Annotated in this window: 51 protein-coding genes (2 of these 51 running past the window's edge); 17 read left to right on the top strand and 34 right to left on the bottom strand. The window is 66.3% G+C overall.

Annotation, left to right across the window (positions count from 1 at the left end; all coding sequences use genetic code 11):
- The 18 genes from M2299_RS01840 to M2299_RS01755 all read right to left on the bottom strand — a co-directional run.
- Positions 1–186 carry the 5' portion of a hypothetical protein gene (locus M2299_RS01840; RefSeq protein ID WP_025879004.1) on the bottom strand. It extends 108 nt beyond the left edge of the window, so only the first 186 of its 294 coding nucleotides appear in the window; it begins with the start codon at positions 184–186; its stop codon lies beyond the left edge, outside the window.
- Entirely contained in the window at positions 183–599 is a 417-nt protein-coding gene (gene fliS, locus M2299_RS01835) for a flagellar export chaperone FliS (protein ID WP_025879005.1), read from the bottom strand. Before fliS ends, M2299_RS01840 begins: the two co-directional genes overlap by 4 nt.
- A 129-nt stretch (positions 600–728) precedes the next feature.
- The gene (gene fliD / locus M2299_RS01830) at positions 729–2,147 is read right to left on the bottom strand and encodes a flagellar filament capping protein FliD (RefSeq protein ID WP_025879006.1); all 1,419 of its coding nucleotides are present in this window, start codon (positions 2,145–2,147) and stop codon (positions 729–731) included.
- Positions 2,148–2,590: 443 nt separating this feature from the next.
- Complete coding sequence (locus M2299_RS01825) at positions 2,591–3,769, bottom strand: flagellin (protein WP_032974833.1); 1,179 nt, start codon at positions 3,767–3,769, stop codon at positions 2,591–2,593.
- 86 nt (positions 3,770–3,855) lie between these two features.
- Positions 3,856–5,046 (bottom strand): flagellin, encoded by a 1,191-nt coding sequence (locus M2299_RS01820; protein WP_032974832.1) that lies wholly within the window; start codon positions 5,044–5,046, stop codon positions 3,856–3,858.
- Between the two features lie 72 nt (positions 5,047–5,118).
- Positions 5,119–6,339 carry a flagellin gene (locus tag M2299_RS01815; RefSeq protein WP_025879099.1) on the bottom strand — a complete coding sequence of 407 codons (1,221 nt, stop codon included), beginning with the start codon at positions 6,337–6,339 and terminating at the stop codon, positions 5,119–5,121.
- Between the two features lie 517 nt (positions 6,340–6,856).
- Positions 6,857–8,059, bottom strand: coding sequence for a flagellar hook-associated protein FlgL (flgL, locus tag M2299_RS01810; RefSeq protein WP_033831049.1), 1,203 nt, complete (start codon positions 8,057–8,059; stop codon positions 6,857–6,859).
- Entirely contained in the window at positions 8,056–9,936 is a 1,881-nt protein-coding gene (gene flgK / locus M2299_RS01805; RefSeq protein WP_025879101.1) for a flagellar hook-associated protein FlgK, read from the bottom strand. The genes flgL and flgK overlap by 4 nt, the downstream gene beginning before the upstream one ends.
- 8 nt (positions 9,937–9,944) lie before the next feature.
- Entirely contained in the window at positions 9,945–11,138 is a 1,194-nt protein-coding gene (gene flgJ / locus M2299_RS01800) for a flagellar assembly peptidoglycan hydrolase FlgJ (protein WP_025879102.1), read from the bottom strand.
- Between the two features lies 1 nt (position 11,139).
- The gene (locus tag M2299_RS01795; protein WP_032952134.1) at positions 11,140–12,276 is read right to left on the bottom strand and encodes a flagellar basal body P-ring protein FlgI; all 1,137 of its coding nucleotides are present in this window, start codon (positions 12,274–12,276) and stop codon (positions 11,140–11,142) included.
- 8 nt (positions 12,277–12,284) lie between these two features.
- On the bottom strand, positions 12,285–12,977 hold the full coding sequence (gene flgH, locus M2299_RS01790) for a flagellar basal body L-ring protein FlgH (RefSeq protein WP_025879104.1): 693 nt from the start codon (positions 12,975–12,977) through the stop codon (positions 12,285–12,287).
- Between the two features lie 22 nt (positions 12,978–12,999).
- Entirely contained in the window at positions 13,000–13,785 is a 786-nt protein-coding gene (gene flgG / locus M2299_RS01785) for a flagellar basal-body rod protein FlgG (protein WP_025879105.1), read from the bottom strand.
- 103 nt (positions 13,786–13,888) lie between these two features.
- Complete coding sequence (locus tag M2299_RS01780; RefSeq protein WP_025879106.1) at positions 13,889–14,638, bottom strand: flagellar basal body rod protein FlgF; 750 nt, start codon at positions 14,636–14,638, stop codon at positions 13,889–13,891.
- A 32-nt stretch (positions 14,639–14,670) separates the two neighbouring features.
- Entirely contained in the window at positions 14,671–15,894 is a 1,224-nt protein-coding gene (gene flgE, locus M2299_RS01775) for a flagellar hook protein FlgE (protein WP_025879107.1), read from the bottom strand.
- Between the two features lie 32 nt (positions 15,895–15,926).
- Positions 15,927–16,610 carry a flagellar hook capping FlgD N-terminal domain-containing protein gene (locus M2299_RS01770; protein WP_025879108.1) on the bottom strand — a complete coding sequence of 228 codons (684 nt, stop codon included), beginning with the start codon at positions 16,608–16,610 and terminating at the stop codon, positions 15,927–15,929.
- A 23-nt stretch (positions 16,611–16,633) separates the two neighbouring features.
- Positions 16,634–17,041, bottom strand: coding sequence for a flagellar basal body rod protein FlgC (gene flgC / locus M2299_RS01765; protein WP_025879109.1), 408 nt, complete (start codon positions 17,039–17,041; stop codon positions 16,634–16,636).
- Between the two features lie 3 nt (positions 17,042–17,044).
- Positions 17,045–17,440, bottom strand: a complete 396-nt coding sequence (gene flgB, locus M2299_RS01760; protein ID WP_025879110.1) for a flagellar basal body rod protein FlgB — start codon at positions 17,438–17,440, stop codon at positions 17,045–17,047.
- 160 nt (positions 17,441–17,600) lie between these two features.
- Entirely contained in the window at positions 17,601–18,545 is a 945-nt protein-coding gene (locus M2299_RS01755; RefSeq protein ID WP_025879111.1) for a chemotaxis protein, read from the bottom strand.
- A gap of 131 nt (positions 18,546–18,676) precedes the next feature.
- Between M2299_RS01755 and flgA the strand changes: the two genes are divergently transcribed.
- The 4 genes from flgA to M2299_RS01735 all read left to right on the top strand — a co-directional run bounded on the left by flgA (position 18,677) and on the right by M2299_RS01735 (position 21,359).
- On the top strand, positions 18,677–19,333 hold the full coding sequence (flgA, locus tag M2299_RS01750; RefSeq protein ID WP_088099872.1) for a flagellar basal body P-ring formation chaperone FlgA: 657 nt from the start codon (positions 18,677–18,679) through the stop codon (positions 19,331–19,333).
- Between the two features lie 75 nt (positions 19,334–19,408).
- Complete coding sequence (gene flgM, locus M2299_RS01745; RefSeq protein WP_025879113.1) at positions 19,409–19,714, top strand: flagellar biosynthesis anti-sigma factor FlgM; 306 nt, start codon at positions 19,409–19,411, stop codon at positions 19,712–19,714.
- The gene (locus M2299_RS01740; protein ID WP_280883747.1) at positions 19,711–20,049 is read left to right on the top strand and encodes a flagellar protein FlgN; all 339 of its coding nucleotides are present in this window, start codon (positions 19,711–19,713) and stop codon (positions 20,047–20,049) included. Before flgM ends, M2299_RS01740 begins: the two co-directional genes overlap by 4 nt.
- 92 nt (positions 20,050–20,141) lie before the next feature.
- On the top strand, positions 20,142–21,359 hold the full coding sequence (locus M2299_RS01735) for an ATP-binding protein (protein ID WP_025879115.1): 1,218 nt from the start codon (positions 20,142–20,144) through the stop codon (positions 21,357–21,359).
- 72 nt (positions 21,360–21,431) lie between these two features.
- Here M2299_RS01735 and M2299_RS01730 read toward each other — a convergent pair whose 3' ends face one another.
- Together M2299_RS01730 and M2299_RS01725 are read right to left on the bottom strand one after the other, a co-directional pair.
- Positions 21,432–23,207, bottom strand: coding sequence for an EAL domain-containing protein (locus M2299_RS01730; protein ID WP_025879116.1), 1,776 nt, complete (start codon positions 23,205–23,207; stop codon positions 21,432–21,434).
- A gap of 4 nt (positions 23,208–23,211) precedes the next feature.
- Entirely contained in the window at positions 23,212–25,314 is a 2,103-nt protein-coding gene (locus M2299_RS01725) for a PAS domain-containing sensor histidine kinase (RefSeq protein ID WP_280883746.1), read from the bottom strand.
- Positions 25,315–25,457: 143 nt separating this feature from the next.
- Here M2299_RS01725 and M2299_RS01720 point away from each other — a divergent pair, with 143 nt between their 5' ends.
- A complete protein-coding gene (locus M2299_RS01720; protein ID WP_025879118.1) occupies positions 25,458–28,217 on the top strand; it encodes an EAL domain-containing protein in 2,760 nt (919 codons plus the stop codon).
- Positions 28,218–28,354: 137 nt separating this feature from the next.
- Here M2299_RS01720 and M2299_RS01715 read toward each other — a convergent pair whose 3' ends face one another.
- The 7 genes from M2299_RS01715 to M2299_RS01685 form a co-directional block, all read right to left on the bottom strand.
- Positions 28,355–28,882 carry a hypothetical protein gene (locus tag M2299_RS01715; protein ID WP_025879120.1) on the bottom strand — a complete coding sequence of 176 codons (528 nt, stop codon included), beginning with the start codon at positions 28,880–28,882 and terminating at the stop codon, positions 28,355–28,357.
- A 67-nt stretch (positions 28,883–28,949) separates the two neighbouring features.
- Positions 28,950–29,165, bottom strand: a complete 216-nt coding sequence (locus tag M2299_RS01710) for a hypothetical protein (RefSeq protein ID WP_280883745.1) — start codon at positions 29,163–29,165, stop codon at positions 28,950–28,952.
- Between the two features lie 98 nt (positions 29,166–29,263).
- Entirely contained in the window at positions 29,264–30,454 is a 1,191-nt protein-coding gene (locus M2299_RS01705) for a methyl-accepting chemotaxis protein (protein ID WP_025879122.1), read from the bottom strand.
- A gap of 174 nt (positions 30,455–30,628) precedes the next feature.
- Positions 30,629–31,243: a high frequency lysogenization protein HflD gene (gene hflD, locus M2299_RS01700; RefSeq protein WP_093818272.1), complete on the bottom strand. Its 615-nt coding sequence runs from the start codon at positions 31,241–31,243 to the stop codon at positions 30,629–30,631.
- Entirely contained in the window at positions 31,240–32,382 is a 1,143-nt protein-coding gene (gene mnmA / locus M2299_RS01695) for a tRNA 2-thiouridine(34) synthase MnmA (protein ID WP_025879124.1), read from the bottom strand. The genes hflD and mnmA overlap by 4 nt, the downstream gene beginning before the upstream one ends.
- Complete coding sequence (locus M2299_RS01690) at positions 32,379–32,840, bottom strand: NUDIX hydrolase (protein ID WP_280883744.1); 462 nt, start codon at positions 32,838–32,840, stop codon at positions 32,379–32,381. Before M2299_RS01690 ends, mnmA begins: the two co-directional genes overlap by 4 nt.
- A gap of 1 nt (position 32,841) precedes the next feature.
- Positions 32,842–33,330: a hypothetical protein gene (locus M2299_RS01685; RefSeq protein WP_025879126.1), complete on the bottom strand. Its 489-nt coding sequence runs from the start codon at positions 33,328–33,330 to the stop codon at positions 32,842–32,844.
- A gap of 113 nt (positions 33,331–33,443) precedes the next feature.
- Here M2299_RS01685 and clpS point away from each other — a divergent pair, with 113 nt between their 5' ends.
- Complete coding sequence (gene clpS, locus M2299_RS01680) at positions 33,444–33,770, top strand: ATP-dependent Clp protease adapter ClpS (RefSeq protein ID WP_025879127.1); 327 nt, start codon at positions 33,444–33,446, stop codon at positions 33,768–33,770.
- A gap of 46 nt (positions 33,771–33,816) precedes the next feature.
- Here the strand turns inward: clpS and M2299_RS01675 are convergent, their stop codons facing one another.
- On the bottom strand, positions 33,817–34,629 hold the full coding sequence (locus M2299_RS01675; protein ID WP_280883743.1) for an APH(6) family putative aminoglycoside O-phosphotransferase: 813 nt from the start codon (positions 34,627–34,629) through the stop codon (positions 33,817–33,819).
- 137 nt (positions 34,630–34,766) lie between these two features.
- Here M2299_RS01675 and clpA point away from each other — a divergent pair, with 137 nt between their 5' ends.
- Positions 34,767–37,049, top strand: a complete 2,283-nt coding sequence (gene clpA / locus M2299_RS01670; RefSeq protein WP_032974818.1) for an ATP-dependent Clp protease ATP-binding subunit ClpA — start codon at positions 34,767–34,769, stop codon at positions 37,047–37,049.
- Positions 37,050–37,122: 73 nt separating this feature from the next.
- On the opposite strand, the gene M2299_RS01665 is transcribed toward clpA, so the two are convergent.
- The 3 genes from M2299_RS01665 to aat all read right to left on the bottom strand — a co-directional run bounded on the left by M2299_RS01665 (position 37,123) and on the right by aat (position 38,767).
- Positions 37,123–37,518: a hypothetical protein gene (locus tag M2299_RS01665; protein WP_032974816.1), complete on the bottom strand. Its 396-nt coding sequence runs from the start codon at positions 37,516–37,518 to the stop codon at positions 37,123–37,125.
- A 203-nt stretch (positions 37,519–37,721) separates the two neighbouring features.
- Positions 37,722–37,940: a translation initiation factor IF-1 gene (gene infA / locus M2299_RS01660; RefSeq protein ID WP_005409596.1), complete on the bottom strand. Its 219-nt coding sequence runs from the start codon at positions 37,938–37,940 to the stop codon at positions 37,722–37,724.
- 86 nt (positions 37,941–38,026) lie between these two features.
- The gene (gene aat, locus M2299_RS01655) at positions 38,027–38,767 is read right to left on the bottom strand and encodes a leucyl/phenylalanyl-tRNA--protein transferase (protein WP_059064188.1); all 741 of its coding nucleotides are present in this window, start codon (positions 38,765–38,767) and stop codon (positions 38,027–38,029) included.
- Positions 38,768–38,838: 71 nt separating this feature from the next.
- Here aat and M2299_RS01650 point away from each other — a divergent pair, with 71 nt between their 5' ends.
- Complete coding sequence (locus M2299_RS01650) at positions 38,839–40,107, top strand: hypothetical protein (RefSeq protein ID WP_280883742.1); 1,269 nt, start codon at positions 38,839–38,841, stop codon at positions 40,105–40,107.
- Between the two features lie 61 nt (positions 40,108–40,168).
- Here M2299_RS01650 and M2299_RS01645 read toward each other — a convergent pair whose 3' ends face one another.
- A complete protein-coding gene (locus M2299_RS01645; RefSeq protein ID WP_280883741.1) occupies positions 40,169–41,293 on the bottom strand; it encodes a GNAT family N-acetyltransferase in 1,125 nt (374 codons plus the stop codon).
- A gap of 401 nt (positions 41,294–41,694) precedes the next feature.
- Here M2299_RS01645 and M2299_RS01640 point away from each other — a divergent pair, with 401 nt between their 5' ends.
- Complete coding sequence (locus tag M2299_RS01640) at positions 41,695–43,233, top strand: N-acetylmuramoyl-L-alanine amidase (RefSeq protein ID WP_280883740.1); 1,539 nt, start codon at positions 41,695–41,697, stop codon at positions 43,231–43,233.
- A 68-nt stretch (positions 43,234–43,301) separates the two neighbouring features.
- Here M2299_RS01640 and trxB read toward each other — a convergent pair whose 3' ends face one another.
- A complete protein-coding gene (gene trxB / locus M2299_RS01635; RefSeq protein ID WP_025877237.1) occupies positions 43,302–44,273 on the bottom strand; it encodes a thioredoxin-disulfide reductase in 972 nt (323 codons plus the stop codon).
- 232 nt (positions 44,274–44,505) lie between these two features.
- Between trxB and M2299_RS01630 the strand changes: the two genes are divergently transcribed.
- From M2299_RS01630 to M2299_RS01615, 4 genes are all read left to right on the top strand, one after another.
- A complete protein-coding gene (locus M2299_RS01630) occupies positions 44,506–46,869 on the top strand; it encodes a DNA translocase FtsK (protein WP_032974812.1) in 2,364 nt (787 codons plus the stop codon).
- A 41-nt stretch (positions 46,870–46,910) separates the two neighbouring features.
- Positions 46,911–48,851: a DUF3857 domain-containing protein gene (locus M2299_RS01625; RefSeq protein ID WP_059064157.1), complete on the top strand. Its 1,941-nt coding sequence runs from the start codon at positions 46,911–46,913 to the stop codon at positions 48,849–48,851.
- Positions 48,852–48,961: 110 nt separating this feature from the next.
- Positions 48,962–49,600 carry an outer membrane lipoprotein chaperone LolA gene (gene lolA, locus M2299_RS01620; RefSeq protein WP_032974810.1) on the top strand — a complete coding sequence of 213 codons (639 nt, stop codon included), beginning with the start codon at positions 48,962–48,964 and terminating at the stop codon, positions 49,598–49,600.
- Between the two features lie 409 nt (positions 49,601–50,009).
- A complete protein-coding gene (locus M2299_RS01615) occupies positions 50,010–51,308 on the top strand; it encodes a replication-associated recombination protein A (RefSeq protein WP_280883739.1) in 1,299 nt (432 codons plus the stop codon).
- A 100-nt stretch (positions 51,309–51,408) separates the two neighbouring features.
- Here the strand turns inward: M2299_RS01615 and M2299_RS01610 are convergent, their stop codons facing one another.
- Positions 51,409–52,515 (bottom strand): hypothetical protein, encoded by a 1,107-nt coding sequence (locus M2299_RS01610; RefSeq protein ID WP_280883738.1) that lies wholly within the window; start codon positions 52,513–52,515, stop codon positions 51,409–51,411.
- Between the two features lie 236 nt (positions 52,516–52,751).
- Here M2299_RS01610 and M2299_RS01605 point away from each other — a divergent pair, with 236 nt between their 5' ends.
- From M2299_RS01605 to M2299_RS01590, 4 genes are all read left to right on the top strand, one after another.
- Positions 52,752–53,780, top strand: coding sequence for an alpha/beta hydrolase-fold protein (locus M2299_RS01605; protein ID WP_280883737.1), 1,029 nt, complete (start codon positions 52,752–52,754; stop codon positions 53,778–53,780).
- A 121-nt stretch (positions 53,781–53,901) separates the two neighbouring features.
- Entirely contained in the window at positions 53,902–55,281 is a 1,380-nt protein-coding gene (locus M2299_RS01600) for an ATP-binding protein (protein WP_280883736.1), read from the top strand.
- A 50-nt stretch (positions 55,282–55,331) separates the two neighbouring features.
- Complete coding sequence (locus tag M2299_RS01595) at positions 55,332–56,378, top strand: ABC transporter substrate-binding protein (protein WP_033831068.1); 1,047 nt, start codon at positions 55,332–55,334, stop codon at positions 56,376–56,378.
- Positions 56,375–56,577 carry the beginning of an iron ABC transporter permease gene (locus tag M2299_RS01590; protein ID WP_032974804.1) on the top strand. The gene runs 841 nt beyond the window's last position, so only the first 203 of its 1,044 coding nucleotides appear in the window; the start codon lies at positions 56,375–56,377; its stop codon lies off the right edge, out of view. Before M2299_RS01595 ends, M2299_RS01590 begins: the two co-directional genes overlap by 4 nt.

Genomic DNA, 56,577 nt, shown 5'->3' with positions numbered 1-56,577 from the left:
CAGGCTCTGCTGGCGCTCCAGCAGGGCCGACAGCGGCGCGTGGTCGGCGCTGCCCAGCGGCTGGCTCAGCAGTGCGTGCAGGGTGCTGTCATGGCCATCGAGCAGGCTGTCGGCCTGTTCGAAGGCCTCTTCGTCGAGGGCCTTCTCGAAGGCATCCAGCTGCGCGTTGAGTTCAAGCAGGCTCATGGCGCCACCGCCGCGGGACGGCGCTGTTCGTGCGGAATGGCATTCCAGGCACCGTCGATCTCGCCCAGCAGCTGCAGCGATTCGTCCAGCGCGGCGCGGTCGTTGTGCAGGTTGGCTTCGGTCAGGCGCTGCAGCAGGTAGTCGTACAGCGCCGACAGGTTGCCGGCGATTTCGCCGCCGGCTTCATGGTCCAGCGAGCCGTTGAGGTGGGCGACGATCGCGCATGCTTCGCCGATCGCCTTGCCCTTGCCGGCCTGGTCGCCCTGGTCGAGGGTGGCCTGTGCACGGCGCACGCGCTCCAGCGCGCCAGACAGCAGCAGCGCCACCAGTTTGTGCGGATCGGCATCGGCGACCGCACTGGTCACACCCACCTGGCGGTATTGCTCGGCGTACTGACGGCTGGAACCGTACATTCGTGATTCTCCCTTGCGCGGGGTGCCGGGGTGCGGTCGAAGGGACCGTTGACGCCGGCACTGCGATGATTGCTGTTGCGTCCGTTATCGGTGCGTACGGCGCCAAACTTGAGCGCCGTGCGTGTTTCCTCAGCGGTTCAACTGGGCCAGCTGCTGCTGCAGGGCGGTGTTGCTCTGCTGCAGCTTGCCCATCAGGCTGTCCAATGCCACGAACTGCTTCTTGTAACGGGCCTCGACACCGACCATGCGCGCGTCCAGGTCCTTGCGGCGCTTGTCGATGTTGTCCAGCGTGGTGTTCAGCCCCTTGGTGCGGGCGACGAAGGCGCCTTCCTTGCCAACCGTGGTGCTGACGTAGCCGTCTACCAGTGAATACAGCCGGCCGGCACCGCCGGTATCGCCGGTGACCGCCTGGCGGATCTTCTCCGGCTGCGCGGCGAGGGCTGCGGCGAACTTGGTGCTGTCCAGCACCAGGGTGCCATCGGCATTGGGATAGCCGCGGGTCTGCAGGCCCAGTGCCTTGGCATCCAGCTGGTCGCCTGCCAGGTCCTTGAGCACACCGGACATCGTCGAACGCAGCTGGGCGATCGCACCCCGCATCTGCGCATCGCCGGTCAGCGCGGCGGCTTCCTTGGTCTTCGGGTCGTACTTGGTTTCGGTGTTGATCGCCGCGACGGCCGCGTTGTAGGCGGTGACGAACTCCTGCATCACCTTGGTTGCGGCCGTGGTGTCGGTGCTGATGACGACCGTGCTCAGGCCCGGCACCTTCAGGTTCAGGGTCAGGCCTGGCACCGCGTCGGTCACGGTGTTGCTGGCACTCACCACTTCCACGCCGTCAATGGTCAGCAGCGCATCCTTGGCGGGGCTGTTTTCCTTCAGGCTGCCGACCAGCGCGCCCAGCTTGGGATCGCTGCCGGCGTATTCCAGCTTGATCGCGCTGGCCGCGCCGGTCTTTTCCTGGGCGATGGACAGGTACTGGTTGTCGCCGGAGCTGATCAGCGTGGCCTGCACGCCTTCCTTGCGGCCGGCGGCGTCGATCTTGTTGCGGACGGTGGTAAGCGTGTCGCCTTCCTCCACCTGCACGTTCATCGTCTTGGCCTTGTCACCCACGCCGACGGTAAGCGTCAAGGTTCCGGCACCGAAGGTATCGGTCTTGGGAACCGACGTGTCGGCAATCAGCTTGTGCGCCGACGCCAGGTTCTTCACCTCGACCTTGTGGGTACCGTTGGCTGCGGCCGCCTTGCTGGTACCGAGGTCGTACAGCGCCACCGATGCCGTCAGCACATCCTCAGTATTGCCTGGCTGTGCTTTGCCGGAGGCGGTTACCGTGCGGGTGTCGAAGGCGGTGGTGGCCTTCAATGCGGTCAGGGCGGTCTTCAGCTTGTCGAAGGCCGAGGTGACCGTGCCGAGCGACGACAGCTGCATCTTGGTCTTGGACTGCTGCAGGTTCAGCGCATTGTCGGCCGGCTTGCGGTCCGCTGCGACCAGCTGGTTGACGATGCTGGAGATGTCCAGCCCTGAGCCAATGCCACCGTATCCAAAGTCTGCCACGTCGTTTCTCCTGGTATACGGGCCTGGCCGTCGTGCAGCGGCCCGTCGTCAACGAAAATAGCGGCCTGTGCCGCTGGGTCTTGAGGACTTCGTTGATGCATGCGCCGTGCCACTGGCCGGTGGGGCGGTTCTGGCACGCCGGTTGCAGGAGGTCTGGGGCAGGGTGCGGGTGGGTTCACCGCGGGCTGCCGGGGGTCTGTAAAAAACCCTCCCCCAATGCAGGGGAGGGATCAGGCTACTGACAATCGGGGGGAGACGAAGCCGCCCGGTACGTACAGTCAAAATGCACAACGCTGAAAGAGAGGTCCGCAGGGGCGGGCGATGCCAAGCCGGTTCGGGAAGCTTCCCGGGCCGGGCATGGCCGGCACCTGAGTACGCCGTGGCTGTTGGGTTGCCGCTACCGTCGGTTCAACCCGACGGTAGCGGCGCCTTCTTGCCGTGGATCAGCGCAGCAGGCTGAGCACGCCCTGCGGCACCTGGTTGGCCTGGGCCAGCATGGCCGTACCGGCCTGCTGCAGGATCTGGGTGCGGGTCAGCTCAGCGGTTTCCTTGGCGAAGTCGGTGTCCTTGATGCGGCTGCGCGACGCCGACAGGTTTTCCGACGAGGTCTGCAGGTTGGCCACCACCGAGGTGAAGCGGTTCTGGATCGCACCGAGGTCGGCACGGGTGCTGTTGATCGCACCCAGGGCCTTGTCGACCACTTCCAGCGACTGCTGGGCGCCGAGCACGGTGCTCACGTCCAGCTTCTGCACGTTGGCCGAGGTATCGGTACCGGCGGTGTAGGCGCCAGCGGCAGCCGCGGTGCCCCAGGTCTTGCCGGTGGCATCGTAGTCACTGCGCATCAGGGCGATATCGGCAGCGGCAACAGCCTTGCCTTCCTTCACCGAGCTCAGCTTCAGCGTGCCGTCGGCATTGGCTTCGGCGTAGATGCCGGCTTCGCCGAGCTTGGCGTTGATGGCGGTCGCCACGGCCTTGGATGCGTCGGCCGTGGTGGCACCGGCCTTGACTTCAACCGTGCCGATGTCCACGCCCATCACCGTGCCGGAGAAGCGGGCACCGTCGGTGCTGGCGGCCAGGGCAGCGGTCGCGCCGGTGGCGAAGGTCGAGGTGCCCAGCGAGCCAGCCTTGGCGTCGATGGTCTTGTCGATGGCGATGGCCTGGCCGGCGTTGGCGCCGACCTGGAACAGCTGGCTGGAGAACGAACCGTCCAGCAGCTTGGTGCCGTTGAAGTCCGACTGCTTGGCGACGCGGTCGATTTCCGAAACCAGCTGGGTCACTTCGGCCTGCAGTGCCTTGCGGTCGCTGGCCGAGTTGGTGGCGTTGGAGGCCTGCACCGACAGCTCGCGGACGCGCTGCAGGTTGTTGCCGATTTCGGTCAGCGAACCTTCGGCGACCTGGGCCAGCGAAATGCCGTCGTTGGCATTGCGGATGGCCACGTCGGTGCCGCGGATCTGGGTACCGAAGCGCTCGGAGATCGCCAGGCCGGCCGCATCGTCCTTGGCGCTGTTGATGCGCGAACCGGAGGACAGGCGCTGGATGGTGGTAGCGAGCGAGCTGCCGCTGGTGCTCAGGTTGCGCTGAGCATTCAGGGACATGGTGTTGGTGTTGATGACTTGTGCCATGGTGCTTTTCCTTTGGCGAAGGTGGAACGTATTTCAGGAACCGGGCGGCAGCTCAGCCGCCGCCCGGTGGTCGATCAAGGAGCCGATCAGCGCAGCAGGCTGAGCACGCCCTGCGGCACCTGGTTGGCCTGGGCCAGCATGGCCGTACCGGCCTGCTGCAGGATCTGGGTGCGGGTCAGCTCAGCGGTTTCCTTGGCGAAGTCGGTGTCCTTGATGCGGCTGCGCGACGCCGACAGGTTTTCCGACGAGGTCTGCAGGTTGGCAACGACCGAGGTGAAGCGGTTCTGGATCGCACCGAGGTCGGCGCGGGTGCTGTTGATCGCACCCAGGGCCTTGTCGACCACTTCCATTGCCTGCTGTGCACCCTTGACGGTGCTGACGTCCAGATCGCTGGCGAACTTCGAGGCCGGTGCCGCCGCAGCGGTGGTGGCGGTGAAGGTCGGGGCGGTGGCGCCAGTCCAGGTACCCGGCGTTGCGGTGATGGCCTTGAACGAGCCGTCAGCGTTGGTGCTGTCCTTGACCGAAGTCAGGGTCACGCCGGTGGTGCCGTTCACTTCGGCGTAGACGCCGGTTTCGCCGATCTTGGCGTTGATCGCGGTCACCAGTGCTTCGCGCGAGGCCTTGCCGGTGGCAGCGGCGTCGGCGCCCTGCTTGACCGATACGTCGGCGATGGCCACACCGTTGATCGACAGGCCGCTGGTGCTGAAATCAGCGTTGGTGCCCGGATCGGCCAGGGCCAGCGCGTTGGTGTCGAACTTGGCGCCACCCAGGGCATTGGCCTTGGCATCGATGGTCTTGTCGATGGCAATCGCCTGGCCGGCGTTGGCGCCGACCTGGAACAGCTGGCTGGAGAACGAACCGTCCAGCAGCTTGGTGCCGTTGAAGTCCGACTGCTTGGCGACGCGGTCGATTTCCGAAACCAGCTGGGTCACTTCGGCCTGCAGCGCCTTGCGGTCGCTGGCCGAGTTGGTGGCGTTGGAGGCCTGCACCGACAGCTCGCGGACGCGCTGCAGGTTGTTGCCGATTTCGGTCAGCGAACCTTCGGCGACCTGTGCCAGCGAGATGCCGTCGTTGGCATTGCGGATGGCCACGTCGGTGCCGCGGATCTGGGTGCCGAAGCGCTCGGAGATCGCCAGGCCGGCCGCATCGTCCTTGGCACTGTTGATGCGCGAACCGGAGGACAGGCGCTGGATGGTGGTGGCCAGCGAGCTGCCGCTGGTGCTCAGGTTACGCTGAGCATTCAACGACATCGTGTTGGTGTTGATTACTTGTGCCATGAGGAGAGGTCCTTGAGCGGTTGCACGTGAGTTGGGTTAGACGCCCCCGACGTGCCCCGGGGGCGGCTCATGTCAGCGCTGCAACAGGCTGAGCACGTTCTGCGGTACCTGGTTGGCCTGGGCCAGCATGGCCGTACCGGCCTGCTGCAGGATCTGGGTGCGGGTCAGCTCGGCGGTTTCCTTTGCGAAGTCGGTATCGCGGATGCGGCTGCGCGATGCGGACAGGTTCTCCGAGGAGGTCTGCAGGTTGGCGACCACCGAGGTGAAGCGGTTCTGGATCGCGCCGAGGTCGGCGCGCACGCTGTTGACCGATTCGAGGGCCTTGTCGACGATCGACATCGCCTTCTGTGCGCCTTCGGCCGTGGTGACGTTCAGGTCCTTGACGAAGCTGGCCGTTGCACCGGTCAGCGTGCCGCCGTTGGTGCTGGTCTCGGTCAGGCCCAGGCCGGCGATGGTGGCGGCGGTGGCGCCGGCCGGCGGGGTCGCCGCGCTGACACCCAGAGCGAAGGTCTGGCCGTCCTTGACCGAGGCCAGGCTGACCACGCCGGCGTTGACGGAGGCGACCACGCCGGTTTCGCCCAGCTTGTTGTTGATCGCGGCCGCGGTGGCCGAGGTGATCGATTCGCCTGCCTTCACGGTGAAGTCGCTGACGGTGACCGTGGTGGCGGCGCCGCCCGGCGGGGTCACCGAGATCTGCAGGCCGGAGTAGGTGGTATCAGCGGTGGCCTTGTCGGCTGCAGCCAGGCTGGTGCCGGTGTAGACGTTGGCGAAGCTGGCCGCGCCCAGCGAATCGGCCTTGGCGTTGACCACGCTGTTGATGGCGATGGCCTGGCCGGCGTTGGCGCCCACCTGGAACAGCTGGCTGGTGAACGAACCGTCCAGCAGCTTGGTGCCGTTGAAGTCGGCCTGCTTGGCGACGCGATCGATTTCGCTGACCAGCTGGGTCACTTCAGCCTGCAGCGCCTTGCGGTCGCTGGCCGAGTTGGTGGCGTTGGAGGCCTGCACGCCCAGTTCGCGGATGCGCTGCAGGTTGTTGCCCACTTCGTTCAGCGAGCCCTCGGCCACCTGGGCCAGCGAGATGCCGTCGTTGGCGTTGCGGATGGCCACGTCCAGACCACGGATCTGGGTGGTGAAGCGCTCGCTGATGGCCAGGCCGGCGGCGTCGTCCTTCGCGCTGTTGATGCGCAGGCCGGACGAGAGGCGCTGGATGGTGGTGGCGAGCGAGCTGCCGCTGGTGCTCAGGTTGCGCTGAGCGTTGAGCGACATCGTATTGGTGTTGATTACCTGTGCCATGGGGTCGTCTCCTCTTATGTGGAACCCGTTGGTGAATGGAACGAAGCGCCGCCTGATTTTTTTGTTTGGCTGTGTGCTTCGCCGTTGCCAAATGAATAACGGCGCTTTGTCAACAACCTTTAGCCGGGAATTTCGTTGCAACCGAATTTCGTCGCTGAAAGCTGTTTTTCCGGGGATTTCCGCCCTGGAAAAGCGTCAAGGCCACCCCTGGCAGGGGCGGTCGGGCATGCCCAACCCACGCTGATGAAGGTATCGGCGGGGGCCGGCTGGGCTTGATGGGCGATCTCGGAACATCCGCCGGGCATGGCCCGGCGCTACCAGAGCGAAGCCTTCGGGACATCCGCCGGGCATGGCCCGGCGCTACCAGGGCCAACCCTTCGGAACATCCGCCGGGCATGGCCAACCTTTCGGTAGCGCCGGGCCATGCCCGGCGAGCGCAGCGGTACATGACCGCCGAAACGAAAAAGGCCGCGATGCAGGGCATCGCGGCCTTGGGCTCCAGCGCTGGCGCGTGGAATCAGCGGATCTTGTTGAACAGCGACATCGACTGCATCTGCGAGAACAGCGTCTGTGCCGCCTGCAGCGCGGTGCTTTCCAGCTGGTACTGGCTCAACGCATCGGCGTAGTCCAGGTCGCGCATCTCCGACAGCGTGGTCTTCAGCGTCACGCCATTGGCCTCACGCATCTCCGCCGCGTTGTCCAGCGCCTTCAGCTGCGCGCCACCGGCGGCGCGCGAATCGATCATCCGTTCCGCCGCGCGGCCGACATCACGCAATGCGCTCTGCAGTTCGTTCTGCTGCGCGGCCATCTTCGCCGGGGTACCGGTATCGGCATCCAGTGCGGCGATCAGCTTGTCCATGGTGCCGAAGATGTCGCGGCTGCTGGCGGCCTGCACGTTGAAGCTGTCACCTGTTGCTGGCGCGCCAGCGATCTGCAGGCGAACGCCGTTGATCTCCAGTTCGCTACCGGCCTTGTAGGTGCCAGTGCCGGTCACGTTGCCGGCACCGTCCAGCACTTCGTACTGGTCGGCCGCGGTGAAGCGCACGCTGAACGATTGCCCGTTCCAGCTGTCGCTGCCGTCGCGGGTGATGTTGGTCAGCACGCCGTTGCCGGCGTTGCCTGCCGCTGCGCTGCCATCGACGAAGCCATCGCCGGTGGGGATGCGCAGGAATATCTCGCTGCCGGGCAGGGCGTCGCGCACGTAGGTATCCGGGCCGACTTCCACCTGGCGCTGGGTCTGGTCGCCGCGATAGACAACCTTGCCGTCAATCTTGGCGAACGGCGGATCGCTGTCGTTGGTGCCGCCGAACACGTAGCGGCCGGTGCCGTCGCTGCTGTTGGCCAGCGACAGCAGGCCCTCGCGGATCTGGTTCAACTCGGTGATCAGGGTCTTCTTGTCGGGCGCACTCAAGGCGGGATTGCTGGCCTGGATGGTCAGATCGTTGACGCGCGCCATCAGGTCGTTGACCTGGGCCAGGGTGTTTTCCTGCACGCCCAGGCGGTTCTGCACGTTGTTGCCATTGAGCTTCATGCGTTCCAGTGCGGCCAGGCTGCGGTCCAGGCCCACCGCAGCGCCTGCAGCGACCGGATCGTCCTTGGCGCTGACGATCTTGCTGCCGGTGGCGATCTGCTGTTCCAGGTGGCTGAGCTTGGCCTGCTTGGCCATCATCAGCGCAACCGACTGGCTGTACATCATTCCGGTGGAGATGCGGTTGCTCATCGGCGCACGGCTCCCAGGATGGTCTGGAACATGGAATCGGCGGTGGAGATCAACTGCGAGGCGGCCTGGTAGGCCTGTTGCAGGCGCAGCATGTCGGCCGCCTCCTCATCGAGGTTGACGCCGGACACTTCGTCACGCGCTGCCTGTGCCTGGTCGGCGATCACCTGCTGCGCCCCCAGCGAATACTCCGCCGAACGCGCTGCTGCACCGACCTGGGTGGTCAGCCCGCCCAATGCGCCGCCCAGCGTCACCGTGCCGGCGTTGAACGCCTTGGCCGATTCCACCTTGGACAGCTTGGTGGCATTGCTGTTGTCCGACGAGCCGGCCGGAGTCGGGGTGATGTTGAAGGTGTCGCCATTCTTCGGCACGCCATCGAGCACGAAGCTCCAGCCGTTGGCGCTGATGGTCTGCCCGGGCGTATAGGTCTGCGGCGGGCCGCCATCGATGGTGTAGGTGGTGGCCGAGGTGAACACGATCGCAGCCGGATTGCGCAGGTTGGCGTTGGCCGCATCGGTCACGGTCACGCCGCTCAGCTTGCCGGTGCCGGTGTTGGCCAGTGCGGCAGCGCCCTTGATGGCGGCGGCCGCGGCAATGCGCGACGGATCGGTGATCGCCATCTCCAGGCTGCCGGCTACGCCAGCCGTCGGCTGCAGCAGGAAGCGGTCGTTGGCCGCCGGGGCACCGCCCACCACCAGCTTCACGCCGTTGATGATCAACGGGTCGGCAGCGGTACCGGTGCCGGTCAGCGGGACGCTGGCGCCGGTGTCGGCGCGGCTGGCGGCCCAGTTGCTGCCATCGAACTTGAGCACGATGTTCTGTGCTTCCAGCTTGCCGAGGTCGCCGTAGCTGGCGGTGATCGCGCCGGTGCCGGTGTTGCCGGCATTGCCGGTGACGCGCGGCGTGCCGATGTTGAAGAAGTCGCCGCCCATCTGTCCGTACAGATCCACGCCTTGGCGATGGGTGCTGTTGAACGTCTCGGCCAGGCCCACAGCCAGCTTGCCCAGTTCGGCCTGGGCCGGGGTCAGCACGGTGTCGCGGAATTCGAGCAGGCCGCCGATCTGTCCGCCCACGGCCTTCGGGTCCAGGGTAATGGTGCCGCCCTGGGTCTGCAGCGCAAGCTGCAGGCGCTCGGGCTGGTACGGGTCGGCCACCGTGGTGACCTTCGATGCGGTGGTACCCACCACCAGCGCCTGGCCGCCGGCGGTGTAGACGTTCATGATGCCGCCGTCCTGGATCACCGCGGTGCCGCCGGTGTAGCCCACCAGCTGCGAGATCAGCTGGTCGCGGCGGTCCAGCAGGTCGGGCGCGGCGTTGGCGATGTTGGTGCCGATGGCACCGTTGATCTGCGCGATCTCCGACGCCAGCCGGTTGACTTCGGTGGCACCGGCCATCAATCCATTGTTGACCTCGCCATTGAGGTTGTTCAGGTGGGTGTTGAGCTGGCTGAAGCGGTTGGCCAGGGCCTTGGCGCCATCGAGCATGTTCTGCCGGTCGGCCGTGCCCGCTGCGTTGGAGGACAGGCCGCTGACGGTATCGAAGAAGTTCGACCAGACCCCGGCCACGTTGGTGGCCGCGTCGGAGAACAGGGCATTGACCCGGTCGGCCATGCCCGAGAGCTGCTTCAGGCGTGCCAGTTCGCCGCCGCTGTCGAGCAGGCGCGAGATCGCCAGCTGGTCGGCGGCGCGTCGGATGTCGACGATGCGGGTGCCGTTGCCAACGTCACCATAGCCGTAGTTCTGCGGGGTGGCGGTGGCGAAGTCGACCTTCTGCCGGCTGTAGCCGGGAGTGTTGAGGTTGGCCACGTTGTGGCTGGTGGTGGCCAACGCACGCTGGAAGGCGAGCAGGGCACTGGTACCGGTGGAAAGTACGCTGGACATGGGGTTCCTCAACGACGGGTGATACCCAGCGCCGCGGTTGCGGTGCTGGCGAAGGTCTGGCCGATGCGTGAGCCGGCGTCGGCCACGGCGGCCACGGCGCGCTCGATGGTCGGGCCGCCGGCGATCGCGGCGATCTTGGCCGCGTAGCGCGGGTCGGTGGCGTAGCCGGCGCGTTGCAGGCCGCGCGCGAAGCCCTGCACATCGGTGCCGGCCTGCAGCGCCTGCTGGTAGCGCGGGCTGGTCTTCAGCAGGCGCACGTAGTCGGCAAAGCTCTCTGCGGGCGAGGTGTAGGCGCGGAAGCTGGCGGTCTCGTTGCGGCGCACGCCATCGACATACTCATGGGTGCCGGCGGTAGCGCTCTGGCCCTTCCAGCCGGTGGCCTTGATGCCGAACAGGTTGTGCGAGGTGCTGCCATCGGCATGCTTGATCTGGCGCTTGCCCCAGCCGGTTTCCAGCGCTGCCTGGGCAACCAGGGCGCGCGCGTCCACGCCCAGTTCCTTGGCCGCGCTCTGTGCGTGTTGCCAGATGCTGGCGACGAAGCCTTCCGGGGTGTGTGCGCCCAGCTGGGCGACGGCGGTGCGCGTGGCCAGTGCATCGGCCGGGGTGCCGCTGCTGCCACGGTTGCTGGCGGTCGGCGCCCACTGGTCGCTGGCAGCGGCCCAATCGGCGCCACCGATGGCACCGGCATAGGGATCGTCGGTACCCAGCGAACGGTGCATGCCGCTGCTTTCCCGGCCCGCAATCAGGTCCAGCGCCTGCTCCATCGGGGCGACGGAGGACTGCGCGCCATCCTGCACACCGGCCGCCATCTGCTGCAGCATGCGCACGGCCTGGCCGGCGTCCTGCAGCGGCAGCGACGGCGCCGCGGGCGCATTGAGCTGGTAGGCGCGGCTGGCCTTGGCCGGGTCCACCCGGGTATCCAGCGCCGGGCCATCGGCCTGCGCGCCGGACAACTGCCGGGTGATCATGCTCGACAGGCCCAGGCCCTTGCCGCGGGTCATCGCCTCGGCGATCTTCTGGTCGTACATCTCCCGGAACATCTTGTTTTCACCCGGGAACAGCGAATCGCCGAAGCTGGCGTCACGCATGCTCTTGACCAGCATCTGCGCGAACTGGCCTTCAAGCTGGCGCGCGACCTTGTCGATCTTGGCCGGGTCGTTCTGCTGGGCCGGGCTGAGTTCGAATGCGGGAGTGATGCGCATGTCAGATCACCTCGAGCTCGGCGCTCAGGGCGCCTGCCTGCTTCAGTGCTTCCAGGATCGCGATCAGGTCGCCCGGTGCCGCGCCAACGGCGTTCACCGCATGCACGATCTCGTCCAGGGTGGTGCCGCCATTGAACTTGAACATCCGGCTGCCATCGTTGGTGGCGGTGATGGTCGACTGCGGCGTGGCCACGGTCTGGCCACCGGCAAAAGCGTTGGGCTGGCTGACGTTGGTGTTTTCCTGGATGGTCACCGTCAACGAGCCATGCGAGATCGCGGCCGGGCCGACACGCACCTGCTGGCCGATGACCACGGTGCCGGTACGCGAGTTGACCACTACCTTGGCCGGTGCAGCGCCCGGGGTCAGTTCCAGGTTTTCGATACGGGCCAGCAGGCCGATGCGCGCACCGGCATCGGTGGGCGCACGCACGGCAACGGTGCCGCCGTCCACGGCACGCGCCGAACCTTCGCCGAAGGCATTGTTGAGCGCACCCACCATCCGCGAGATGGTGGTGAAGTCGCTGTTGTGCAGGTTCAGGGTGATCTCGCCGCTGGCGCCGAACACATCGGGGAGGGCGCGTTCAACGGTCGCACCGTTGGGGATGCGGCCGACGCTGGGCACGTTCACCGAGACGCGCGAACCGTCCTTGCCCTGTGCACCGAAGCCGCCCACGATCAGGTTGCCCTGGGCAATCGCGTAGACCTGGCCGTCGGCACCGCGCAACGGCGCCATCAGCAGCGAGCCACCGCGCAGCGACACGGCGTTGCCGATCGAGGACACGGTGATGTCGATCGGCTGGCCGGGCTTGGCGAACGGCGGCAGCTCGGCGTGGATCGCCACTGCCGCCACGTTCTTCAGCTGCGGGTTGACGTTGGCCGGTACGTTGACGCCCAGCTCGCCCAGCAGGTTCTTCAGGCTCTGCACGGTGAAGGGCGCCTGGCTGGTGCGGTCGCCGCTGCCATCCAGGCCGACCACCAGGCCGTAACCCACCAGTGCATTGCCGCGCACGCCCCCCACCTGGGCCAGGTCCTTGATGCGCTCGGCGCTGGCGGGGGCAGCCACTGCGAAGACCATGAACACGGCGCAGTAGAGCGACGCTGCGCGTCGCTGCCAGGAAGAAGAGAAGGAGAGTTTCATGGCCATACTCAGAACGGCGTCAGGCCGGAGTTGAAGAAGCGGCTCAGCCAACCCATCGCGTTGGACTGCGCGACAGGGCCGCGGCCGCCATAGACGATGCGCGCTTCGGCCACGCGGCTGGAAGGCACGGTGTTGTCCGCGCTGATGTCGCCGGGGCGCACGATGCCCTGTACCTGCACCAGCTCATCACCCTGGTTCAGGCGCAGGTTCTTCTGCCCCTGCACCACCAGGTTGCCGTTGGGCAGGCGCTGCACCACGGTCACGGTCACGTTGCCCTGCAGGCGGTTGCTCTGCGCGCTGTTGCCCTTGCCGGTGAAGTCGCGTGCGCCCTTGGCCGTTGCACTCAGGATGTCCTTGCCGCCCAGGGTGACCGGTGCACCGAGAATCGACGGCGTGCCGAGGCTCAGGTTCGATTCCTTGTTGGTGGCGGTGTTGGCGCTGGTCTGCGCGGTGGTGTTTTCCAGCAGGGTGATGGTCAGCAGGTCGCCGACATCGCGCGCACGGCGGTCCGAATACAGCTGCAGGGTCGGGCCGGCGGCGTAGATCGCGCCGGCGGTCGGTTCGGCCTGCGGCGGCATGATCGGCTGCAACGGCGCCATCGTCGGATAGGGGCGCACGTCGCCAGCGATCACGCAGCCACCGAGCAGGGCAGCCACGGCGCAGGCGAGGGCAGTACGGGCGAAGGAAGAAAGGGGCGACATGGCAGTTTCCCGGTGAGGGCGGTCAGAGCTTGTTGCTGAGGTAGCCGAGCATCGAGTCGGTGGTCGAGATCGCCTTGGCGTTCATTTCGTAGGCGCGCTGGGTTTCGATCATCGACACCAGCTCTTCCACCACGTTGACGTTGCTGCCTTCCAGCGCACCCTGCACCACGGTGCCCAGGCCGTTCAGGCCGGGATTGCCGTTCTGCGCCGGGCCGGAGGCGGTGGTTTCCAGGAACAGGTTTTCACCACGTGCCTGCAGGCCCGCCGGATTGACGAAGTCGGTAAGGGTCAGCGCACCCACTTCCACCGATGCCGCACCGTCGGCCATCTTCACGCTGATGGTGCCGTCGGTACCGATGGTCACCGACTGCGCGCCTTCGGGAATCTGGATGCCCGGCTGCACCGGGTAGCCGCTGTTGGTGACCAGCTCGCTGTCCTGGTTGATCTTGAACGAGCCGTCGCGGGTGTAGGCCGAGCTGCCGTCGGGCATCTGCACTTCGAAGAAGCCGCGGCCGTTGACCATCACGTCAAGCGCGCGGCCGGTCTGCTGCTGGCTGCCCTGCTCGAAGTTCTTGGCGGTGGCCACCACGCGCACGCCGGTCCCGATCTGCAGGCCGGTAGGCAGCTGGGTCTGTGCCGAAGAGGAACCGCCGGGCTGGCGCACCTGCTGGTACAACAGGTCCTCGAAGCTGGCGCGGTCCTGCTTGAAGCCGGTGGTGTTGGTGTTGGCGAGGTTGTTGGAAACCACCGACATGCGCATCTGCTGCGCATCCAGTCCGGTTTTCGCGATCCACAATGCCTGGTTCATCTTCGGAGTCCTGTCTGGGTGAAGCCGGCCGCGCGGTGCGGCCCATGGGGTAGGGAGTGCAAGCGGCGTGCCAGCACCGGCGCGGGCCGGTGCCGGAATTCCGTCAGCTGCCCAGGCGCAACAGGCTGTTGGCGCTGCGCGCGTTGTCATCGCCGTGCTTGATCACCTGCACCTGCATTTCGTACTGGCGCTGCAGCTGGATCATCTGCACCAGCGCGCCGGCGGCATCGACGTTGCTGCCTTCCAGCTGGCCGCTGTGCACCGCCGTGCCCTGCGCCTGAGCGAACGGCTGCAGCGGATCGGTATTGCGGAACAGGCCATCCAGGCCGCGTTCGAGGCGATCATCCGGCGCCTGCACCACCTTGATCCGGCCGATCATCGCCATCGTCTGCGGGCCTTCGCCCTGCGGGATGATCGAGATCGTGCCGTCGTTGCCGATCTCCATCGCCTGGTAGGGCGGAATCGCGATCGGGTTGTTGTTGTCGTCCAGCACCGGACGGCCGCTGGAGGTCACCAGCTGGCCGTTCGGGGTCACCGACAGCGCGGCGCCACGGGTGTAGGCCTCGCTGCCATCGGTGGACTGCACGGCAAGCCAGGTGCCGGTCTGCAACGACAGGTCCAGCGGCTTGCCGGTGATGTGCTGCGCGCCGGCCGTGCGGTTGAAGCCCGCATCGACATGCAGTGCATCCACCCGCGAGGCAAAGCCCGGGCCACGGATCGGGAAGGCTTCGGTGTTGGCCAGCGCTTCCTTGAAGCCGGGGGTGTCCGAGTTGGCGAGGTTGTGGCTGAGCGTTCCCTGCGCCTGCAGGGAGGCGCGGGCACCGGTCATCGCCACGTAAAGGGCTTTATCCATGCGGGGAGTTCCGTGACAGGGTCAGCAGGTCATCAACGGATGTTGATGACGGTCTGGGTGATCTGGTCCTGGGTCGTGATCATCTGCGCGTTGGCCTGGAAGTTGCGCTGCGCGGTGATCATGTTGACCAGCTGTTCGGTCAGGTCGACGGTGGAGGATTCCAGCGAACCGGCCTGGATCTTGCCGAGGTTGGAGGTGTCGGCGGCGCCGGTGCGCGGCGTGCCCGAATCGAAGGTCTCCACCCACAGGTTGTTGCCCTTCTGTTCCAGGCCCTGAGGATTGTTGAAGCTGGTCAGTGCGACCTGGCCCAGCGGCTTGTCGTCGCCGTTGGAATAGCGGGCGAACACCACGCCGGTTTCCGAAACGGTGATTTCGTTGAGCTTGCCGGCCGCGTAGCCATCCTGCTGGGTGTTGCGCAGGGCGAACTTCTCGCCGTACTGGGTCGAGCCGCTCACATCCAGCGTCATGTTCAGCACGCCGGCGCCGGTGGTCGGGGTGAAGGTGCCCAGGCTGATCTTGCCGTTGGCCGGTGCGGTCAGCTTGCCGGCGTTGTCGAAGGTCAGCGGGGTGGGCGTACCGGCCGGCTGGCCATCGACGTAGTTGTGCACCGTCCAGGCGTTGGTGGCCGCTTCCTTGACGAAGTAGGACACCTGTGTGTGGCTGACGCCCAGCGAGTCATACACGGTGATGCCGCCGCTGGAATGGCTGTAGCTGTTGGAATTGGTGGGGTCGAAGGGGTTCACCGTAGGCTGCTTGGCATTGCCGGGCAGGGTGAAGCCGACCTTGACCTCGCTGGTCTGCTTGGGCGGGCTGTCGGTGGTCAGCAGCTGCAGGTCGACCAGGCGGCCGGCGTCGAAGTTGGTGCCGTCGGCGTTCGGAGCGAACACCTGCAGGCGTGCGCCCTGCGGGTTGACCACGTAGCCGGCGGCGTCGGTCTGGAAGTTGCCGGCGCGCGAGTACACGCGTGCACCGTTCATGTTCATGGTGAAGAAGCCCTCACCGGAAATGGCCATGTCCAGGCTGCGGCCGGTCTGCTCGTTGTTGCCCTGGATGAACTGCTGGGCCACGTTGGAAACACGCACGCCCGAGCCGATCGCGTTCTTGGACAGGCCGTAGCTGGTGGCGGCGAACAGGTCGGCGAATTCCGCACGCGACTGCTTGAAGCCGGTGGTGTTGACGTTGGCCACGTTGTTGGCGGTGACGCTCAGGTCCGAGTTGGCAGCGTTGATGCCGGACAGGGAAATGTTGAAGCCCATGGGATGCTCCTGTTGGATGCGGTAGGTGCGGCTCAGCTGACGCGGAGCACGTAGTCGAGAGGGGCCGTGCCCAGGCCCTTGAGATTCAGGTAGAGGCCGTCGGAACCGACGGTCACGCTTTCCACCGGTGCCTGCACGAAGGTGGACAGCTTGGTGCTCTTGCCGGTGGTGTCGACGTGGTTGGCGACGATGTTGTACTTGCCCGGCTCCATGCGCTTGCCGTTGGCATCCTTGCCATCCCAGGTGAACGCGGTCTCGCCGGCGGCCTTGGCTTCAACGCTGATCGAGGTGACCTTGGCGCCGTTGGCGTCGGTGACGTCCACGGTGACGATGCCGGCGGCCGGCGCGGCAACCGTGCCCTCCACCGAACCTTCCTTCTCCAGCACCAGCTTTTCCGACGGCACCAGCACCTGGTGGCCGACCAGGGCGGCGCCACGCAGCACCTGGTCGCTGGCCATCGACTCCTGGAAGCCCTTCACCGACTTGTTCAGATCGGTGATGCCCTGCACGGTCGACATCTGCGCCATCTGCGAGACCATCTGCGTGTTGTCCATCGGCTTCAGCGGGTCCTGGTGCTGCAGCTGCTCGGTCATCAGGCGCAGGAAATCGGCCTGGTCCAGCGTGTTCTTCTTCTTGGTGGCGTTGCTGTTGGGGGCGTTCAGGCCGAGTGCGGCGTAGACGTCCTGGTTGCTCTGGTTGTTGACGGCAGTGGTCATGGCGGTGTCCGGTGCAGCGGGCCTCAGCGGCCCATGGTCAGGGTGGCCAGGGCCAGTTCCTTGGCGGTGGTCAACATCTCCACGCCGGCCTGGTAATTGCGCGAGGTCGAGATCAGGTTGACCATCTGCGCCACCGGATCGACGTCGGGCTGGTAGATGTAGCCATCGCCGTCGGCCAGCGGATGGCCCGGCTCGTAGCGCTTGATCGGCGCCGCGTTGCTCTGGGTGATCTCCTTGACCTGCACCGAGGTGATGTTCGGATCGGTCTTGCTGGTCACCGCCTGGAAGATCGGTTCCAGCGGCTTGTACACCGCGTCGGCCGAGCCGGCGATGCTGTCAGCGTTGGACAGGTTGGAGGCGATGGTGCTCATGCGCACCGACTGCGCCTGCAGCGCGGAGCCGGCGATATCGAAGATCGGCAGGTTGCTCATGGCTTATTGCCCCGTGATCGCGGTGAGCATGGAACGCACCTTGCTTTCGACGAAGCTCAGCGAAGCGCGGTATTCCAGTGCAGCGCGGCCATAGGCGGCGCGTTCGGCATCGGGGTCGACGGTGTTGCCGTCGATGCTGGGCTGTACGCCCTCGCGGGCCACCTGGAACGGGTTGAGGCCACTACCGATTTCGTAGTGCTGCTCGTTGGTGGTGGTCATCAGGCCGTTGGCATCCAGCCCCTGCGCATGGCGAAGGGCCGAATCGAAGTCCAGGTCCTGGGCCTTGTAGCCGGGGGTGTCGGCATTGCCGAGGTTGCTGGCGATCAGCTTCATGCGCTGTTCGCGCAACGGCATTGCCTGGGCATGGACGCCCAGGTAGTCGGTAATCAGGTTGCGCACGGTGCACTCCCACGGGAACGTTGCCCGGGAAGCTGCAAGCGGTGTGCCAGAACCGTGGTGCGCAACATCGCGCTCGCCGGGCATGGCCCGGCGCTACCGTGGGTCGGAGCAGGTGTCTGGTAGCGCCGGGCCGTGCCCGGCGGAGACGCGTGCGGCGGCCTTACGCCGCCATCGCCACCTTGCGCAGGCGGTCCAGCACGAAGTCGGCCAGCTCGTGCGGCGAATACTTGGCGACGAAGGCGTTGGCACCCACGCGCTCGACCATCGCATTGTTGAATACGCCCGACAGCGAGGTATGCAGCAGCACGTACAGCCCGGACAGGCCGGCATGGCGCCGGATTTCCGTCGTCAGCGTGTAGCCGTCCATGGCCGGCATCTCGATGTCCGAGATCACCATGGCGTAGCGTTCGGCCGGGTTTTCACCCGAGGCATGGATCTGCAGCAGGTGGTCCAGCGCCTGTTTGCCGTCCGAGAGCAGGGTCGCGCCCACCCCCAGCTGGTCCAGCACGCTGCGGATCTGCTGGCGCGCCACCCGCGAATCATCCACCACCAGCACCTGCAGCTGCGGGGCGTCGGCGGGCATCGCCATGGCCGGGTCGAGCACGGCCTCACCGCGCACCTGGGCGATGTCGGCCAGCACGCTTTCCACGTCGATCACCTGGATCAGCTCGCCCTGGAAGCGGGTCACCGCGGTCAGGTAGCTCGATTCAGCGCCCAGTTCCGGCGGCGGGTGGATGTCTTCCACCGCGATGTTGACGATGCGCTCCACGCCGCTGACCAGGAAGCCCTGGATCGAGCGGTTGAACTCGGTCACCACCAGGTAACCGGGTGCGGTGTCCGCATCGGGCTCGCGCTCGGGGTGGCCGATGGCCAGGCCCAGGTCCAGCACCGGCACCGAACGGCCGCGCACGTCGGCCACGCCGGCGAACTGGCCGGGCAGGCCGGGCACCTGGAACAGTTCCGGGCGGCGCAGCACTTCCTGCACCTTGAAGACATTGACGCCAAAAAGCTGACGTCCGCCGAGGCGGAACAGCAGCAGCGCCAGGCGATTGTGGCCGGCCAGTCGGGTTCGCTGGTCGATCCGGTTGAGCAGGTCATGGGACATGGCTGCTGTATCGGCGCGGGCAGGGGGAACTTGAGGGCGAGTGCAGGGCCGCGGCCGGGAAGCTGTCCGCCCTGTGCCTGTGGCACGCAGCTTGCACGCGTCTGGGCCAGGTCTTACCGACAGGAGGCGCCATGCGCCGCATTGTTCTTTTCCTTGCCACTGCAATGGCCGTGGCCGCGCCGTGGGCAACCGCTGCCGACTGGCAGCCGGTGGCCAGCATCCGTGCTGCCGCGTTGTCGACCCTGGCCGCCGGCACTGAAGGTGAGGCCGTGGTTGCCGATGCGCTGCGCCTTCCAAAATGCGGGGGCGCGTTGCAGGTGCAGCCCACGGCAAACACCACCGTGGAAGTGAGTTGCCCCGACGCCGGTGGCTGGCGCCTGTTCGTGCCGGTGAAGGTGCGCCGCAACCAGACCGTGCTGGTGCTGACCCGTGGCATCGGCACTGGAGAATCCATCGCCGCCGCCGATATCAGTACTGCCCAGCGTGACGCGGCACGGATTGCCGGCGCAGTGCTGGCCGATCCTGCCGCAGCGATCGGCCGCATCGCCCGTCGGCCGTTGCCGGCAGGAACACTGTTGTCGAGCAACGATCTGGTTGCACAGCGTCTCATCAAGCGAGGAGACAGTGTGGCGCTGGTATCGCGGCGTGGTTCGGTCGAGGTCCGCATCGCCGGCCGCGCACTGGGCGATGCCGGCCAGAACGAGCGCGTCTCGGTGGAAAACCTGTCCTCGCGCCGTATCGTGCAGGGCACGGTGGACGCGACCGGTGACGTAATCGTGGCGCGTTGAAATAATGCAGAATTCCCCTAAAGATCACGGCCCTGCGGCCGTTATCCCTTGTGTACGGCAACTCCAGGACACCCCATGAGCCAGAAAATCGACGGCAACCTGCAGGTCCCCCAGGCACTGCGCAGCGTGACCACCCCGGCCGCCAAGCCCGGCGTCAGCACCGATTCGGCGGCACGTCCAGTCGAGGCGGCCGACAGCCTGCGCCTGACCGGCGAAGCCACCAACCTGCAGGCCATCGAGCGTGAGCTGAGCACCGCCCCGGCGATCGACGCCCAGCGTGTTGCAGCGGTGCGCGAATCGCTGCAGAACGGCACCTACAAGATCAATCCGGACGCGATCGCTTCGCGCATGCTTGAACTGGACCAGCAGCTGCAAGGATGACCGCGGCGATGAGCGAGCCGCTGCAGCGCCTTGCCCAGGCCCTGGACGTTGAACGCCAGGCCCTGGTCGAGCACGACGTGCACGCCCTGATCCGTGCCACCGGCGCGAAGCTGGAAGCGCTGCGTGCGCTGGAAGGCGCGCCACCGGTGGGCGAGGGCGAGCAGCTGCAGGAACTGGCCGAGCGCAACCGCGCCAACGGGGTGCTGCTGTCGCGGCGCCGGCGCGAGGTCAACTGGGCACTGCGCCAGATGGGCCGCACCGAAGAGTCCTCGGCATACGATGCCAAGGGCCAGTCGCATACCGTCACCGCGCGGCGGCCACTCGCCATCGCCTGACAGGACCGGCGGTCGGCTGACCGCCCGATGGCGGCTGTGGGCCGCCGCATGAACGCGTATATTGGGCGCCTGTTTGATCGCCCCGAGCCGCCGTGTCTGCCGCCAACGTTCTGGTTACCGCCCCCCTTCCGCCGCAACCGGTGCTGCAGGCCCTGCTTGAGCGCCTGCGCGAGGGCCTGCTGCTGTTCACCGAAGATGGGCAGGTCGCACTGGCCAACCCGGCCGCGCAGAGCCTGCTGGGCAGCGATGAAGGCACCTTGCCGCCGCCACAGCGCCTGCGCCAGCTGCTGCCGCCGGATGCGCTGGAACATGCGCGCCAGCACGGTCACTGGAACGGCAGCCTGCCACTGGGCGAGGGCGTGGTCATCGCCCATCTGTACTTCCATGGCGAACCCGGTTCGGGGCACTACCTGGCCTTGTTCCGCCATATCGAAGGCCAGGAAGACTACGAACGCGAACTGCAGCAGCGCCATGCCGAACTGCGCCAGGCCTACCTGCGCTTGAACGGCACCCAGGAAAAGCTGCTGCAGTCGGAGAAGATGGCGTCCATCGGCCAGCTTGCCGCCGGCGTGGCGCACGAGATCAACAACCCGATCGGCTACGTGCATTCCAACCTGGGCAGCCTGCAGGAATACCTGCGCAGCCTGTTCACGGTGATCGAAGCCTACGAACGCGCCCTGCGTGCGCCCGACCCGAAGGCGTTGATTCCGGAAATCGACGATATCCGTGACCGCCTGGACATCGATTTCATCAGCCGCGACCTGCCGCAGCTGATGGCCGAGTCACGCGAAGGCATCGAGCGCGTCACCCGCATCGTGCGCGACCTGAAGGACTTCTCCTATTCCGGCCGCGACGAATCGTGGAAGCTGGTCGACCTGCATTCCGGCCTTGAATCGACCATCAACATCATCTGGAACGAGCTCAAGTACAAGGTGCACCTGGTGCGCGAGTTCGGCCAGCTGCCGCTGGTGGAATGCCTGCCCTCGGAGTTGAACCAGGTCTACATGAACCTGCTGCTCAACGCCGGCCACGCCATCGCCGAGCGCGGCACGATCACCGTGCGTACCGGCGTGGACGGCGACACGGTGTGGGTCGAGTTCGAAGACACCGGCGGCGGCATTTCGCCGGAACTGCGCCAGCGCATCTTCGATCCGTTCTTCACCACCAAGCCGGTCGGCAGCGGTACCGGGCTGGGCCTGTCGATCTCCTACAGCATCATCAACAAGCACCACGGCCGCATCGATCTGGACAGTACCCCGGGCGTCGGCTCGCGCTTCCGCCTGGTGCTGCCGATCAAGCAGCCGCGCTGATCGTGGTCGCCGGGCATGGCCCGGCGCTATCCCTGGTCCCCGGTAGCGCCGGGCCATGCCCGGCGGATGCGGTTACCGCAGCGGCGAACGATCCTCACCGCCGTCGGCCGGCTCGACAGCCGCCAGGCCACCGTTGCTGCGCCGCTGTTCCTCGTACGTGCGGAAGGCCTGGTGGATGTGCTTGCGCAGCTCGTCGTCGTTCCACGGCTTGGTCAGGAACCGGTAGATCGCACCGCGGTTGATCGCATCGGTCACCGTGTTGAGGTCGGTGTAGCCGGACAGCACCAGCCGGATCGTGTCCGGGTACAGCATCTTCACCCGGCCCAGGAACTCGGTGCCGCTCATGTCGCTCATGCGCTGGTCGGACAGGATCACCTGCACGTCGTTGATGGCCAGCAGATCGAACGCATCGCGCACGTTGCCTGCCGCCAGGATGCGGTACCCATCGCGGCGGAACAGGCGCACCAGCGAGCGCAGCACGTTCTCCTCGTCGTCCAGCAGCAGCAGGGTGCGGTCCGGCCGGGTTTCGGCGAACGCTTCGGGGCGCAGGTAGCGGCGACGCAGGGTCATGCCGGCGGCATCGGCGGACATCGGTTCGCCGAACAGGTAGCCCTGGAACACGTCGCAGTCGTTGCGGCGCAGGAAGCCCAGCTGTGCCTGCGATTCCACGCCGTTGGCGATCACCGTCATGCCCAGCTGATGGCCCATCGCAATGATCGCGCGTGCGATCGCCGCTTCACGGTTGCCGGCCGGGGCGCTCTTGATGAAGCTGCGGTCGATCTTCAGCTTGTCCACCGGGTAGCGCACCAGCGCACTCAGGCTCGAATCGCCGGTGCCGAAGTTGTCCAGGCTCAGGCTGATGCCTTCGTTGCGCAGGTTGGCCAGCGTTTCGTGGACGAAGTTGACGTTGTTGGTCAGCGCGCTTTCGTTGATTTCCAGTGTCAGCATCTGCGCCGGCACGCCGGACGCCTGGATCACGCCCATCACTTCGGCAAAGAAATTCGGGCGCAGCAGCTGCAGGGTGGACACATTCACCGCGATGGTGAAGTCATCAAAGCCCTGGTCGCGCCACAGCCGGGCCTGCTTCAATGCACCTTCCAGCACCCACGTACCAATCTGCACGATGATGCCCAGGCGCTCGGCGGTGCGCATGAAACGCTCCGGCACCAGCATGCCCAGGGTCGGCGACTGCCAGCGCAGCAGCGCCTCCATGCCCACCACATGGCCATCGCGGGCACTGACCAGCGGCTGGTAACGCAGCTTCAGTTCGCCGTTGGGAATGGCATCGACGATCTGCCGCGCGATGATGCTCTCGCTGTGCGCGCTCGGCGGCGTGTCCACCGCATGGATGCGCACCGCATTGCCGCCTTCGCGGGCGGCCTGGTACAGCGCATCCTCGGCATGGTCGAGCAGGCGCGAGGCATTGCTGGCGTGCTCCGGGCACAGGCTCACCCCCAGCTTGCCGGTCATGAACAGCGTATAGGGCAGTACCGACAGCGGCAGTTCCATCTGCTGGCGGATCTCTTCGGCGAAATCCTCGGCCAGGGGCAGATCGGCGGTGCGCGGCACGGCAATCAGGAACTCATCGCTGCCATGCCGCCACAGCATGCCGCGTCCGCGCAGGTAGGACTGCAGGCGCTGGGCCACCAGCACCAGGGCCTGGTCACCAACCTCCGCACTCATGTTCTCGTTGACCGAGGCGAAGTGGTCGATGTCCACATGCATCAGCATCAGCGGGGTACCTCCGGAGGCGGCTTCGGCGACCATCGCCTGCAGCTCGGGGTTGCCGGCGCCGAGGCGATCAGGTGCATCATCGATGCTGACCGGGGGCAGGTTGGGGTTCCACATGGGCTCAGTATTCCGCTGACTCGACGGCCGCCGTAACAGCGGCCTGGTAAGGAAGGTGGACATCGACGAGGGTACCGGCGCCGTGCGCCGACTCGATCCGCACATGGCCGCCCACGCTCTGCGCACGCTCGCGCATCACGATCAGGCCGAGGCCGCGCGGGCCATCCGGATCGAACCCTTCGCCATCGTCACGGATCATCAGGTGCAGCCCGCGCTGGTCGACGTCGCGCAGCTGCAGCACCACCTGGCTGGCGCGCGCGTGGCGCAGTGCATTGGTCAGGCTTTCCTGGGCGATGCGGAAACAGGCCTGCTCGATGCTGTTGTCCGGGCGCGTGGGCAGCGATTCAATCTCGGCATGCAGCTCGACGGTGGACGAGCGGAACAGCACGCGTGCCTGCCAGCTCAATGCCGCTTCCAGGCCCAGCGCATCCAGCTGCGGCGGCCGCAGCAGGGTGGAGATGTCGCGCAGCTTGGCAACGGTGGTATCGGCCAAGCTGACGATCTGTGCCAGGTCCTCGCCGCGCCGCTGCGCATCGTCCTCGTCCTGCGCCGCATAGGCCGACAGCTTGATCGCGGTGATCGCCTGGCCGATGTCATCGTGCAGGTCGCGGGAGATTGCCCGGCGCTCGTCCTCCTGCAGCGAGAACAAGCGGCCGGCCATCGCCTGCAGCTCGCGGTTGCTGGTCTCCAGCGCGCTTCGGGTCTGTTCGGATTCACTCAGGTCGCGCACGATCAGCAGCTTGCAGTCGCGGCCGCCGTAGCGCACGTCGCCCACCGCAATGCCAGCCTGGAAGCTGCGGCCATCGGCGCGCTGCATGGCCACCACGCTGCTGTGGCCCGGGCTGTGCTGCGGCTGCCCAGCGCGCATCTGCGCGCGCATCCGGGCCAGATCGCCGCCTGCCACCAGGGCCGACAGCGGCTCGCCCAGCAGCGTGTGGCTGCCGTAGCCGAACAGGCCGGCCGCCCACGCATTGGCATACAGCACATGTTCGTCGGACAGGATCACCACGCCATCGGGCAGCACCCGCACCAGCTCGCGGAACTGCTCTTCGCGTTCGCGCAACAGGCGCCGCGACTGCTCACGCTCGGTCACGTCCTGCAACGTGCCCAGTATCCGGTCACGTCCGGCTTCATCCACGCCGCTGGCGGCACGCAGGTGCACCATCAGCGCACGGCCATCCATTGCCAGTACCGGCAGCAGCACGTCCACCTGCACCTGCTCACCCGAGCACAGCTCGGCCAGCACCTGGTCGGTCTGTGCGGCCGTGGCCGGGTCGGCTGCCACCAGCAGCTCGTCGAAACGGTGCCAGCGTCGCGCCTCGGGCGGGCGACGCCCCAGCAGGCGATAGACCTGGTTGGAGTAACGGCCCTGGCCGGTGGACGGGTCCAGCTCCCACGCGCCGATCCGGGCCAGCTCGTGGGCTTCTTCCACGCGGGCCAATGCCTGGTCGCGCCGCAGCTGGGCCAGGTCTTCGGCGGTGCGGTCGATGGCGATAAGCAGGCGCGCAGTGTGGCCGTCGTAGTCGATTGCGTTCGAACGCAGTTCCATCTGCCGCAGGCTGCCATTACGCAGCTGCAATTGCGCGCGCAGGATGCACAGCTGCTCGGGCGCGCCGCGGATCTCCTCCAGCTTGGTCTGCAACGCCTGATCCTGGCCGGGTGGCCAGAGCACGTCGATGGTCTGCGCCAGAAGCGCCTCGCGGTCCCAGCCGAAGGTGCTGCAGGCCGCCGGATTGGCATCGAGGATGGCCAGGCTGTCCAGGTCATACACCAGGATCGGGCCCGGGTTGCCCTCGAACATCTGCCGCAGGCGCAGTTCGGAGGCCTGCAGGCGGGCATGGGTGTGCAGCACGTGCTCGGCCAGCGGCCGCAGCAGCAGGTACAGCAGGCCGGCGCTGGCCAAAGCGAAGAACGCGCCCTTCATGCTCTGCCAGAGCGCCGCCTGCTGCGGGTCGGGCACCAGCGCGGTCACCGCGCCGTCGGTGGCGATCATCCAGGCCAGCGCCATCGCCAGGTAGCTCAGCACGATGCGCCGACGGTCGCGCCCCAGCGCCTGCGCCATCCGCGGGTCGGAAACAGGGGCGGTGCCGGTCGGTTCTACGGGCATGGACAGGGCAGGGAGGCGGGCAGGGAGAAGGGGTGCGGGCCATCTTACCGCGCAGCTGTGCCCTGGCCACTCAATTATCCGCCGCAGGCGCCGTTAACCACTGCGTGCCCCGCTGTCGGGCGTTTCATCCGGAGCAAGATCGCGTGGACCAAGGGATCATCGCCAGCCTGCTGCAGCATCCGCTCGCCTCGGCGCTGGTCATCGTCGACCGCAGCGGGCGCCCGCTCGCGGCCAATCCGGCTGCGCGCGAGCATGGCCTGCCGGCCACGGTGGCCGCCTACGCGCCGATGCTGGAAGACCTGCGCCTGCTGGCCGCCGACGGTGGCATCGTCGCCTGCACGCTGCCGGGCGGCCCGCGCGGCCATTACGATGGCCACCTGCGCGCCGTGCATGACGGCAGCGGCAACCTGCTCGCCTTCACCCTCAGCGTGCCCGAGCCGGTGCCGGTTGATGGTGGCGGTCGCTGGGAACTTGCACTGGACAGCGCCGGCCACAGCCTGTGGGACTGGGACATCCCCAGCGACCGCGTGGCGCGCACGCCCGCGCTGGGCGAGGAAACGGCCACGCAGATACTGGCGCGCGTGCACGCCGACGACATCACCCAGGTGCGCGCCGCGCTGGATGAACACCTGCACGGCGACAGTGAGCAGTACAGCGCCCAGTTCCGCTTCCGCCAGGCCGATGGCCAGTGGCGATGGGTGCTGGACCGCGGCCGGGTGGTGGCCCGTACCGCCGATGGCCAGCCACTGCGCATGGTCGGCACCCATACCGACATCGAGCAGCAGAAGCAGCTGGAAGCCCTGCTGCAGGAGCAACAACTGCATCTGCGCGAAGCCCAGCGCATCGCCAGCATGGGCAGCTGGTCGTTCGATCCGCACAGCCGGCAATTCTGGTGGTCGCCGGAACTGCGCTCGCTGCTGGCGCTGCGGCAGGACAGCATCCCGGGGCAGCGACGCTGGCTCAAGCAGCTGCACCCGCGCTCACGTGGTGCACTGCGTGCGGCCTGGCGCCGCCTGTGGCGCGATGGCCGGGCCGCTAACCTCGAACTGGAACTGACCCGCGGCAACGAACCCTCGCAGCATCTGCGGTTGTGGATGCAACCGTTGCTGGACATGGACGGGCAGCCCAAGCGCCTGCTGGGGCAGGTGCAGAACATCACCGAACAGCATCAGACCGATGCCCTCATCCGCTGGCGTACCGAGCTGCTCAACCGCGTGTCCGCGCTGGGTCGCATCGGTGGTTGCGAGATCGAAGTGGCGACGCGCAACATGCAATGGACCGAGGAGTGCTATCGCATCCACGGCCTGCGCAAGGAACCGATCACCCTCGACCAGGCGCTCGCGTTGTATGCCGAGGATTCGCGCGCGGCGTTTGAAGCCGCGCTGGGGCGCATCGCCGGTGGCGGCCTGCCGGAGCAGCTGGATCTGTGCTTCTACCGCCAGTCGGGGTTGCGCGTATGGGTGCAGGTGCTGATCGAACTGGACCGTCGTGATGGCCTGCCGCCGCGCTTTGTGGTCCTGTTCCGTGACATCACCCGCGAGCGCGAAGCGAACGAGCGGATTGAACTGCTTGCCCATTACGATCTGCTGACCGGACTGCCCAACCGGGTGCTGCTGGGCGAGCAGACCTCCGAAGCCATCGAGGAGGCGCGCGATCGCGGCACCTCGCTGGCGATGCTGTTCATCGACCTGGACGGCTTCAAGAACATCAACGACAGCTTCGGCCACGCCACCGGCGATGCGCTGCTGAAGGCCGCCGCAACCCGGCTGCACCAGAACCTGCGCAACAACGACCTGTTCGGCCGCTTCAGCGGCGACGAGTTCATCGTGGTGCTGCGCGACCTGGCCGAACCGGAAGATGCCGGGCACGTGGCGCGCAAGCTGATCAATTCGCTGGCCGAGCCGCTGCGCCGTGGTGACACCACCTTGAAAGTGGGCGCCAGCGTGGGCATCGCCATGCTCGGCGAGAGCCAGACCGACTTCGATTCGCTGCTGCGCGCTGCCGACGCGGCGATGTACGCGGCCAAGGAAGCTGGTCGCAATACCTACCAGTATTACAGCCAGGACGCGCTGGCGCGGATCCAGCGCCGGCTGGAGATCGAGCACGGCCTGCACGGCGCCATCGAACGCGACGAGTTCAGCCTGGCCTACCAGCCACTGCTGCACGCCCATCACGGCGAGCCCCCCGCAATCGAGGCGTTGCTGCGCTGGCATCGCCCAGGCATCGGCTACTGCAGCCCGGCAGAATTCATTCCGATCGCCGAAAAGTGCGGCGAAATCGTCCGCATCGGCGACTGGGTATTGTCCGAAGCCTGTCGCCAGGCAGCCGCGTGGGATCGTGCCGGCCTGCATTTCGAGCGCATCGCCGTAAACGTGTCGGCAGTGCAGCTGCGCGATCGTGGCTTTGCCGAGCGCGTGATCGAGATCTGCCACGCGCACGGCTGGCCGCCGCAGCGGCTGGAGCTGGAGCTGACCGAATCTGCGTTGATCCGTGACACCGACATCCTGCGCCACTGCTTCGATGTGCTGGAACGGCACGGCGTGCCGCTGGCAGTGGACGACTTCGGTACCGGCTTCTCCAACCTCAACTACCTCAACCGTTTCCCGGTCGGCCGCCTGAAGATCGACCGCAGCTTCGTGCAGGGCATGCTGCATGACTCGGGCACCGCCGAGGTGACCCAGGCCATCGTCCATCTTGGCCACGCACTGGGCATGAAGGTGGTGGCCGAGGGCGTGGAAACACACCAGGAAGAAGACATGCTGCGCCGCCAGGGCTGCGACGAGATCCAGGGCTACCTGTACTCGCGCCCGCTCACACCGCGCGACCTGGCGCAGTGGCTGCGCCAGCAGCACCTCGCCCCAGGCCGCACCGATGCCGCCAGCGAAGTGATGCTGGCGCGCTGACAAACTCATCCACGCATGGCGTGGATCTACTTGTGAGCTGGCCTTGGTGGGTGCCGACCTTGGGCAAGCTTTGGTGGGTGCCGACCGTTGGTCGGCACTGATGCCTGCACTCGCGGCCATCCACGCATGGTGTGGATCTACTGCGGCGCGGCAACCAAGCGCTTCGGAAATTCGGAGCGAAGTCGTGCGCGTACCGCTTCGACCACCTCTACATAGCGTCGGCGCTGGATGAAATAGCCTATGTAGAACAGCACCAGGGCCACCAGCATCGGCCACGCAGCGGGTCGGACGAGGATGACCGGCACCAGCATCAGTGTCAGGCCCAGCGCGAACCAGCTGCACAGCCCGATCACCCGCACCTCCCTGCGCCGTGCATCGATCATCACCCGCCCGCGCATCAGCGGAAAGTAGCGACGGCCAACGCTCGGCACGAAGCTCTCGCGAAAGGCGATGCTGCCGTCCGGCAGCGCGCGGAACACCAGGCAAAGCCAGGTATCGGGCGGCAGGTCATGCTCCAGACCGGCCAGTGAAAGCTGCGCCAGCTCTGCCGGCGTAGCGGCGATGCGCTGGTTGAACAGCGCGATGCCGGTGCGGAAGAAGAACGGCGCCCAGAGGGCCAGCAGCAGGAGTTCGATCAGCAGCAATGCGATCAGGGCGATGGCCATCGGTCTTCCATGAACGGGACCGGCGCATCATGCCACGTGGGCAGTTGCATCCACGCATGGCGTGGATCTACTTCAAGGCACTGCCATCCAGCCCCAGGTCCCACGCCAGGCCCAGCACGTCATCGCCGGCTGCCGGTGGGGCAGGGCGCGCGTCGGCCAGTTTCTGCAGCTCCTGGATTTCTTTGCGGGCCACCTCTTCCAGCTGGCGCAGCTGCTCACGTACGCCCGCATTGCGCGGGCGCTCGTTCTCGTTGATCGGGGGCAGGGCGCGGATCAGGGTCATGGTGCGCTTGCAGGATGCATCCAAAGGCGGGTCACACGCAAAGGCCCCGGCAGAACCGGGGCCTCGCACGCTGCCGGACGGGGCAGCGGACATCAGGATCAGAACAGCTCGACCGTACCGGCGCCCATGCTCTGCTGGGCAACCGGCTTGTGCGGCGGGCGCTCCCATTCGCTGCGCAGTTCGCGCAGGCGGTTGCCGGTGCGCTGCAGGGCAGAGGCGATTTCTTCGTCGAACACGCCGCCATTGCGATGCAGCAGTTCCTGCAGGGCCACCGCTTCGCGATTGATCGCGGTCAGGCGGTCCAGGTGGGTATGCACGCCGCCCAGGGCCTGGGTGGCGATGTCCTCGAACTGCAGGGCACGCACGGCTTCGGCCACGCTGCCGTCGATCGAGCGCGCGCAGTCGGACACTTCGCGCATGCCGTCACCCAGCGAAGCGTTGATCTGCGCCACGTTGTCCAGCATCGCCGCCGCTTCCTGGCGCGCTTCACGGGAGCGGTCCATATCGCGCGAGGCCATGTGCGAAACCGTCTCGCGGACCTTGGCGATGGCATCCTTGGAGCTGTGCGCCAGCTTGCGGATCTGCTCGTTGAAGGTGGTCGAACGCTCGGACAGGTTGCGGACCTCGTCGGCAACCACGGCGAAACCGCGACCGGCTTCACCGGCACGCGCAGCTTCGATGGCAGCGTTCAGGGCCAGCAGGTTGGTCTGGTCGGCAATCGACTTGACGTCTTCCAGCAGCGCGAAGATGCCGTCCAGGTGCTGCGCCATCTGGTCGATGTGCTGCACGGTGGTGCTGCTCTGGCCGCTGACCTGCTCCAGCGCTTCCACCAGCTGTTCCATGCGGTGGCTGGCGTGCTGGGCGAAACGGGCAACGTCGAGGCCGGCGCCGCCTTCGTCACCGGCGCGGTCGACGATGCGTGACAGGGCCTGGCTCTGCTGGCGCGACTTGCGGTTCATGGCATCGAAGCTGCCGCCGAGGCTGGAGACGGCCTGGCGGATCAGGTCGCGGGCGCGTTCCACTTCACCACGCGAACCGTCGATCTCGTTGCCGACGAAGTTGCGCAGTTCGGTCAGCAGCTGGTCCTGCTCACGCAGGACACGGGCATGTTCCGGGGAACGGTGCGCCTGGGCGCGGGCGGTCCACCACGCAAAGCCGAGCCAGCTCAGCGTCATCGTGGTCAGGATCGCCCAACGCAGGGCGACCGGCCATTCGAAACCGATGGCGAAGGGGAGCAGCAGGGTCAGAGCCAGGGGGGCGGCCAGACGGATGAAAATGCGTGAGTACATGGACGTTCTCGGGAGGTGCACGGAGGATGTATCGGCCGTACCCCCTTTCTCTTTAACGTCGATGTGCTCACTGAATGCGCCGGATTTCTGGCGCCGTCCGCCGGACATGGCCCGGCGCTGTCCTCGGGGCGCTCGGTCGCCAGCGCCGGGCCATGCCCGGCGGGCTCCCCGCCCTCAGGCCAGCTGCCGGTCCACGGCCTCGACCATCGCCTTGCGGCTGAGCAGGAAGTCCCAGTAACTGCCACCCAGCTGCCGCCACAGTACGGCGGCGCGCACGGCGGCCAGCAGCAGCGCACGGATCTCGGCCACCACGCCGGCCTGGCCCAGGTAATGCGGGTTGCCCTGCACCATGACCCGCGGCTTGAGGTGGCTGATGGTGTCTGCATACAGGCCGCCCAGCGCGGCCAGCACATCGGGGTGGCCGCTGTCACCCAGCTCGGTGGCCTGGCGCTGGGCGCGCTCGATACCCGAGGCGACCTTGTTCACGGTAGCGCCGTCCTGCACGAAGCGGCGCTCCAGCTGCAGTACCGACAGGGCCAGCTTGGGCAGGATCGGGTCCTGGCCCTGGCTGCGGAAATAATTGTGCAGCAGGCGCAGGCCGGATTTCAGGGCGTGCCGATCGCCAAAAACCGCCTGCGGCGAGGCCGCATCGATGCGGAACACGCTGTCCACGGCAGTGCGCACGGCAGCGGCGTCGGAGTGGCCGGTATCGGCGATACGGCGTACCTGCTGCAGGGCCTGGGCAATGCCGGCCAAAGCCAGAACGCGGTCGTCGACAGTGAAACTCATGCAGCGATTACCTCAAAAGGAGAAGGGGTGGTGCGCAGGCGCTGTTCCAGCGGCGCGTCGGTGGCGGCGATCACCGCGCCACCCAGGCAGACCTCACCGTCATACAGCACCAGGGATTGCCCGGGGGTGACTGCACGCTGCGGCCGGGCGAAGGTGACCTGCACGCTGCCGTCGTCCAGCACATCCACCGTGCACGGCTCATCGGGCTGGCGGTAGCGGGTCTGCGCGGTGCATTCAAAACGCCGTGCCGGTGGTGCGCCGGCAATCCAGTGCGCGGTCTCCGAGCGCAGCCTGTTGGACAGCATCCACGGGCTGTCACGGTCCTGGTCCACGTACAGCACGTTGCTGGCCACGTCCTTGCCGACCACATACCAGGGCGCGGCAGGGCGGCCGCGCACGCCGCCGATGTTCAGGCCTTCGCGCTGGCCCAGGGTGAAATAGAAGACGCCAGGATGTTCGGCGATCACGCTGCCATCGCTGGGATCGAGGATCTGCCCGGCCTTGGCCGGCAGGTAGCGCCCAAGGAACTCACGGAAATCGCGCTCGCCGATGAAGCAGATGCCGGTGGAATCCTTCTTGGCGTGGGTCGGCAGGCTGACGTCGCGGGCGATCCGGCGCAGGTCGCTCTTTTCCAGGTCACCAATCGGGAACAGGGTGGCCGCCAGCTGCTCCTGCCCCAGCTGGTGCAGGAAGTAGCTCTGGTCCTTGGAACGGTCGGCGCCGCGCAGCAGCAGCCACTGATGGCCGCGCTGGGCAATGCGTGCGTAATGGCCGGTGGCGATCCGCTCGGCGCCCAGTTCGCGGGCCGCATCAAGGAAGTGCTTGAACTTCACTTCGCGGTTGCACAGCACGTCCGGGTTGGGCGTGCGGCCGGCGGCGTATTCGGCCAGGAAGTGCTCGAACACGCCCTGCCAGTATTCGTTGGAGAAATCGCGGAAATGGAACGGAATGCCCAGCAGTCCGCAGACCGCTACCGCGTCGCGGCGGTCGTCCTCGGCGCGGCAGTCACCGCTGCCGTCGTCGGCCCAGTTCTGCATGAACAGACCGGCCACGGCCTCGCCCTGCTGCACCAGGCGCCAGGCAGCCACGGAAGAATCCACGCCGCCAGACACGCCAACCATCACCCGAGGGCTGCTCATGCGACCTCCCGGACCAGTGCAAGCGGATAGCGCTGGCCGGCCAAGTAGTCGGCCAGCACCTGCCAGACCAGCGGGCTGCGCTGGCGTCCGGCGGCGGCCTGCAGTTCGGCCGGGGTCACCCACAGCGCCCGATCGATGCCGGCATCCAGCGGCCGCGCCGGGTCGTGCGAGACCGGGCGCGCGGCATAACAGAAGCGCAGGAACGGGGTTCCGTCACCGGCGGTCCACTGGTAGCAGCCGATGAAGGCGGTCAGTTCCACCGTCCAGCCGGTTTCCTCGACGGTCTCGCGCAGGGCAGCCTCGGCCAGGCTTTCACCCGGCTCAAGATGCCCGGCCGGCTGGTTCAGCACCTGCCGGCCCTCGATGGTTTCTTCCACCAGCAGCACCCTGCCGCCGTCGACCACCACGGTGGCGACGGTTGCATGCGGTGCCCAGCGCGGGTCCGGCGAGGTGTTCAACTCAGAGATCGTCCTTCTTGGTCAGCTCCAGCTCCATCGCGTCGGCGGTGCGGATGGCCGCATCGATGGCGTCGCTGAGCTGGTCGGAGGTGGCGTCGGCATCGATCTTCACCACGAACATCGCAGTCGATTCCTGCTTCACCCAGCCGCCCATCTTGGCGTCCTGCGAATCTTCCAGCAGGCGGTTGGCCACGGCCACCGGGAACTGCTTGGTCTGCGAGGTGTAGCCCGGCGACCAGATCTCGCGGATGTTGTGGGTACCGAAGTCTTCCACCGACGAGCGCACATAGACGATCTGGGTGCGATCGCCTTCGACATCGAACACCATCTGGTAATCGCCGTCTTCATCGACCTCGTAGGTGTAACCCAGCTTTTCCAGGTGACGGGCAACGGCCTTGTCGGCCTTCGTGCTGTCAGTGGTGGTCGCAGCGCCAGCGGTGCCCGCGGCAGCCAGGGCGATCAGCAGGGCGGAGAGAAGGGTCCTTTTCATGAAGATCCTGTGAAACCAAGTGTGTGGGAAGGTGCAATTGTGACGGCGGGCGCCCGTGCCGTCCATTCCACGCGGGGCCTACGCAAGGCCGTCGCACCCCTTATAATCGGCAGATGCCTCGCGAGTCCGCCCCCGATTCCCACCACGAGCACGGCGTTGCCGTGGAGCCCGCGCGCCCGGAAGTGGCGCCGCCGCCCTTCTATCAGGTCATGCTGCTCAATGACGACTACTCCCCGATGGATTTCGTCGTGGACGTCCTGCAGCAGTTCTTCAACATGGACCTGGACAAGGCCACCCAGGTGATGCTGCACGTCCACACCCGTGGCCGTGGCGTCTGCGGTGTGTTCACCCGCGAAGTGGCCGAAACCAAGGTGGCCCAGGTCAACGAGTACGCGCGGATGAACCAGCACCCGCTGCTGTGCACGATGGAGAAGGCCTGATCCTGGCACGGCGTGCCCACCAGGGTGGGCACCTGCCAGGTTCGAGTCACGCCTCCGCCAGCGCCTGCAGGGCCATCACGGCCACCGCCTCATCGATGTCGGCCGGGTCACCATCATCCCTGAACCACACCGCTGACAGGCCGGCACTGGCCGCGATCCAGCGCAGCAGCCGCGTGCGCTCGAGATCGGCCAGCCGGCAGACCTGTTCCACCCGGGCATGGAAGCGCTCGGGCCGTGTTGCCACATGGATGCCCGGCCCGCACAGGTCCGGGTTGCTGAACATCGTGGTGTAGTCGAACGCGCGGTCGCCCAGCAACCGCTTCGGGTCGATCGCCAGCCAGCCCCGCGCGCCGAAATCCAGCACGTTGTCGTGGTGCAGGTCGCCATGCAGGGGCCGCATCTCCTGCTCGTCCTCCAGCAGTGCCATCGCCAGCGATCTGCACTGTTCCAGCAATGGCGGCAGCGGTGCCCTTGGTTGCAGCAGATCGGCGAACCATCTACGCAGGCAGACCAGATCTTCTGGTGGCGCGCTCCGTGGCCGGTGCAGCTGCTGCAGGACCTGGCACAGGATCATGGTGCAGGCGTCGTCCTCGCCCTTGATCGAGCGTTGCCGCAGCGAATCGCCGTGCGCCCGTTCGATCAGGATCGCCGGCCCCTCGTGGGCCAGCAGGCGTGCGGCACCGTCGCCGTTCCACCAGCGCAGCAGGCGATGGCCGTTCTGTTCCTCTGTCTCCGTGCTCACCTTCAACATGGCCGCCTCGCCAGAGGCGGTCAGCACCGGCCAGAGCCGGGCATGGGGGGTACGGATCGAAGGACCATCACGTCGCAATCGCCAGCGGCTCAGGTAGGGTTCGCTCATGTGGGTGGGCTGTCCTGGAGTGAACGATGATCAAGCGTTTGGTAGTGCTAACGCCATCTGAACGTCGCAATCCGCTAGGGTGATGGAAATCGTGTAGTCAGGCCGCATATTGTCTCCAACTGCCGCCGGAGTAATCCATGTTCAGCAAAGACCTCGAACACACCATCGGCCAGTGCTACAAGCGCGCCCGTGAGGCCCGACATGAGTTCATGACGGTCGAACACCTGCTGTTGGCACTGCTCGACAACCCGTCCGCCCAGGCCGTACTGAAGGCTTGTGGCGCCGACGCCGACCGCCTGCGCCAGGAGCTGGAGCAGGCCATCGAGGCCTCCGTGTCCCGCCTGGCCGAAGATGACGGCCGCGATACCCAGCCCACGCTGGGCTTCCAGCGCGTGCTGCAGCGGGCCGTGTACCACGTGCAGTCCTCCGGCAAGAAGGAGGTCACCGGCGCCAACGTGCTGGTCGCCATCTTCGGCGAGAAGGACTCCCACGCGGTCTATTACCTCAACCAGCAGGATGTCACCCGGCTGGATGTGGTCAATTACCTGTCCCACGGCATCGCCAAGCTGGGCGAGGAAGGCGAGCAGCCGTCCTCCTCCGAGGGTGAGGGCCGCATGGAAGGGGGCGAAGGCGAGCCCAAGGGCGATGCCCTGACCGAGTTCGCCAGCAACCTCAACGAGCAGGCCCGCGCCGGTCGCATCGACCCGCTGGTCGGCCGTGCCGACGAGATCGAGCGCACCATCCAGGTCCTGTGCCGCCGCCGCAAGAACAACCCGCTGTACGTGGGCGAGGCCGGCGTCGGCAAGACCGCGATTGCCGAGGGCCTGGCCCGACGCATCGTTGAAGGTTCGGTGCCGGACGTGCTGGCCGATGCGGTCATCTATTCGCTCGACCTCGGCGCGCTGGTGGCCGGTACCAAATACCGTGGTGACTTCGAAAAGCGCCTGAAGGGCGTGCTGACCGCGTTGAAGAAGGTGCCCAATGCGGTGCTGTTCATCGACGAGATCCATACCATCATCGGCGCCGGTTCGGCGTCGGGCGGCACCATGGACGCCTCCAACCTGATCAAGCCGGCACTGGCGTCGGGCGAGCTGCGCTGCATCGGCTCGACCACCTTCCAGGAATACCGCGGCATCTTCGAGAAGGACCGGGCGCTGGCCCGTCGCTTCCAGAAGATCGACATCGTCGAGCCGACCGTGGGCGAAACCTACGAGATCCTGCAGGGCCTGAAGTCCAAGTACGAAGCCCACCACGGCGTCACCTACGCCGATGAAGCGCTGCAGGCCGCCGTCGACCTGTCGGTCAAGCACATCGCCGATCGCCTGCTGCCGGACAAGGCCATCGACGTGATCGATGAGGCCGGTGCCCGCCAGCGCCTGATGCCGGAAGGCCAGCGCAAGGAGTTGATCGACGTCGAGGAGGTCGAGGCCATCGTCGCCAAGATGGCGCGCATCCCGGCCAAGCAGGTCAGCGCCACCGACAAGGATGTGCTGCAGCACCTGGAGCGCAACCTGAAGATGGTGATCTTCGGCCAGGATCCGGCCATCGGCACCCTGGCGTCGGCCATCAAGCTGGCACGCTCGGGCCTGGGCAATCCGGAAAAGCCGATCGGCAACTTCCTGTTCGCCGGCCCCACCGGTGTCGGCAAGACCGAGGTGACCAAGCAGCTGGCGCTGCAGCTGGGCATCGAACTGGTCCGTTTCGACATGTCCGAATACATGGAGCCGCATTCGATCAGCCGCCTGATCGGTGCGCCCCCGGGCTATGTCGGCTTCGACCAGGGTGGCCTGCTGACCGAGAAGATCGTCAAGACGCCGCACTGCGTGCTGCTGCTGGATGAAATCGAGAAGGCGCACCCGGACATCTTCAACATCCTGTTGCAGGTGATGGACCGTGGCGTGCTGACCGACACCAACGGCCGCGAAGCCAACTTCAAGAACGTGGTGCTGGTGATGACCACCAATGCCGGCGCGGCGCAGGCCTCGCGGCGCTCGATCGGTTTCACCAAGCAGGACCACGCCACCGATGCGATGGAGACCATCCGTCGTGCGTTCACCCCGGAATTCCGCAACCGCCTCGATGCGGTGGTGCAGTTCCAGCCGCTGGGCTTCGAACACATCCTGCGCGTGGTGGACAAGTTCCTGATCGAACTGGAGATGCTGCTGCAGGAGAAGCACGTCAGCCTGTCGGCCACGCCGACTGCGCGCGACTGGCTGGCCCACCACGGTTTCGACCCGCTGATGGGTGCCCGCCCGATGGCGCGGGTGCTGCAGGACAAGGTGAAGCGCCCGCTGGCCGACGAACTGCTGTTCGGCAAGCTGGTCAACGGTGGCAAGGTCAGCATCGACGTGCGCAACGACGAGCTGGTGGTCGAGGCGCAGGCCGAGCCGGAACGGCTGTTGCCGGCCACGGTGGAGTAAGGGTGTGCCGGGCAGCGCCCGGCAACGGAAGCAACGACCGGGCGGCGCAGGCCGCCCTTGTCGTGTCAGCTCCTCAGCGGCTGCGCTGGCGGGCCATGCGCTGGAAGGCGGCAGCTTCGAGGGGTTCGATCCGCTCGACCGTGCAGCTGGCGCGGTCGGTCTTCAGCGCGCTGCGTGAGTCGGCGCACAGCTGGTTGCTTTCGCCCTGGGTTTCAAAGGCCAGCCGCCGCGAGGTCACGGCGCTGCTGCAGGAGGCTTTGAACACCACGCGGTAGTGCTGGTCACCATTGCGCAGCAGCACATCGCGATCAGCGCCGGCGCGGACGATCTGCTGGTCTTCGCTCAAGGCAATGCAGCTGTCACCGGCGCTTGCCGACGGCGTGTCGGCGGCCTGGGCGGCGGGTGCGATCAGGGCGGCAGTGCTGAGTACCAGGGCGGCGAAGCCAGCGGGCAGGGAGGTCACGTTCATGGCAGGGGCAGGGGGTGGCGATCCGGACTGGATCGGGTGCGACGATGACGCCGCCGCTGCGAATGCGAATCTGCCGCAAGGATGGCTGACCGATGTCACGGTGCATTCGGTCAGGGTGCCGTCCGGCAGGGCCGGATTCCAGGCATGACAAAAGGCCAGCGTCCAGGGCTGGCCTTGTCGAGGTGGCGCAACGCGCCAGCCGCTTACTTCATTCGGTAGGTGATACGACCCTTGGTCAGGTCGTACGGGGTCATTTCAACCTTGACCCGGTCACCGGTGAGGATGCGGATGTAGTTCTTGCGCATGCGGCCGGAGATGTGGGCAATGATTTCGTGCCCATTTTCCAGACGAACGCGGAAAGTGGTGTTCGGCAGCGTCTCGCTGACGGTGCCCTCGAACTCGATGGAATCGTCTTTCGACATGTAGTCCTGTGCGGTTCAGAAAACGGCCACGCTGGGCCTAAGGCGCAGCATTTTACGCGTCAAACGCCCAGCTTGCAAAGATTGTGTTATTCCCCGGCAAAATCCGCTGCCGGCACGCGCCCGACGAGCCGGGTCCAGGCGCCTTCCCGGCCCGGCGCCTGTACCGCGCTGCGGACCTGCTGCAGAAACGGCGCGCGCGGCAGGTGCTCGGCGCCCATGCGCAGCAGATGCGGATTCTCCACCTGCGCGTCGATCAGTGGCCAACCCCAGCCGTGAAGCGTGCGTGCCAGTGCGGCCAGCGCCACCTTGGAGCCGCCACTTTCGCCGCTGAACATGCTTTCACCGAAGAACATCGTGCCGATGGCCACACCATAGATGCCGCCGACCAGCGTCTGCCGATCCCACACCTCGAAGGAATGTGCGAAACCCAGGTCGTGCAGCTGGCTGTAGGCATCCACCATCGCCGGGCTGATCCAGGTGCCGTCCTGGCCGGGGCGGGGCGCGCTGGCGCAGGCACGCATCACCTGGCTGAAGGCGGTATCGGCGGTCACTTCCCAGCAGTTGCCGCGCAGTTGCCGGCGGAACCTGCTGCTCAGGTGCACGCCGTCGGTACGGAACACCATGCGCGGGTCCGGCGACCACCACAGGATCGGCTCGCCTTCACTGAACCACGGAAAGATGCCGCCGGCATAGGCATTGAGCAGGCGCAGCGGGTGCAGGTCGCCGCCCACCGCAAGCAGGCCATCGGGTTGGCGCAGCGCTGTCTCGGCCGGCGGGAAGGGGGCATCCGGCGCATCGGCCAGGCGCCAGGGCAACTGACGGGTCATGCCGGCATTGTATTCGTCGTGGCGACGCGCGATGTCTGGCACCATCACGCACGACCGGCAAGGAGCCCCGCATGAGCGATCCGATCACCGCCATCCTCGATGCGCACGATGCGCCGCGCACACGCAATGACAGCCTGGCCATGCTGTTGACCCTGGCCAGCGAAGACCGCCCACAGCTTGGCGCGCTGCTGCTGCAGGCGCTGGATCGCCGCTCACCCGGCTCCACTTTCCTCGACACTGCGCTGGATCTGCTGCCGGACGAGGCTGTCGCCCCGGTCTGTATTGACGCCTGGCGGCGCTATCGTGACGGCGAGCGCGGCGAGCTGCTGACCAGCGTGCTGGAGTTTGCCAGCTACCAGGCGCCGCACACGCTGCAGGACGATTGGGAGGCGCTGCTGGAGGTCGCCATCGAGGATCACATCCAGCTGGCCTCGCAGGTCTGGCAGGCATTGCCGCCGTCGGTTGCGACTGACTGGGCGCATCGGTTGACCGAGGCAGACGACGATCGCGAACTGGAGCGGGCCAAGGCAGTGCTGCTGGCCACCCGGCCGGAGACCCACGCCGCCGCCCGTGGCTACCTGGCCGACTGGAGCGACCTGGATGCCGAGGTCTGGGCGCACTGGGCGGGCCTGGCCGATGGCCCGCGTCTGCGCCGCCTGCATGGCCAGCAACCGCTGCACCTGCGTTTCGGGCGCGAACAGCATCGCGCACAGGTGGCCGAAGAGCCTGCCTGGCGCAAGCGGATCTGGCGGCTGCATCCCAGCTGGAATGGCGGCCAGGTGCTTCACGCCGGGCGCGTGGGCGGGCTGCTCGATGCCTTGTGCGGCAGCTGTCATGCGCCGCTGCAGCGTCTGCTGCAGTCCGATGCTGCGGCGCTGCAGCCGGACGCGGAGGGTGAGGTCACGCTCGGGCTGTGCCTGGACTGCTGTGGCTGGGAAGACCCGCCCGTGCGTTTCTATCGGCACGATGCAGAGGGCATGCCGAGCTGCCACCCCAGCCAGCACTGCCAGGTGCCGATCAATCCCACCGACAGCGGCGACCTGCTGCAGGCCGAAGTGGGTCTTGCCGCGATGGACAGCCATCGCTGGCAGCAGCAGGACTGGGGCCAGTCCAATCACCGGCAGAACCTGTCGCGGGTGGGTGGCGCACCGAGCTGGGTGCAGAGCGCGCACTACCCGACGTGCATCGATTGTGGCGAGCAGATGCCTTTCGTGATGCAGCTGGACTCAACGTTGCCGACCACCAATGAAGGCATGGTGCTGTGGGGTAGTGGCGGCATGCTGTACAGCTTCTGGTGCGCGAAGTGCCGGGTGAGCGGGCACTTCTGGCAGTGCACCTGAGCGCAGCATCCCCGCCATTGCCGTGGTAGATGCCAACCTTGGTTGGCACGCTTCTCCGACGCTACGGCTCCGCGCGGAACGGGCCATGACCCTGCAGCTCCTGCTGGTAGCGCCGCACATCGCGTCGCTCCTGTCGGCACCAGTCGCGCAGCGCATCGGCGAAGTCCGCGTCGGCTACCCAATGCCGGCTGCGCACGATGGTGGGCAGGAAGCCACGTGCCAGCTTGTGCTCGCCCTGCGCACCCGGCTCGAAGCGAGCCACGCCCTCGCGCAGGCAGTACTCGATGCCCTGGTAGTAGCAGGCCTCGAAGTGCAGGCCGGGCAGGGTGGCACCGCCCCAGTAGCGGCCGTACAGCGTGTCGCCACCGCGCAGGCACAACGCGCCGGCGATGGGTTCGCCGTCCTGTTCGGCCAGGAACAGCACCAGCCCGCGTCCCAGTGAAACCGCCAGATGGCGCAGGAACGCTTCGGTCAGCGCCGGCGCGTTGCCGTATTCCAGGAACGTCTGCAGGTAGAAGCGGTACATCGCCTGCAGATCGGCGCGGGTGGCCTCGTCGCCATGCACCACCCGGAAGCTGATGCCCTGGCGGCCGACCTTGGCGCGCTCCTGGCGGATGTTCTTGCGGTGTTTGTGGTCCATCGCGCCCAGGAACTCTTCGAACGTCACCCAGTCACCCGGGTTATGCCACTGGAACTGGATGTCCTCGCGCAGCAACCAGTCGTCGTCGAAGATTGTTTCGTCAGCCGCTGTGTGGAAGTTGATGTGTGCTGATGACACATCCAGCACAGGCAACTGTTCGCGCAGTGCCGTCAGGAGGGCGGTGCGCTGCGCATCGTCACGGGCCAGCAGGCGCGGGCCAGTCACCGGCGAGTACGGCACCGCGCCGAGCCACTTCGGGTAGTAGTCGCGTCCGTGCCGCGCATAGGCATTGGCCCAGGCGTGGTCGAACACGAATTCACCGTGGGAATTGGTCTTCAGGTAGCCGGGAACGGCGCCGACCAGGGCATCACCGTCCCAGAGGGTGAAGTGCTGCGGCTGCCAGCCCCAGTCCTCGCGCAGGCAGCCGTAGGTTTCCAGGCCGGACAGGAAGGCGTGGCTGACGAATGGATTGCGGCCATCGTGCAGAGCATCCCACGCGGTGGCGGGAACGGACTGCAGGGAGTCGAGGAAGCGGGCGGTGGGCATGGGAAGAGGATAGGGCAGGTGAGGTGCGGGATGACGGTGTCGCGGCGCCGCGGGTTGAGTTTAACCAGCCGGGGTGAGGGTCTGATCGCCCGTCACGATGGGAGTGACGCGGTGCCGATTGGCGTCGGCCTTGGATCACTCGGTACCGCTAACTGCAGGAGGCACGGCCGATGCCGTTCAGTGTTCGCGAATGGACAGCTTGCCTTTCTCAAAATTCTCGGGGGAGCTGTTCGAGGCTGGCGAGGAATGGCTTGTTGCGGCGTTGGTAGGCGCGATGGGCCTGAGGGAAATTGTGAATTCCCGGATCTGAAACGCCTAGCATTACATCCCTTTTGAGGGCTTGGGAGTGTTGATCCGTGCGACACGCGTGGCGCACTCCCCAACCTTTCAAAGGAACTGATATGAATTTCGTGCGCGCGTTCCGCCCCATTGGATTGGCGTCGATCATTGCCTGCACCTTACCCTGTCCGCAGGCGCTCACTCAGCCTTTACCGCCCGCCGCTGATACAGATGTGGCGTTGGATCTTCTATTGACGCGGCAAGCACAGAAGATCCTGGATGACCACCAGTTGCGCAGGTCCAGATCCACGGGCATATCAGTTGGTGCCTCTGTTGATATCCAGCAAAGGAAGCTCGTCATCAGCTTCGGGGCTGGAATCCTGCCGTCGGAGGACGATCATTCGCTCGAGGAACTGGAGCAGCACATCAGGAACACCCTGGAGGCCTACACGACGCAGGCCGGCGTAGGCGAAGTTGAAACGGTCATTCTTTACGAGGGAAAGCCCTACTGGGAACACTTTCCTCGCGGCATCAGTGCGCAAGAGCAGGGCTCTGCCAGGCAGGCAGGGGGCCAGGTTCTTGTCTCGGCCAGTCACGGGCTGCTGAGAGTGCACCCCGGTATGGGGTGGGAATTCCAGCGGCCTGTACGCAATGGCGTGCGGGAGGATCTGATTACGCCCGGATATGCGGACGAGTTGCAACGGCTGCTGGAAGATCGAGGGGGTGTGACCGTGCATCGTGCGCGTCGCGGCGGGGGCGGTACGCACCCGGATTCGATGCGTCCGTGGTATGAGATGTCAGCTCGTTACCATCTCAAGGATCTTCTTCCTGATCGGACAGATATCTGGAATCACTTTGCGAACAGTACTGCGAGCGACAGGGAGGTGTCAGATGACATCCGCGCTCGACCGTACTACGCGAATCATCTCGGCGTTGCAGGGATGCTCAGCATTCACACCAATGCGGATGTCCCAGGCGTTGCCCGTGGGTCAAGGGTTTTCTACCATTCAAGCAAGCCAGCGGATCGACAGCTGGCCGATCTGACGTTGTGCTACATGCGGGAGCTCATCACCGCACAGGAGGGTTACGCTGACTTTCCTGTTCCCCGAGAGGGCGTCGCCGCAGGACATGGTGAAAACAACTTCGCAACCATGCCGTCCATAGTGGTCGAGGTGGCTTTTCACACAAATGCCGCGGACGCCGCCGCCCTCCAGGACCCGGTGTTCCGTGCCGCTTCCATGAAAGGAGTTGAGAAGGGCTACCGGCTCTTCCGCGAAGGCAAGGGCTGCGTTCCGTTGGAGGCCGAGCCCATCCAGGGAATACGGTTGCCTCAGGGAAGCTCACAGCAGGTGGATGTCGCCTTCGAGGGCTATCCGCAGTACCCCATCGAACTGGTCACCACGAACGTGGGCTGCCCGCCCGGATGGACCTGCAGCGACGGAAAGGTTCGCATCACTAGCCCCGACGACAAACCCAGCCAGATTACCCTGCGGTGCGAGAACGCCGGGAGTGCGCCAATTCTGTGGGATACGCGGGTCGTGGACGCCGATGGCGTGAAATCGCCACCTGTGCGCCACGTCGTGCAGTGCATCCGAACATCGCGCGGGTTGAGCGAGGCTCCGATCATCTCTGCCGGTGTGGAGACCGCGACGGCAGGTTGAATGCTTTGAAGCGGGCGCTTTCGCGCCCGCTTCAAGTCAACTCTGTCTCGACGCTACAGAAGCCAGCCTCAGCTGGCCTTGCCCTGTGCATCCAGGTAACGCTCTGCGTCCAGTGCGGCCATGCAGCCGAAGCCGGCCGAGGTGATCGCCTGGCGATAGTGCTGGTCGGCCACGTCGCCGGCGGCGAACACGCCTTCCACCGAGGTCTGGGTGGCGTTGCCGCCCAGGCCCGAACGGATTTCCAGGTAGCCGTTGTTCATGGTCAGCTGGCCGTCAAACAGCTGGGTATTCGGGTGGTGGCCGATGGCCACGAAGAAGCCGTGGGCATCGATGTCGCGGGTGCTGCCGTCCAGGGTCGACTTCACGCGCACGCCGGTCACGCCGGCCTCGTTGCCCAGCACTTCCTCCACCTGGTGGTGCCAGACGGTTTCGATCTTGCCGGCTTCAACCTTGGCGAACAGCTTGTCCTGCATGATCTTTTCCGCCTTCAGGGTGTCGCGACGGTGGACCAGGTAGACCTTGCGGGCGATGTTGGACAGGTACAGCGCTTCTTCCACGGCGGTGTTGCCGCCGCCGACCACGACCACGTCCTGGTCACGGTAGAAGAAGCCGTCGCAGGTGGCGCAGGCGGAGACGCCGCGGCCCTTGAACTCGTCTTCGGTCGGGATGCCCAGGTACTTGGCGGTCGCGCCGGTGGAGATGATCAGGGCGTCGCAGGTGTATTCGTGGCTGTCGCCGATCAGCTTGAACGGGCGCTGCGACAGGTCCGCGGTATGGATGTGGTCGAAGATGACCTCGGTCTCGAAGCGCTCTGCGTGGGCCTGCATGCGCGCCATCAGGTCCGGGCCCATCAGGCCATGGGCGTCACCCGGCCAGTTGTCCACTTCGGTGGTGGTCATCAGCTGGCCACCCTGCTGCAGGCCGGTGATGACGACCGGCTTCAGGTTGGCGCGGGCAGCGTAGACGGCAGCGGTCCAACCGGCCGGGCCGGAACCGAGGATGACAAGACGCTGGTGGCGGGAGGGCAGGCTGGTGCTCATGTAGACTCGCGAAAAGGTAGATGGGACAAGGCGCGGCGATGTTTGCACAGCATCCTTGGCTGGTCATAGAGTGGCGGCTGGGGCAGGGCGATTCAAGCCGATGAACAGAACAGCGCCATCCACGGGCGGTTTCCGGCCCTGTCCCCGCTTGCGCGGCAACGGATAACTGAAAACTGACGCCGTCTCGTTTATTATCAAACACTAACAGCGCATTCCAAAGGTATGGTCTAAGGTGGCGAAGCAGGTCCCCGAACGCTCCAAGTCCGACGACAAAAAGGCATCGCGTCGCTCGGCGGCAGCGGCCACGACCGACAACCCACGCCGTCAGCGCCTGTGGCGCGACCTGGGTCTGATCGCCATCGCGCCGGCGCTGCTGTATCTGGCTGCCAGCCTTTTCACCTATTCAGCGACGGACCCGGGCTGGTCACACACCGGCAGCGTGGTTGCGCCGGTACACAACATGGGCGGCCGCGCGGGCGCGTGGATCGCCGACGTGCTGCTCCAGCTGTTCGGCTACATCGCTTTCCTGCTGCCGGTGGTGCTGGGCGCGCTGGCCTGGATCGCAATGTTCGGCCTCAAGCGTGAGAGCAAGGGCGAGAACGATCTGGACCCCGCGTTGCGGCTGGTTGGCCTGGTCGGCTTCCTGATCGCCGGCACCGGTTTCCTGCACGTTCGCCTGTTCAGTGGCGATGTCTCCAGTGCCGGCGGCATTCTCGGCAAGCTGGTCGGCAATTCGCTCAGCGTGGGCTTTGGTGCGCTGGGGGCAAACCTGTTCGTGCTGGTGCTGCTGCTGGCCTCGATCACCCTGGCCACGGGCCTGTCCTGGTTCGTGGTGATGGAGAAGATCGGTCGCGGCGTGATGTCGCTGGCACCGTTGCTCGAGCGCAAGAAGGAGCAGGCCACCGAATGGCAGCAGACCCGCGTCCTGCGCGAGGAACGCCAGGAAGTGCGCAAGGCCGATGCCGAAGTGCGTGCCAAGCGCGAGCCGGTGAAGATCGAGCCGCGCCCGGAGCCGGTGATCGAAAAGAGCGACCGGGCCAAGCGCGACAACCAGATCCCGATGTTCCGTGGCGTCAATGGCGACGGCTCGGACCTGCCGCCGCTGGCCCTGCTGGATGATCCCAAGCCGCAACCCGTGGGCTATGACAAGGACACCCTGGACGCGCTCTCGCGGCAGATCGAGTTCAAGCTCAAGGACTTCCGCATCGATGCACAGGTGGTCGGCGCCAATCCCGGCCCGGTCATCACCCGCTTCGAGATCGAGCCGGCGCCGGGCATCAAGGTCAGCCAGATCAGTTCGCTGGACAAGGACATCGCCCGCGGCCTGTCGGTCAAGTCGGTGCGTGTGGTCGATGTGATCCCGGGCAAGTCGGTGATCGGCCTGGAAATCCCCAACGTCACCCGCGAGATGATCTACCTGTCCGAGCTGCTGCGCTCGAAGGAGTACGACAAGTCGGCCAGTTCGCTGACCCTCGCGCTGGGCAAGGACATCGCCGGTCGCTCGACCGTGGCCGACCTGGCGCGCATGCCGCACCTGCTGGTGGCCGGTACCACCGGTTCGGGCAAGTCGGTGGCGGTCAACGCGATGGTGTTGAGCCTGCTGTTCAAGGCGTCGCCGAAAGACCTGCGGATGCTGATGATCGACCCGAAGATGCTCGAACTGAGCGTCTACCAGGGCATTCCGCATCTGCTGGCGCCGGTGGTCACCGACATGAAGGAGGCCGCCAACGGCCTGCGCTGGTGCGTGGCCGAGATGGAGCGCCGCTACAAGCTGATGAGCGCGGTGGGCGTGCGCAACCTGGCTGGCTTCAACAAGAAGGTGAAGGACGCCCAGGACGCCGGCCAGCCGATGATGGACCCGCTGTTCAAGCCTAACCCGGAGCTGGGCGAGGCGCCGCGCCCGCTGGAGACGCTGCCGTTCATCGTCATCTTCATCGACGAATTCGCCGACATGATGATGATCGTCGGCAAGAAGGTCGAAGAGCTGATCGCGCGACTGGCGCAGAAGGCGCGTGCGGCCGGCATCCACCTGATCCTGGCCACCCAGCGCCCGTCGGTTGACGTCATCACCGGCCTGATCAAGGCCAACATTCCCACCCGCATCGCCTTCCAGGTCAGCTCGAAGATCGATTCGCGCACCATCCTCGACCAGTCCGGCGCCGAGACGCTGCTCGGTCACGGCGACATGCTGTACCTGCCGCCGGGCACGGCGATGCCCGAGCGTGTGCACGGCGCCTTCGTGTCCGATGAGGAAGTGCATCGCGTGGTCGAGCACCTCAAGGCAATGGGGCCGGCCGACTATGTCGACGGCGTGCTGGACGAAGTACAGACGATGGGCGATGGCGTGGTGGTCGGTGCGACTGGCCTGCCGGAGACCAGTTCCGGCGGCGGCGATGAGTCCGACCCGCTGTACGACGAAGCGCTGCGCGTGGTCACCGAGACCCGCCGCGCGTCGATTTCCGGCGTGCAGCGTCGCCTGAAGATCGGCTACAACCGCGCGGCGCGACTGATCGAGGCCATGGAAGCGGCCGGTGTGGTCAGTCCGCCCGAGCACAACGGCGACCGCACCGTGCTGGCACCGCCGCCGCCGAAGTAAGCCAAGCCCTGCCGCATTCCCGACGTCCAAGGAACCGACGCATGCTTCAACCCGTTTCCTGCGCGCTGGCGCTGGCCTGCCTGCTGGCAGCCGGCCCGGCGCTGGCCGATGCCGCCGCGACGGCTGTACCCGCAGTCGCGCCACCGTCCACCGGCAGCGATGCCGAGGCCAGCAACAACTTCAGCTTCGTACGTTATCGCGCCGACTACCAGGTGCGCGCCGATGCCGGCAACGTGCAGACTGAAACCTACGAAATCCTGCTCAAGACCAAGGCAGCGGTGGAGCAGTTCAGCCAGGTGCGGTTGAGCTACAGCGAGAAGATGGAAACGCTGGATGTGGTCAACGCCTATACGCTGACCGCCGACGGCCAGCGTCGCGAAGTGCCGGCCGATCGCATCTACACCCAGGAAAGCTATTCCAGTGCCTCGGCGGCGATGTATGCCGACCGCAAGGTGCGGGTGATCGTGTTCCCGAACCTGGCGCCGGGCACGCGGCTGTTCTACCAGGTGCGCCGGACCCAGCTGACGCCCTATTTCCCGGGCTACTTCGGCCTGTGGGAAACCTTCAATGTGTTCACCCAGTACGACGATGCCGAAGTGACCCTCAGCGCGCCGGCCAATCTGCCCATGTTCGTGGACAGCCGTGGCGTGCAGGGCAGTGACCGACCGGTGGTGAAGAACGGCCAGGCGCAATGGCGCTGGCGCTACCAGCGCCGCGAGCCGATGCAGGCGCAGAACTGGTCGGCGGCGGTGTGGGAGTTCGGGCCGAACATCATGGCCAGCACCTATCGCGACTGGGCGCAGATGGGCCGCGCCTACCAACTGAAAGCAGGGCCGGCCGCACAGGTCACCCCGGAGATCCAGGCGCTGGCCGATGAAGTCACCGCCGGCATCAGCGACCGTCGCGCGCAGGCCGATGCGCTGTACCGCTGGGTGGCGCAGAACATCCGCTACGTGGCGGTGTACCTGGGCAATGGCGGCCTGGAGCCGAACAGTGCGCAGAGCATCCTCGACAACCACTATGGCGACTGCAAGGACCACGTAACGATCCTCGAGGCGCTGCTGGCGGCCAAGGGCATCACCAGTTCGCCGGTGCTGATCGGTGCCGGTGGCGGCCCGACGCTGCCGAAGATTCCGCTGCTGGGCCGCTTCAACCACGCCATCACCTACGTGCCCGAGTTCGACCTGTACCTGGATTCGACCAGTGCCTGGGCGCGCTTCGGCCAGCTGCCCGATGGCGACCTCGGTGCGCCGGTGCTGCACACGCGTGATGCCACCCTGGCGCGCACGCCGGCCAATGATCCGCAGCGCAACGCCACGGTGATGGAGGTGCGCTTCACCTTCGACGCGCAGGGCAACCTGCGTGGCGAGACAGTGCCGCAGCTGAGCGACAACGCCGAGATCGGCATGCGCGCGCAGTTCGCCCAGCTCAATGCACAGAACCGGGCGCGCGCTGAAGAATCGATCATGGCCGCGTCCGGTTTCGATGGCCGCGGCCAGCTGCAGCTGCAGGGTGTGCCGGTCGACCTGACCCGGCCGTTTGGCTATCGCATGGCCTTCCAGGCCGAGGACTACGTGGACTTCGATGTGGCCGGCGGCATGGCCGTGCCCGATCCGCCCGGTGGTGAATCGGTACGCGGGCTGTATGCCAGCGCCTCGGCACCGGACAACGAGACGCCGTTTTACTGCAATGCCAGCCTGCGCGAGGAAACCTATCGCCTGCAGTTCCCGGCCAATGCCCCGATCATCGCGATTCCGCGCAGCCAGCGGTTTGCCAATGCGGCCGGCGAGTACCGGGTCGACTGGAGCCGGCAGGGCCAGGAAGTGACCGTGCATCACCGCCTGCAGCAGAACGCGGTGCGCGGCGCCGAGGCGCTGTGCCAGCCGCAGGACTATGCAGCGTTCCGCGCGCTGTTCCGCGAGGTGCGCCGCGGCTTCCGTGGCCAGGTGCTGTACGGCAAGCTGCCGGCCGCTGGCAGCTGAATCGCCGATCAGCGATCAGGGCGTCATAATGGCGTCCTGATCGCCCATTCATCTTTCGCCGGGCACACTGGCACCCAACTTTCCTGGCCGCGCGCCCACAGGATCCCTGCATGAACCTTCGCCTCCGCCGTTTCCTTGCCACCACCACCCTGGCCGTGGCCTGCGCCGCTGCCGGCAGCGCCTGGGCCGGCGCCCGTGATGACCTGAAAACCTTCACCACCGGCCTGAAGGGCCTGGATGGGCAGTTCAGCCAGCAGGTGTTCGACAGCCGCGGCAAGGTCAAGGAATCCACCAGTGGTCGCGTCGCTTTGTCGGCACCGCGCCTGTTCCGTTGGGAATACGTGCGCCCGCACGAGCAGCTGATCGTGGCTGACGGCAAGAAGGTGTGGATGTTCGAGCCGGACCTGGAGCAGGCGACCGTGCGCGAGCAGGGCAAGGAAGAGCAGAACAGCCCGCTGACCGCGCTGATCAACCCGGCACTGCTGGAGCAGCAGTACGACGTGAGCGAAGAGGCCGCTACCCGCGATGGCCTGCAGTGGCTGTCGCTGTCGCCGAAGCGCGAGACCGAAGCCAGCTTCCAGTACGCCGCGCTGGGCTTCAACGCGCAGGGCCTGGCGAAGATGGAGATCACCGACGCCGTGGGCCAGCGCACCGTGATCAGCTTCAGCGGCTGGAAGCGCAACCCCAGCTTCGCCGCCAACACCTTCCGCTTCACCCCGCCGGCCGGTACCGACGTCATCGGCAACTGATCGCGGTCGCCGGGCATGGCCCGGCGCTACCGCTTTTGGTAGGTGTCAACCTTGGTTGACATGCTTTTGATCTGCCGGCCAGCGGCCGGCACTACCGATTGCCGCACATCTCCGATCCGCCGGGCATGGCCCGGCGCTACCGCCCTTGGTAGGCGTCAACCTTGGTTGGCATGCTCTCGGCACCGCCTTGGTGGGTGTCAACCTTGGTTGACATGCTTTTGATCTGCCGGCCAGCGGCCGGCACTACCGATTGCCGCACATCTCCGGTCAGTCGGGCATGGCCCGGCGCTACCGTCCTTGGTGGGTGCCAACCTTGGTTGGCACGCTCTCGCGGTACAATGACCGCGTGCCAAGACATCGCTCCACTTCATTCCCCGGCCCCGATCTGCTGAGTGTTGATCGGGAACACATGCGCCCGCTGGCCGAGCGCATGCGCCCCCGCACCCTGGATGAGATGGTCGGGCAGAAGCGTCTGCTCGCTCCAGAGAGCGCGCTGCGCCGCGCCGTCGAATCCGGACGCGTGCATTCGATGATCCTGTGGGGGCCGCCCGGCTGCGGCAAGACCACGCTGGCGCTGTTGCTGGCTGAATACTCCGACGCCGAGTTCCGTGCCATTTCCGCCGTGCTGTCCGGCCTGCCGGAGGTGCGCCAAGTGCTGGCAGAGGCCGCGCAGCGCTTCGCCGAAGGTCGTCGCACGGTGCTGTTCGTCGACGAAGTGCACCGCTTCAACAAAGCGCAGCAGGATGCGTTCCTGCCGCACATCGAGCGCGGCACCATCCTGTTTGTTGGTGCAACCACCGAGAACCCGTCGTTCGAGTTGAACTCGGCGCTGCTGTCGCGTTGCCGCGTGCACGTGCTGGAAGGTGTTTCGCCAACCGACATCGTCGAAGCCCTGGAACGTGCGCTCGGTGATCGCGAGCGCGGGCTGGGCGAGGAACGCATCGAAGTCGCGCCCGAGCTGCTGCTGGAGATCGCCACCGCCGCTGATGGCGACGTCCGCCGTGCGCTGACCCTGCTGGAAATCGCCGCCGAGCTGGCGGGCGGGGAGGGTGGTCGCATCACCCCGCAGACGCTGACCCAGGTGCTGGCCGACCGCACCCGCCGCTTCGACAAGGGCGGCGAGCAGTTCTACGACCAGATCTCGGCGCTACACAAGTCGGTGCGCAGCTCCAACCCGGATGCCGCGCTGTACTGGCTGACGCGGATGCTCGACGGTGGCTGCGATCCGTCCTATCTGGCGCGCCGGCTGACCCGCATGGCCATCGAGGACATCGGCCTGGCCGATCCTCGCGCGCAGAGCATGGCGCTGGAAGCGTGGGACATCTACGAGCGGCTCGGCAGCCCGGAAGGCGAGCTCGCCTTCGCGCAGCTGGTGCTGTACCTGGCCAGCACCGCCAAGTCGAATGCCGGCTATGCCGCCTTCAACCAGGCCAAGGCCGATGTGCGCGACAGTGGTACCGAAGAAGTGCCGCTGCACCTGCGCAATGCACCGACCAAGCTGATGAAGGAGCTGGGCTACGGTGCCGAGTACCAGTACGACCATGACGCCGAAGGCGGCATCGCGCTGGACCAGACCGGTTTCCCCGATGCGATGGGCGAGCGGGTGTATTACAACCCGGTGCCGCGCGGGCTGGAGATCAAGTTGAAGGAAAAGCTCGACCGGCTGCGTGCCGAGCGTGAGGCGGCGAGGGCGGCCAAGGGCCTCTGATTGCCCTTGGGGGCTTCGATTGATGGTTCCAATCTGAGAAGACGAGGCGGGCTGGAGCCGCACGCCGAGTCCTTTCGGCGCAAATGTGCACCCTGCACGATCAGTGGCGTAGCCTCGGTTGATCTTCGTCGGCCTGCGTTGCATGCGTCTGCTTGGCAGGAGGGTTGCGGATGATCCTGTGTACGTCAGAGCTGCTCAGCGTGGAAACCCGTGACTCTGAATTGAGTCTTATGGTTACTTCGTTGCCAAAGTCCAACAGCAATTTCGCGCTGCAACGGACGGTTCCTTTTCCATAGGGGGTGCACCCTTGGGTGGGCATGGCCACGGCCGCATCACTGAGAACGATGTCAACCTGCTCTCCGCCGCCTCGATTCATGCCGATCAGCAGCTTCGATGTCTGCGCAGCCATCCAGTCAGGCTGCGTGATGGCGACCATGCAGCCAAACATCATCATCATGAAAGCAAAAACAGTCACCACTTCGATTCCGGACCTGCGGACGCGAGCCTGAATTTGAACTTGGATGTACACGATGACCATGTACAAGACGGTCAGCGCCAGCAACGCGGCCCACTGAACGGCCTCGGGAAGTGGCTCAAGAAGGTTGAGGTATTGACGGTGCCACACGAGGAGGATCGCGCCGATCCAGAGCCAGGAAAGGCTAAGCAAACTGTAGGCTGCGCATATCAACAATCGATTCAGTCGAGACCCTTCGGTCGGGATCGACAGGAGGGTTGCGAAGGTGGCAACGATCAGCACCATCCAGAATGCGTGCATGAGGCCATTTGATGAGGGATATTGGCTGACCAGAAGCAGAACGATCCAGCCAGTGACTGCTGGCGGAGCAGCCCACTTGAGGAAGGCGCTGAGCTTCATGTCCGAGATACGAAATGCACTCTTGCCCTTCGACGGTTCGTCCGCGATCGAGGCAAGAAGCGCTGGGGCAATGTAGAACGTCGCGAGAAGTCCGCCAACGATCAACAGGAAGCCGGCGACCAGTAGAACGAGTGACTCCAGTCCCGCGCCGAATCGCGGATACGGGATCTGATTGACGCGCGTATATGTCCAGAGCTGGATGCCCCCAGAAGCCAAGGCGGGCAACCAGAGCAGTTTGGACATTACGAGGAAGTAGCGCTTTAGGTGTGTGAGGATGTCCTCCAGCGCTGCAATACCGGTGAGGCGTTCATCGGGGCTGCTTGGTTTGGACATGTAGCTCCATTCTGCGTTGGGCCGAGGGACGCGAATGATGGCAAGGAGGCTTCTCAGGGGGAGAGATGCCATGCGACGCTGCTCCCAGTTTGCAGGTCTTGGCTTTTCGTCGGCAGGGCCCTGAGCGGGCGCGTGATACATAGCGTGACGTTTGATCGATGTGATAATCATTCGCGTTTAAGGTAGACTGCGATCCCTTGTGAACCGGTGGCCGTGTGCCGCTTTCGCCGTCACTGATGAAGTCTTCCGTCCTGCCTCCGCGCCGCGGCCCGCTGCTGTCCGGCCTGGCCGCCTTGATGATGGGCCTGCTCCTGGCTACCCCGTACGCATACGCGCAGCAACGCAATCCGCTGCAGAAGATGGGCCAGACCGTGCTTGATGCACCGGCGGCCAGCTATCGCTTCAAGCGTTTCGTGATCGACAGCCCCGATCAGCAGCGCCGCTGGCGGGTGAATGTGGCGATTCCGGCCAAGGCCCCCAAGGCGCCATCGCCGGTGCTGTACGCACTGGACGGCAACGCCGTGGCGATGGTGCTGGACCAGCCGCTGCTGGCCGAGCTGGCCGCACGCAAGGCGCCGCCGGTGTTGGTGCTGATCGGCTACGACAACGACCTGCGCATCGATTCGGCGTCGCGCACCCGCGACTACACCGCATGGATCGATCGCGCCGATGATGAAAGCGGCAGGACGCAGGCTGTCGGCGGCGGCGCAGCGGCCTTCCTGGACATGATCGAGCGTCGCATCAAGCCCGAAGTGGAACGCCGCGCCAACATCGATCGCCAGCAGCAGGCCCTGTGGGGCCATTCGCTGGGCGGCCTGTTCGTGCTCAGCAGCCTGTACACCCGTCCGGCCGCCTTCCAGTACTACCTCAGTGCCAGCCCGTCGTTGTGGTGGAGCCAGGGTGCGCCGCTGGGTGACATCGAGCAGCAGTTCGTGCAGAACGTGCATGGCCAGCCAGCAAAGGTGTGGCTGATGCTGGGCGGTGCCGAGCGCGTCGGCGACCGTGGCAAGCGCGACATGAGCAATCCGCGCGTGGTCGCGCATCTGCGCCGCATTGGTGGCGCCACCCCGGATGCGGCGATGCAGCTGTCCGAGCGCCTGGGCAAGGTACCGGGGCTGAGCGTGCAGTACCGCGAGTTCCCGGGCCTGGGCCATGGCCCGATGCTGCCGGCGTCCTTCCACGCGGCGCTGCACGAGCTTTATGGCGTGACCGACCGCAGCGCCGCCGACGGCCCGCCGGCCGGTGGAGACAATGCCGCCGAATGACCCCCTCGCACGGCAGTGCCGTGCGACCCCACTACCCAGGCGGACTGTCGATGTGCAGCGGCCAAGGCAACCGATGAATCCCGCGCCACCAGGCGCGGCCTACGTGTGCAAGGAGCCTTCCATGTCATTCCGTCCGTCTTTCCGCCTCACTTCCCTGGCCGCCGGCCTGCTGCTGGCAGTGACCGCCAGCGCACAGCCGGTGTTCGACCAGCCGGCCAGCGCTACCTTCAAGGGCCAGGTTGTCTCACGCGGTGAGAACGTGGTTCCCGGCAGCACCGCCGATGTCACCGGCCGCGGCTTCGTGCCGGGCCAGCAGGTCAGCCTGCTGCGTGGCGATACCGTGCTCAATAGCCAGCCGGTGGTGGTCGATGCCGATGGCAACTTCAAGACCCAGCTGGCCATTCCGGCCGACGCCGTGCCGGGTACCCATCCGGTGGTGGTTCGCGCCAGCCAGCCGGCCGCCGCAGCCGTGCTGAAGCTGCGTGTGTCGCCGCAGCTGCCACTGTCGGGCCAGGCGAAGTTCGCCACCCAGTCCAACAAGCTGGTGCCGGGCCTGTACCAGTCGGCCTACAGTGCTGCCAGCAATGCCGTGTTCGTGACCTCGGCCGTCGGCCGCCCGCCGGTCACCCAGTCGCAGCTGCTGAAACTGGACCCGAAGTCGCTGAAGGTGACCAAGGCCATCACCCCGGCGCAGGTGCCGGGCAGCACCAACGGTGCGGTGTTCGCGGTGTATGGCGTGGGCGTCGATGATGCCAATGGCAATGTCTGGGTCAGCAACACCCGCCAGGACACCGTGGCTGTCTATCGCCAGGCGGATCTGTCGCTGGTCCACCAGTTCCCGGTCGGCGCCGTGCCGCACGCCCGCGACGTGGTGGTCGACAGCACGCACGGCAAGGTGTTCGCCTCGGCCGCCGGTGAGGACCATTTGTCGGTGTTCGATGCGAAGACGCTGAAGGCACTGGAGCCGATCACCCTGGCCTCCGGCGTGGACGACGAGAAGTTCGTGCCGATGAGCCTGGTGCTGGATGAGCCCAGCGGCAAGCTGTTCACGGTCAGCATCGGTACGCCGGAAGCGGCGGTGATCGATGTGGCCAGCGGCAAGGTCGACAAGGTCATCGACCTGGGCAATTCGATCAGCGCTTCGGGCGTTGCCTTCGATGCCGAGCGCAACCGCCTCTACGTGGCCTCGCAGGGCACCGACAACCTGCTGATCGTCGACGTGGCCAGCGGCAAGGTCGTGCACGACGTGCCGGTCGGCGCCGGCGCACTGAACGTGGCCTTCGATGCGAAGAGTGGCCTGGCCTACGTCACCAATCGCGGTGCCGGCACCGTCACTACCGTTGACCGTGATGGCAAGGTGGTCGGCAACCTCGATGGCGGCACCTTCCCCAATCACGTCCGCGCCGATGGCAAGGGCAATGTCTTCGCCGTGAACAAGTCGCGTGGCGCTGAAGATCCGAAGGGTGACCGCATCACCCGCATCAGCCTGCGCCAGCCGTAAGCCACAAGGCAGGGCGGCACCCCGCCGCCCTGCCAGCAAGGAGAATCTGCATGAACATCGCTTCCCGCCTGCGCCAGTGCGCGCTCCCGATTGCCGTTTCATTGGTGCTGGCCGCCTGTGGCGACAAAGCGCCGCCGTCTGCCGGCAACCCAGATGCAGCAGCACCGGCGGCCGCCACCGCCAAGGCGGGAGCACTACCCGCAGGTTGGCAGCGGGTGGCAGGCAGCGACGTGCCGACACTGCCGGGGCAGCAGGCAGTGCTGCCGAGCAAGGTGCACTCCGACGATGGCGCCGATGTGGAGGTGGATGACAGCAGCCGGATCATTGCCGGCGGTGACGACATCATCGCGGTGATCGAGGCGCTGGGCCTGGGCAAGCAGGTGTTCGCCGCGCCGACCAACACCACCACCGAGGCAGGCCTGGCCGCACCGCACCAGTTCCTGTTCAACCGCACGACCGGCGTGGAGGGGGTTCTCAGCCTGCAGGGGTCGCTGTTCATCGGCAACAGCCTGCGTCGCCACACCGAACTGGCAAAGAAGCTGCGCGAAGTGGGCGAGCCTGCAGTGGTGATCGATGACCTGCAGCCGGCGCCGGACAAGGTGCGCAAGATCGCCGCCGTGCTCGGCGTGGCCGACGCAGGGCAGACCCTGGCCACGCAGGTGCAGCGCCAGCTGGATGAGGCCGCCGCGATCGGCAAGGGCCTGGCGCATGCGCCGCGGGTGATCCATGTGTCGGCGACGGGAGCGGGCGGCTCGCCCACCGTGGCCGGTGCCGACAGCGCATCGGCCAAGCTGATCGCCCTGGCCGGCGGCCTGAACATCGGCACCGAGGCCGGCGTGGCCAACTATTCGCAGCTGAGCAACGAAGGCGTGGTCGCGGCGGCACCGGACGTGATCCTGGTGACCGAGCACGACCTGCAGCTGTTCGGTGGCGCTGAAGGCCTGTGGAAGGCGTACCCGACGCTGAAGCAGACCCCGGCCGGACAGGCCAACCGGGTCTGGGTGATGCCGGATGCGCAGCTGAAGTACGCCAGCATCGGTTCCGGTGCGGGTGCATTGGCCCTGGCGCAGGCGCTGGCGGCGCTGCCGAAGGCATGAGCCCTGCGGATCGACGCCGCCGTCGCGGGCGGACGATGTTGTTGATTGCGCTGCTCGCGCTGCTGGGCGCGGTGCTGGCGTCGTTCGCCGTGGGGCCGCTGCGCTTGCCACCGCTGGAAGTGATGCAGGCGCTGGCGGTGAAGCTGGGCCTGCTGGATCCGCAATCGGTCAGCAGCCGTGACCTGGCCGTGGTCTGGCA

Source organism: Stenotrophomonas sp. 1278, from assembly GCF_029892765.1.
Taxonomy (GTDB): domain Bacteria; phylum Pseudomonadota; class Gammaproteobacteria; order Xanthomonadales; family Xanthomonadaceae; genus Stenotrophomonas; species Stenotrophomonas indicatrix.
Note: the sequence above shows the minus strand (reverse complement) of the source record. Positions and strands in the feature narration are given on the sequence as shown.

Excerpts from the sequence above, each read along its gene's own strand:
- M2299_RS01640 (WP_280883740.1), top strand. The coding sequence starts at position 41,695 with ATGAATTTCGTGCGCGCGTTCCGCCCCATTGGATTGGCGTCGATCATT.
- M2299_RS01650 (WP_280883742.1), top strand. The coding sequence starts at position 38,839 with ATGAGCGATCCGATCACCGCCATCCTCGATGCGCACGATGCGCCGCGC.
- flgL (WP_033831049.1), bottom strand. The coding sequence starts at position 8,059 with ATGAGCAACCGCATCTCCACCGGAATGATGTACAGCCAGTCGGTTGCG.
- M2299_RS01595 (WP_033831068.1), top strand. The coding sequence starts at position 55,332 with ATGAACATCGCTTCCCGCCTGCGCCAGTGCGCGCTCCCGATTGCCGTT.
- M2299_RS01815 (WP_025879099.1), bottom strand. The coding sequence starts at position 6,339 with ATGGCACAGGTAATCAACACCAATACGATGTCGCTCAACGCTCAGCGC.
- M2299_RS01685 (WP_025879126.1), bottom strand. The coding sequence starts at position 33,330 with ATGAAAAGGACCCTTCTCTCCGCCCTGCTGATCGCCCTGGCTGCCGCG.
- M2299_RS01610 (WP_280883738.1), bottom strand. The coding sequence starts at position 52,515 with ATGTCCAAACCAAGCAGCCCCGATGAACGCCTCACCGGTATTGCAGCG.
- hflD (WP_093818272.1), bottom strand. The coding sequence starts at position 31,243 with ATGAGTTTCACTGTCGACGACCGCGTTCTGGCTTTGGCCGGCATTGCC.
- infA (WP_005409596.1), bottom strand. The coding sequence starts at position 37,940 with ATGTCGAAAGACGATTCCATCGAGTTCGAGGGCACCGTCAGCGAGACG.
- flgG (WP_025879105.1), bottom strand. The coding sequence starts at position 13,785 with ATGAACCAGGCATTGTGGATCGCGAAAACCGGACTGGATGCGCAGCAG.
- flgC (WP_025879109.1), bottom strand. The coding sequence starts at position 17,041 with ATGAGCAACCTGCCGATCTTCGATATCGCCGGCTCCGCGCTGCAGGCG.
- M2299_RS01710 (WP_280883745.1), bottom strand. The coding sequence starts at position 29,165 with ATGACCCTGATCCGCGCCCTGCCCCCGATCAACGAGAACGAGCGCCCG.
- M2299_RS01625 (WP_059064157.1), top strand. The coding sequence starts at position 46,911 with ATGCTTCAACCCGTTTCCTGCGCGCTGGCGCTGGCCTGCCTGCTGGCA.
- M2299_RS01705 (WP_025879122.1), bottom strand. The coding sequence starts at position 30,454 with ATGTACTCACGCATTTTCATCCGTCTGGCCGCCCCCCTGGCTCTGACC.
- clpA (WP_032974818.1), top strand. The coding sequence starts at position 34,767 with ATGTTCAGCAAAGACCTCGAACACACCATCGGCCAGTGCTACAAGCGC.
- M2299_RS01770 (WP_025879108.1), bottom strand. The coding sequence starts at position 16,610 with ATGACCACTGCCGTCAACAACCAGAGCAACCAGGACGTCTACGCCGCA.
- M2299_RS01605 (WP_280883737.1), top strand. The coding sequence starts at position 52,752 with ATGAAGTCTTCCGTCCTGCCTCCGCGCCGCGGCCCGCTGCTGTCCGGC.
- M2299_RS01600 (WP_280883736.1), top strand. The coding sequence starts at position 53,902 with ATGTCATTCCGTCCGTCTTTCCGCCTCACTTCCCTGGCCGCCGGCCTG.
- fliS (WP_025879005.1), bottom strand. The coding sequence starts at position 599 with ATGTACGGTTCCAGCCGTCAGTACGCCGAGCAATACCGCCAGGTGGGT.
- flgE (WP_025879107.1), bottom strand. The coding sequence starts at position 15,894 with ATGGGCTTCAACATTTCCCTGTCCGGCATCAACGCTGCCAACTCGGAC.
- clpS (WP_025879127.1), top strand. The coding sequence starts at position 33,444 with ATGCCTCGCGAGTCCGCCCCCGATTCCCACCACGAGCACGGCGTTGCC.
- M2299_RS01755 (WP_025879111.1), bottom strand. The coding sequence starts at position 18,545 with ATGTCCCATGACCTGCTCAACCGGATCGACCAGCGAACCCGACTGGCC.
- M2299_RS01780 (WP_025879106.1), bottom strand. The coding sequence starts at position 14,638 with ATGGATAAAGCCCTTTACGTGGCGATGACCGGTGCCCGCGCCTCCCTG.
- flgA (WP_088099872.1), top strand. The coding sequence starts at position 18,677 with ATGCGCCGCATTGTTCTTTTCCTTGCCACTGCAATGGCCGTGGCCGCG.
- M2299_RS01795 (WP_032952134.1), bottom strand. The coding sequence starts at position 12,276 with ATGAAACTCTCCTTCTCTTCTTCCTGGCAGCGACGCGCAGCGTCGCTC.
- lolA (WP_032974810.1), top strand. The coding sequence starts at position 48,962 with ATGAACCTTCGCCTCCGCCGTTTCCTTGCCACCACCACCCTGGCCGTG.
- mnmA (WP_025879124.1), bottom strand. The coding sequence starts at position 32,382 with ATGAGCAGCCCTCGGGTGATGGTTGGCGTGTCTGGCGGCGTGGATTCT.
- M2299_RS01645 (WP_280883741.1), bottom strand. The coding sequence starts at position 41,293 with ATGCCCACCGCCCGCTTCCTCGACTCCCTGCAGTCCGTTCCCGCCACC.
- flgK (WP_025879101.1), bottom strand. The coding sequence starts at position 9,936 with ATGTCCAGCGTACTTTCCACCGGTACCAGTGCCCTGCTCGCCTTCCAG.
- M2299_RS01715 (WP_025879120.1), bottom strand. The coding sequence starts at position 28,882 with ATGGCCATCGCCCTGATCGCATTGCTGCTGATCGAACTCCTGCTGCTG.
- M2299_RS01665 (WP_032974816.1), bottom strand. The coding sequence starts at position 37,518 with ATGAACGTGACCTCCCTGCCCGCTGGCTTCGCCGCCCTGGTACTCAGC.
- trxB (WP_025877237.1), bottom strand. The coding sequence starts at position 44,273 with ATGAGCACCAGCCTGCCCTCCCGCCACCAGCGTCTTGTCATCCTCGGT.
- M2299_RS01740 (WP_280883747.1), top strand. The coding sequence starts at position 19,711 with ATGACCGCGGCGATGAGCGAGCCGCTGCAGCGCCTTGCCCAGGCCCTG.
- aat (WP_059064188.1), bottom strand. The coding sequence starts at position 38,767 with ATGACCCGTCAGTTGCCCTGGCGCCTGGCCGATGCGCCGGATGCCCCC.
- M2299_RS01725 (WP_280883746.1), bottom strand. The coding sequence starts at position 25,314 with ATGCCCGTAGAACCGACCGGCACCGCCCCTGTTTCCGACCCGCGGATG.
- M2299_RS01615 (WP_280883739.1), top strand. The coding sequence starts at position 50,010 with ATGCGCCCGCTGGCCGAGCGCATGCGCCCCCGCACCCTGGATGAGATG.
- flgH (WP_025879104.1), bottom strand. The coding sequence starts at position 12,977 with ATGTCGCCCCTTTCTTCCTTCGCCCGTACTGCCCTCGCCTGCGCCGTG.
- M2299_RS01675 (WP_280883743.1), bottom strand. The coding sequence starts at position 34,629 with ATGAGCGAACCCTACCTGAGCCGCTGGCGATTGCGACGTGATGGTCCT.
- M2299_RS01730 (WP_025879116.1), bottom strand. The coding sequence starts at position 23,207 with ATGTGGAACCCCAACCTGCCCCCGGTCAGCATCGATGATGCACCTGAT.
- M2299_RS01825 (WP_032974833.1), bottom strand. The coding sequence starts at position 3,769 with ATGGCACAAGTCATCAACACCAACACCATGTCCCTGAATGCTCAGCGC.
- M2299_RS01820 (WP_032974832.1), bottom strand. The coding sequence starts at position 5,046 with ATGGCACAAGTAATCAACACCAACACGATGTCGTTGAATGCTCAGCGT.
- flgM (WP_025879113.1), top strand. The coding sequence starts at position 19,409 with ATGAGCCAGAAAATCGACGGCAACCTGCAGGTCCCCCAGGCACTGCGC.
- flgJ (WP_025879102.1), bottom strand. The coding sequence starts at position 11,138 with ATGCGCATCACTCCCGCATTCGAACTCAGCCCGGCCCAGCAGAACGAC.